Annotated in this window: 35 protein-coding genes and 8 tRNA genes; 12 read left to right on the forward strand and 31 right to left on the reverse strand. The window is 64.6% G+C overall.

The genetic code is table 11. From position 1 onward, the window contains the following. Positions 1-144: 144 nt before the first annotated feature. The 14 genes from ACVOLQ_RS15000 to ACVOLQ_RS15065 form a co-directional block, all read right to left on the reverse strand. On the reverse strand, positions 145-2,106 hold the full coding sequence (locus ACVOLQ_RS15000; protein ID WP_481528488.1) for a peptidyl-prolyl cis-trans isomerase: 1,962 nt from the start codon (positions 2,104-2,106) through the stop codon (positions 145-147). Between the two features lie 127 nt (positions 2,107-2,233). Then, positions 2,234-2,310: transfer RNA gene (locus ACVOLQ_RS15005), tRNA-Asp, on the reverse strand. 31 nt (positions 2,311-2,341) lie between these two features. Next, positions 2,342-2,416 (reverse strand) — tRNA-Val (locus tag ACVOLQ_RS15010). Positions 2,417-2,428: 12 nt separating this feature from the next. After that, entirely contained in the window at positions 2,429-2,701 is a 273-nt protein-coding gene (locus ACVOLQ_RS15015) for an HU family DNA-binding protein (RefSeq protein WP_057629314.1), read from the reverse strand. 207 nt (positions 2,702-2,908) lie between these two features. Beyond that, complete coding sequence (lon, locus tag ACVOLQ_RS15020) at positions 2,909-5,365, reverse strand: endopeptidase La (RefSeq protein ID WP_313173803.1); 2,457 nt, start codon at positions 5,363-5,365, stop codon at positions 2,909-2,911. A 137-nt stretch (positions 5,366-5,502) separates the two neighbouring features. After that, positions 5,503-6,792 (reverse strand): ATP-dependent Clp protease ATP-binding subunit ClpX, encoded by a 1,290-nt coding sequence (gene clpX, locus ACVOLQ_RS15025; RefSeq protein WP_313173802.1) that lies wholly within the window; start codon positions 6,790-6,792, stop codon positions 5,503-5,505. A 128-nt stretch (positions 6,793-6,920) separates the two neighbouring features. Beyond that, positions 6,921-7,547, reverse strand: a complete 627-nt coding sequence (clpP, locus tag ACVOLQ_RS15030) for an ATP-dependent Clp endopeptidase proteolytic subunit ClpP (RefSeq protein WP_057629317.1) — start codon at positions 7,545-7,547, stop codon at positions 6,921-6,923. A 66-nt stretch (positions 7,548-7,613) separates the two neighbouring features. Then, the gene (gene tig / locus ACVOLQ_RS15035) at positions 7,614-8,909 is read right to left on the reverse strand and encodes a trigger factor (RefSeq protein WP_313173801.1); all 1,296 of its coding nucleotides are present in this window, start codon (positions 8,907-8,909) and stop codon (positions 7,614-7,616) included. A gap of 175 nt (positions 8,910-9,084) precedes the next feature. Then, positions 9,085-9,169: transfer RNA gene (locus ACVOLQ_RS15040), tRNA-Leu, on the reverse strand. A gap of 146 nt (positions 9,170-9,315) precedes the next feature. Beyond that, positions 9,316-9,391, reverse strand: a tRNA-Lys gene (locus ACVOLQ_RS15045). Between the two features lie 113 nt (positions 9,392-9,504). Continuing rightward, positions 9,505-9,580 (reverse strand) — tRNA-Lys (locus ACVOLQ_RS15050). Between the two features lie 77 nt (positions 9,581-9,657). Then, positions 9,658-9,734: transfer RNA gene (locus tag ACVOLQ_RS15055), tRNA-His, on the reverse strand. A gap of 35 nt (positions 9,735-9,769) precedes the next feature. Further along, positions 9,770-9,846, reverse strand: a tRNA-Arg gene (locus tag ACVOLQ_RS15060). Between the two features lie 44 nt (positions 9,847-9,890). Beyond that, positions 9,891-9,967 (reverse strand) — tRNA-Pro (locus ACVOLQ_RS15065). 140 nt (positions 9,968-10,107) lie between these two features. Between ACVOLQ_RS15065 and ACVOLQ_RS15070 the strand changes: the two genes are divergently transcribed. After that, positions 10,108-10,869: a Bax inhibitor-1/YccA family protein gene (locus ACVOLQ_RS15070; RefSeq protein ID WP_313173800.1), complete on the forward strand. Its 762-nt coding sequence runs from the start codon at positions 10,108-10,110 to the stop codon at positions 10,867-10,869. Between the two features lie 229 nt (positions 10,870-11,098). On the opposite strand, the gene ACVOLQ_RS15075 is transcribed toward ACVOLQ_RS15070, so the two are convergent. The 3 genes from ACVOLQ_RS15075 to grxC form a co-directional block, all read right to left on the reverse strand. Then, positions 11,099-12,103, reverse strand: a complete 1,005-nt coding sequence (locus ACVOLQ_RS15075; protein WP_313173799.1) for an isocitrate dehydrogenase — start codon at positions 12,101-12,103, stop codon at positions 11,099-11,101. Positions 12,104-12,235: 132 nt separating this feature from the next. Further along, the gene (locus ACVOLQ_RS15080; protein ID WP_313173798.1) at positions 12,236-12,625 is read right to left on the reverse strand and encodes a carboxymuconolactone decarboxylase family protein; all 390 of its coding nucleotides are present in this window, start codon (positions 12,623-12,625) and stop codon (positions 12,236-12,238) included. Beyond that, complete coding sequence (gene grxC / locus ACVOLQ_RS15085) at positions 12,622-12,936, reverse strand: glutaredoxin 3 (protein ID WP_313173797.1); 315 nt, start codon at positions 12,934-12,936, stop codon at positions 12,622-12,624. The genes ACVOLQ_RS15080 and grxC overlap by 4 nt, the downstream gene beginning before the upstream one ends. A gap of 129 nt (positions 12,937-13,065) precedes the next feature. Between grxC and ACVOLQ_RS15090 the strand changes: the two genes are divergently transcribed. The 8 genes from ACVOLQ_RS15090 (at position 13,066) to lpxH (ending at position 23,328) form a co-directional block, all read left to right on the forward strand. After that, positions 13,066-14,721, forward strand: coding sequence for a M48 family metalloprotease (locus tag ACVOLQ_RS15090; protein ID WP_313173796.1), 1,656 nt, complete (start codon positions 13,066-13,068; stop codon positions 14,719-14,721). Between the two features lie 112 nt (positions 14,722-14,833). Next, entirely contained in the window at positions 14,834-15,523 is a 690-nt protein-coding gene (gene phoB / locus ACVOLQ_RS15095; protein WP_481528489.1) for a phosphate regulon transcriptional regulator PhoB, read from the forward strand. 81 nt (positions 15,524-15,604) lie between these two features. Then, positions 15,605-16,945 carry a phosphate regulon sensor histidine kinase PhoR gene (gene phoR, locus ACVOLQ_RS15100; protein ID WP_313173795.1) on the forward strand — a complete coding sequence of 447 codons (1,341 nt, stop codon included), beginning with the start codon at positions 15,605-15,607 and terminating at the stop codon, positions 16,943-16,945. Further along, a complete protein-coding gene (gene ppk1, locus ACVOLQ_RS15105; protein ID WP_481528490.1) occupies positions 16,942-19,029 on the forward strand; it encodes a polyphosphate kinase 1 in 2,088 nt (695 codons plus the stop codon). The genes phoR and ppk1 overlap by 4 nt, the downstream gene beginning before the upstream one ends. A gap of 174 nt (positions 19,030-19,203) precedes the next feature. Next, positions 19,204-20,730, forward strand: a complete 1,527-nt coding sequence (gene ppx / locus ACVOLQ_RS15110) for an exopolyphosphatase (RefSeq protein WP_481528491.1) — start codon at positions 19,204-19,206, stop codon at positions 20,728-20,730. 174 nt (positions 20,731-20,904) lie between these two features. After that, on the forward strand, positions 20,905-22,044 hold the full coding sequence (locus tag ACVOLQ_RS15115; protein ID WP_481528492.1) for a glycosyltransferase family 4 protein: 1,140 nt from the start codon (positions 20,905-20,907) through the stop codon (positions 22,042-22,044). After that, entirely contained in the window at positions 22,025-22,567 is a 543-nt protein-coding gene (locus ACVOLQ_RS15120) for a phosphatase PAP2 family protein (protein WP_481528493.1), read from the forward strand. Before ACVOLQ_RS15115 ends, ACVOLQ_RS15120 begins: the two co-directional genes overlap by 20 nt. A 20-nt stretch (positions 22,568-22,587) precedes the next feature. Further along, positions 22,588-23,328: a UDP-2,3-diacylglucosamine diphosphatase gene (lpxH, locus tag ACVOLQ_RS15125; protein ID WP_481528494.1), complete on the forward strand. Its 741-nt coding sequence runs from the start codon at positions 22,588-22,590 to the stop codon at positions 23,326-23,328. Positions 23,329-23,599: 271 nt separating this feature from the next. Here lpxH and ACVOLQ_RS15130 read toward each other — a convergent pair whose 3' ends face one another. The 7 genes from ACVOLQ_RS15130 to ACVOLQ_RS15160 form a co-directional block, all read right to left on the reverse strand. Next, on the reverse strand, positions 23,600-24,058 hold the full coding sequence (locus ACVOLQ_RS15130; protein WP_481528495.1) for a COG3650 family protein: 459 nt from the start codon (positions 24,056-24,058) through the stop codon (positions 23,600-23,602). A 264-nt stretch (positions 24,059-24,322) separates the two neighbouring features. Further along, positions 24,323-25,093 carry a ferritin-like domain-containing protein gene (locus tag ACVOLQ_RS15135; RefSeq protein WP_312918014.1) on the reverse strand — a complete coding sequence of 257 codons (771 nt, stop codon included), beginning with the start codon at positions 25,091-25,093 and terminating at the stop codon, positions 24,323-24,325. Positions 25,094-25,264: 171 nt separating this feature from the next. Beyond that, positions 25,265-26,731: an amidophosphoribosyltransferase gene (gene purF, locus ACVOLQ_RS15140; RefSeq protein ID WP_313173787.1), complete on the reverse strand. Its 1,467-nt coding sequence runs from the start codon at positions 26,729-26,731 to the stop codon at positions 25,265-25,267. A 29-nt stretch (positions 26,732-26,760) separates the two neighbouring features. Next, positions 26,761-27,495 (reverse strand): CvpA family protein, encoded by a 735-nt coding sequence (locus ACVOLQ_RS15145; RefSeq protein WP_481528496.1) that lies wholly within the window; start codon positions 27,493-27,495, stop codon positions 26,761-26,763. Between the two features lie 60 nt (positions 27,496-27,555). After that, entirely contained in the window at positions 27,556-28,575 is a 1,020-nt protein-coding gene (locus ACVOLQ_RS15150) for an SPOR domain-containing protein (protein ID WP_481528497.1), read from the reverse strand. 66 nt (positions 28,576-28,641) lie between these two features. Further along, a complete protein-coding gene (gene folC, locus ACVOLQ_RS15155) occupies positions 28,642-29,916 on the reverse strand; it encodes a bifunctional tetrahydrofolate synthase/dihydrofolate synthase (RefSeq protein WP_481528498.1) in 1,275 nt (424 codons plus the stop codon). Positions 29,917-30,294: 378 nt separating this feature from the next. Then, complete coding sequence (locus ACVOLQ_RS15160) at positions 30,295-30,939, reverse strand: histidine phosphatase family protein (protein WP_313173783.1); 645 nt, start codon at positions 30,937-30,939, stop codon at positions 30,295-30,297. 298 nt (positions 30,940-31,237) lie between these two features. Here ACVOLQ_RS15160 and ACVOLQ_RS15165 point away from each other — a divergent pair, with 298 nt between their 5' ends. After that, positions 31,238-32,110 carry a type II toxin-antitoxin system RelE/ParE family toxin gene (locus ACVOLQ_RS15165; RefSeq protein ID WP_481528499.1) on the forward strand — a complete coding sequence of 291 codons (873 nt, stop codon included), beginning with the start codon at positions 31,238-31,240 and terminating at the stop codon, positions 32,108-32,110. 431 nt (positions 32,111-32,541) lie between these two features. Here ACVOLQ_RS15165 and ACVOLQ_RS15170 read toward each other — a convergent pair whose 3' ends face one another. Next, positions 32,542-34,707 carry a S46 family peptidase gene (locus tag ACVOLQ_RS15170; RefSeq protein ID WP_313495563.1) on the reverse strand — a complete coding sequence of 722 codons (2,166 nt, stop codon included), beginning with the start codon at positions 34,705-34,707 and terminating at the stop codon, positions 32,542-32,544. Between the two features lie 135 nt (positions 34,708-34,842). On the opposite strand from ACVOLQ_RS15170, the gene tdh reads away from it, so the two are divergent. Then, entirely contained in the window at positions 34,843-35,877 is a 1,035-nt protein-coding gene (tdh, locus tag ACVOLQ_RS15175; RefSeq protein ID WP_481528500.1) for an L-threonine 3-dehydrogenase, read from the forward strand. Between the two features lie 133 nt (positions 35,878-36,010). Here tdh and ACVOLQ_RS15180 read toward each other — a convergent pair whose 3' ends face one another. The 6 genes from ACVOLQ_RS15180 to ACVOLQ_RS15205 form a co-directional block, all read right to left on the reverse strand. Continuing rightward, a complete protein-coding gene (locus tag ACVOLQ_RS15180; RefSeq protein WP_313173779.1) occupies positions 36,011-36,763 on the reverse strand; it encodes a TorF family putative porin in 753 nt (250 codons plus the stop codon). 119 nt (positions 36,764-36,882) lie between these two features. Further along, entirely contained in the window at positions 36,883-37,926 is a 1,044-nt protein-coding gene (locus ACVOLQ_RS15185) for a sulfate/molybdate ABC transporter ATP-binding protein (protein ID WP_481528501.1), read from the reverse strand. Positions 37,927-37,933: 7 nt separating this feature from the next. Further along, entirely contained in the window at positions 37,934-38,875 is a 942-nt protein-coding gene (gene cysW / locus ACVOLQ_RS15190; protein ID WP_481528502.1) for a sulfate ABC transporter permease subunit CysW, read from the reverse strand. Next, the gene (gene cysT / locus ACVOLQ_RS15195) at positions 38,872-39,717 is read right to left on the reverse strand and encodes a sulfate ABC transporter permease subunit CysT (RefSeq protein ID WP_481528506.1); all 846 of its coding nucleotides are present in this window, start codon (positions 39,715-39,717) and stop codon (positions 38,872-38,874) included. Before cysT ends, cysW begins: the two co-directional genes overlap by 4 nt. Before the next feature lie 15 nt (positions 39,718-39,732). Continuing rightward, positions 39,733-40,755: a sulfate ABC transporter substrate-binding protein gene (locus ACVOLQ_RS15200; protein ID WP_481528503.1), complete on the reverse strand. Its 1,023-nt coding sequence runs from the start codon at positions 40,753-40,755 to the stop codon at positions 39,733-39,735. Between the two features lie 12 nt (positions 40,756-40,767). Further along, the gene (locus tag ACVOLQ_RS15205) at positions 40,768-42,195 is read right to left on the reverse strand and encodes an OprO/OprP family phosphate-selective porin (protein WP_481528504.1); all 1,428 of its coding nucleotides are present in this window, start codon (positions 42,193-42,195) and stop codon (positions 40,768-40,770) included. Positions 42,196-42,356: 161 nt separating this feature from the next. Here ACVOLQ_RS15205 and kbl point away from each other — a divergent pair, with 161 nt between their 5' ends. After that, positions 42,357-43,571, forward strand: coding sequence for a glycine C-acetyltransferase (kbl, locus tag ACVOLQ_RS15210; RefSeq protein ID WP_481528505.1), 1,215 nt, complete (start codon positions 42,357-42,359; stop codon positions 43,569-43,571). Positions 43,572-43,724 lie beyond the last annotated feature (153 nt).

A 43,724-nucleotide genomic window follows, 5' to 3' on the forward strand; every position in this document is an offset into this window, starting at 1 on the left:
CCTTTTGTGTTGTAACGGTCCGGGGGTGCGCGCGTCCCCAGAGGCGGTGGGGCGGCGGGAACCCCGCCGGCCTTGCCTGGCGCGGCACTACCTCAACAAAAAAGCCCGGCTTTCGCCGGGCTTTTGCTTTTATCACTCAGATGCTCAGAGCTGCGATTCCTGCACCTGCACCTTGTAGCGCTTGCGCATGCCATCGACATAAGCCTTGGCGGCAGCGGCACCGTCGATCTGGCTCAGCTGGTCCTTGAGCATGGCCTGCTGCGCTTCCGGCACTTCGGCCGGGTTGCCCGGGGTCACCTTGGTGACCGCAAACACCGCATAGCGGCCCGGTTCCATCTCGACCTTGCCATAGCTCGGCTTGTCGCCGACCGGGGCGGCGGCGGTGAACGCGGCGCGGTTGGCTTCAACGGTCGGCATCGGCGCAGTGCGCGGCAGGCCCGGCATCGGCAGCAACTGCAGCTGTTCGCTGCCAGCCAGTGCTTGCAGGGTCTGGCCGCCGTTCAACTTGGCCAGCAAGGCATCAGCTGCCTTCTTCGAAGCCTCTTCGGTGCGGTGCGCGCGCACCGCAGCAATCACCTGCTCACGCGCCTGCGCCAGCGGGATCGCCTGCTCCGGGGTATGCGCGGTGACGCGCACCATCACGCTGTGGTTCGGGCCCAGTTCGATCGGGTCGCTGACCGTGCCGTCTTCCTTCAAGGCGTCGGAGAACACGGCCTTCAACACCGCCGGATTGGCAGCGATGCCGCTGGCGGTGGCGCGATCGAACGGCCCCAGGGTCTGCACCGGCACGCCGATTTCCTTGGCTGCTGCACCCAGCTCGGTCGGGTTCTTGTAAACCAGATCGACCAGGCGACCGCTCAACTCGTTGAATGCCTTCTCGGTATCGGCCTGCAGCTGCTCGGCAGCAAGTTGGTCACGCACTTCTTCGAACGGACGGCCTTCGCCACCCTTGATCTCACGCAGCTTCAGCACGTGGTAACCGAATGCGCTCTTGACCGGGCCAACCACCTCACCCGCCTTCATCGCGAACAGTGCGTCCTCGAAGGACTTGTCCATCACGCCCTTCTCGACCCAGCCCAGGTCGCCACCGGCGTCCTTGGAACCCGGATCTTCCGAATTGGCCTTGGCCAGCGCGGCGAAGTCGGCGCCCGGCTGCTTGGCTTCCGCGGCCAGCTTGGCCGCCTTGGCTTCTGCAGCCTTCTCGTCGCTGCCGGTTGTGATCAGGATGTGCGAGGCCAGGCGCTGGTCGGCGCTGACAAAACGCATCTTTTCGTCTTCATAGCGCTGGCGCAGGGTGGCCTCGTCGGCGGCCGTTGCAGCCGGCATGCTGGCAGCATTGAGCTCGACGTACTCGATGGTCACGTTTTCCGGCTGGCGGAAATCCTTCGGATGCGCCTTGTACCACTGGTCGATCTCGGCATCGCTGACCGCAGCGGTATCTGCCGCGACGGCTGGCAGCAGCGCGAACTCCACGTCACGGGTTTCGCCCAGCAACTTCAGCAGGCGCTCGCTCTCACCCTTGGTCACGAAGCCGGACTGCGCCAGTGCCGATGGAATGATCGACTGTTGCAGGCTCGAACGCACCAGTTGCTCGAACATCGCCGGCGTACGCGGCGGCATGCTCTGCGCCAGCGCCAAGCGGTACTGGTCGGCATCGAACTTGCCGTCCTTCTGGAACGCCGGGATTGCCGCGATGTAATCGCGCACGGCCTTGTCGCCGATGACGATATGCGCGTCTTCGGCAGCCAGGCGTACGACCTGCTCGTCGATCAGTTGATCGAGCACCAGCCGCTTGTTCTCCGCGGTTTCGAACTCACGCGGGTCGAAGTTGTCACCCTGCTGCTCACGCGCCTGCGTGCGTGCCTGTTCGAAACGGGCACGGAAGTCTTCGACGCTGACTTCATGGTGGTTCCACAGGAACGACATCGGCCACCACGACGGCGCCGAGGTCCACCACGACGGCGGGGCCGACACTTTGGCAACGTTCTGTGCGCCGACGCCACCGAGGTAGCTGTTGTCGATCACAAACAGGAACGGGATCATCAACAGGCCCATGATCACCGTAACGATCCAGCCTGAGGTCTTGTCGCGAAGTTTCTGCAGCATGGGCAAATCGAGGCCTGAGTGGCGAGCCGGGCAGTTTAACCCGCTTCCTGCCCCGCGCCCAACTCAGCCGCTGCCAATAGCGGACCAAAAAAAAGCCCCCGGCTTGCGCCGAGGGCTTTGAGACAACTGGCGGAGCGGACGGGACTCGAACCCGCGACCTCCGGCGTGACAGGCCAGCATTCTAACCAACTGAACTACCGCTCCACACTTTCAAACTGTACTGCAATGCTTAACTTGGTGGGTGCTGAGGGTTTCGAACCCCCGACCCTCTCCGTGTAAGGGAGACGCTCTACCGCTGAGCTAAGCACCCCAGCTGAGCCGCTTAGTTTACAGCGTCTTTCAGAGCTTTACCAGCCTTGAAGGCAGGATTTTTTGCAGCGGCGATTTTGATCTCTTCGCCGGTCTTCGGGTTACGGCCGGTGCGCGCAGCGCGCTCGCGGACCTGGAACGTACCGAAGCCCACCAGAGTCACGGCCTCGCCCTTCTTCAGGGCCTTGGTGATCTCGGCGATGACGGCATCAACCGCACGGCCAGCTTCAGCCTTGGACAGGTCAGCAGCACCGGCAACGCCATCGATCAATTCGGTCTTGTTCATTCTGTAAAACTCCCTTTGCGGTAATCCGCGGAATTATTTGAGTGGCAGCCGTGCGTCCCCAAGACCCACGACCGCCGAAGAACCTGCAAACACGCCAGCACGAAATCAGCTGCTGCGTGAGTGGCACTTTTATACCAGCGCCCCCCTACCCGCGCAAGCTGAAAAGCCTTTAATGACGCGGGTTTTGAGGGGTTTTACGTTCACATTTCAGTGCTTGACGCGGGCCGTGGGAGCTGCCTTCGCCTTGCCGCGAACTGCGACGCGCTGCGCATTTTTGCCTGCTTTCTTCGGTGCCAACGGCGTTGCCAGCGCGATATCCAGCACCTCATCGATCCACTTCACCGGCACGATGGTCAGGTCGCGGGTGACATTGGCCGGAATGTCGGCCAGGTCCTTGCGGTTCTCGTCGGGGATGATGACCGTACGGATGCCACCGCGCAGCGCGGCCAGCAGCTTCTCCTTCAGGCCACCGATGGCGGTGACGCGGCCACGCAGGGTGATCTCGCCGGTCATCGCCACTTCGGCCTTGACCGGCACCTTGGTCAGCGTGGACACCAGCGAGGTCACCATCGCGATGCCGGCGCTGGGGCCATCTTTCGGCGTGGCACCGTCGGGCACGTGCAGGTGCACGTCGTGCTTCTGCAGGAAATCCACGTCGATACCCAGCGACTCGGCACGTGCACGCACCACCGACAAGGCCGCCGTCGCCGATTCCTTCATTACGTTGCCCAGCTGGCCGGTCAGCGTCACCGCGCCCTTGCCCGGGATCAGCGTCGACTCGATCTGCAGCAGGTCGCCGCCGACTTCGGTCCAGGCCAGGCCGGTGACCAGGCCGATCTCGTTCTCCTCCTCGGCACGGCCGAAGTCGAAGCGCTGCACACCCAGGTACTTGTCCAGGTTGCCGGCATCAACCACCACCAGCGCCTTGGGCTTCTTCGCGGTCTTCTTGGCCGCCTTCTTCACCGGCTGCGGGCCTGCCAGCGCGATTTCCTTGACTACCTTGCGGCAGATCTTGGCGATTTCGCGCTCAAGGTTACGCACGCCGGACTCGCGCGTGTAATAGCGCACGATGCCACGGATGGCGTCTTCCTCGATGGCCAGCTCCTCCACCTTCAGGCCATTGGCCTTGAGCTGCTTGGGCACCAGGTAGCGGGTGGCGATGTTGAGCTTCTCGTCCTCGGTGTAACCCGGGATGCGGATCACTTCCATGCGGTCCAGCAACGGGCCGGGAATGTTCAAGGAATTGGAGGTAGCCACGAACATCACTTCGCTCAGGTCCAGGTCGACCTCAAGGTAGTGATCGTTGAAGGCGTTGTTCTGTTCCGGGTCCAGCACTTCGAGCAGGGCCGAGGACGGGTCGCCGCGGAAATCCATCGACATCTTGTCGATCTCATCCAGCACGAACAGTGGATTCTTGCTGCCGACCTTGTTGAGGTTCTGCACGATGCGACCCGGCATCGAGCCGACGTAGGTGCGGCGATGGCCACGGATCTCGGCCTCGTCACGCACACCGCCCAGGCTCATGCGCACGAACTTGCGGTTGGTAGCCTTGGCGATGGACTGACCCAGCGAGGTCTTGCCCACGCCCGGCGGACCGACCAGGCACAGGATCGGGCCCTTCATCTGCTTCACCCGCGACTGCACGGCGAGGTATTCAAGGATGCGATCCTTGACCTTGTCCAGGCCGTAATGGTCGGCATCCAGCGTGTCCTGGGCGACCTTCAGATCCTTGCGGACCTTGGTGCGCTTCTTCCACGGCACGCCCAGCAGCCATTCCAGATAGTTGCGCACGACTGCGGCTTCGGCCGACATCGGCGACATCTGCTTGAGCTTGTTGAGCTCGTTCTTGGCCTTGGTCTCGACCGGCTTGGGCATGCCGGCTTCGGCAATCTTGCGCGCCAGTTCTTCCATCTCACCCGGCGCTTCATCCAGGTCACCCAGTTCTTTCTGGATGGCCTTCATCTGCTCGTTGAGGTAGTACTCGCGCTGGCTCTTTTCCATCTGCGATTTGACGCGACCGCGGATGCGCTTCTCCAGTTGCTGCACATCGATTTCGCCATCGACCAGGCCCACCAGCATTTCCAGCCGATCACCGACCTGCAGGGTTTCCAGCAGCTTCTGCTTGTCGGCCAGGCGCACGCCGATGTGCGCGGCAATGGTATCGGCCAGGCGCGTCGGCTCATCGATGCCGGCCAGGGTCTGCAGCAACTCCGGCGGCAGCTTGCGGTTGGTCTTGACGTACTGTTCGAACAGCGACATCAGCGAACGGGCGATCGCCTCGATCTCGCGCGGCTCGCGCGATTCGTCCGATTCGATCTCCACGCCGTGGCCCTGCAGCGAGCCGTCCTGCTCGTAGATCTTGTCCACGGCGACGCGCGACAGGCCCTCGACCAGCACCTTGATGGTGCCGTCGGGCAGCTTCAGCAGTTGCAGCACCTGCGCCAGGGTGCCGACCGTGTACAGGTCAGCGGCGGCCGGGTCGTCGGTTTCGGCGGACTTCTGCGCCAGCAGCAGGATGCGCTTGTCGGCCTCCATCGCGCGCTCCAGCGCCTGCATGGACTTGTCGCGGCCCACGAACAGGGGGATGACCATGTGCGGGAACACCACCACGTCGCGCAGCGGCAGGACCGGCAGGTCGAGGACTTCGAGTTGGGACTGGGCCATGGGGGCTCCGAGATTCGGTGGAGGCTAAATAAAAAAGCCGATGGCCCCGTTATGGGGCCATCGGCGAGGTGTTGCAAGAGCTGTGGAAAGCTGAACGTGAGCGGCGCAACCGCCTATTCACCTCAGTTTGCCCGGGTTCACTCGCCCGAGGCGGTTTTGACCGGTTCCGGCGGGGTCTGGTAGACGATGTACGGCTCGGATTTGTTCTCGATGACCGACTCGTCCACCACCACCTTGCTGACGTTTTCCTGCGAGGGCAGCTCGTACATGGTGTCCAGCAGCACCGATTCGACGATGGTGCGCAGGCCTCGGGCGCCGGTCTTGCGCTTGAGCGCCTTCTTGGCGATGGCCGACAGCGCATCGGGACGGAACTCCAGTTCCACGTTCTCCATCTCGAACAGCTTCTTGAACTGCTTGGTGATGGCGTTCTTGGGCTCGGTCAGGATCTGGATCAGGGCCGCCTCGTCCAGCTCTTCCAGGGTCGCGACCACCGGCAGGCGGCCAACGAACTCCGGGATCAGGCCGAACTTGATCAGGTCTTCCGGCTCCACTTCAGCCAGCACCTTGCCCACTTCCTGCTTGCGCTCGGCGCTCTTCACCTTGGCACCGAAACCAATGCTGCTGGTGTCGGTGGAACGGGCCTGGATCACCTTGTCCAGGCCAGCGAACGCGCCACCGCAGATGAACAGGATGTTCTTGGTGTCGACCTGCAGGAATTCCTGCTGCGGGTGCTTGCGGCCGCCCTGCGGCGGAACGCTGGCAACCGTGCCTTCGATCAGCTTCAGCAGTGCCTGCTGTACGCCTTCGCCGGACACGTCACGGGTGATCGACGGGTTCTCGCTCTTGCGCGAGATCTTGTCGATTTCATCGATGTAGACGATGCCCTGCTGTGCCTTCTCGACATCGTAGTCGCACTTCTGCAGCAGCTTCTGGATGATGTTTTCCACATCCTCGCCCACGTAACCGGCTTCGGTCAGGGTGGTCGCATCGGCCATGGTGAACGGCACGTTGAGCAGGCGCGCCAGCGTTTCGGCCAGCAGCGTCTTGCCCGAACCGGTCGGGCCGACCAGCAGGATATTGGACTTGGACAGCTCGACGTCGTCGCTCTTGGAACGACTCTCGATGCGCTTGTAGTGGTTGTACACCGCAACCGCCAGGGTGCGCTTGGCACGGTTCTGGCCAATCACGTACTGGTCGAGCACCTCGAGGATTTCGCGCGGCTTGGGCAGCGAACTGCGCGCCGACTGCGCCTTTTCCTCAAGTTCCTCACGGATGATGTCGTTGCACAGCTCCACGCATTCATCACAGATGAACACGCTCGGGCCTGCGATCAGCTTACGGACTTCGTGCTGACTCTTGCCGCAGAACGAGCAGTACAGAATCTTGCCACTGCTGTCCCCGGTACGACCTTGCCGGTCTTCGCTCATGCTTCGCTTACCCAGTTGCTTCCCCCTCTGAACAGGGGGTTCAAATTCGAGAATAGCACAGGGCCGGAGGGACACCAGTCCGGTTCCGACCCTGCAAAATCAGGCCGATTTTCTGGCCGTTCAACCCATCAGGAAGCCTGGATGCTCTCTTCCGGACGGCGCTCCAGCACCTGGTCCACCAGGCCGTACGCCGCAGCCTCGGCCGCGCTCTTGAAGTTGTCACGCTCGGTATCGCGGGCGATGGTCTCCAAGTCCTGGCCGGTGTGCTTGGCCAGCACTTCGTTCAGGCGCGAACGCAGGGTCAGGATTTCACGGGCGTGGATGTCGATGTCCGTAGCCTGGCCCTGGTAGCCGCCGAGCGGCTGGTGGATCATCACGCGCGAGTTCGGCAGCGCGAAGCGCTTGCCCGGCGCACCAGCCGCCAGCAGCAGCGCGCCCATCGAGGCGGCCTGGCCGATGCAGGTGGTGCTCACGTCCGGCTTGATGTACTGCATGGTGTCGTAGATCGCCATGCCGGCCGTGACCACGCCGCCCGGCGAGTTGATGTAGATGCTGATTTCCTTTTCCGGGTTTTCCGACTCAAGGAACAGCAGCTGCGCGACCACAACGTTCGCCATATGGTCGTCGATCGGACCGACCAGGAAAATCAGGCGCTCTTTGAGCAGGCGCGAATAGATATCGTAGGCGCGCTCGCCGCGGCTGGTCTGTTCGACCACCATCGGAACCATGTTCAGAGCTTTGGTTCGGTTGTCCATTACGTGAGGCACCTATTTTGGGAGGGAACTCCCCGCGCCGTGGCGCGGGGATGAAACACCGCCAGCTTACTGGCGGATGGCTTCCTGGAACGTCAAGGCCTGCTCGGTGTGCTGGGCACGCTCGGCGATCCAGTCGATCACCTGCTCTTCCATCACGCGGTTCTGCAGGCCAGCCATAAGCTGGGGGTCGTTGCGGTACATCTCAATGACCTGCTCCGGCTCTTCGTAGGTCGAGGCGATCAGGCGCATGGTTTCGTTCAGGCGCTTCGGATCCAGGCGCAGCTCGTTCTTGCGGGCGACTTCACCGACCAGCAGGCCGACCAGCACGCGCTTGGAAGCGGCGTCCTTGAAGCCTTCGTGGGCATCGGCCGGCACTTCGCCCGGGTTGCCGCCCTGGCGACGGATGGCATCGATCTGCTGGGCCAGCATCGAGCGGGCTTCACCCTCGACCAGACGCGGCGGCAGCTCGACCGAGGAATAGGCGGCGATCAGCTGCTCACCCACTTCGCGGCGCAGGCGGTTCATCAGCGCGCCCTTGAGCTCGCGCTCCAGGTTGGAACGGATGTCGGCGCGGAACTGCTCCACGTCGCCGTTCTTCACGCCGAAGCTCTTGATGAAGGCAGCGTCGACTTCCGGCATCTCCTGCTCGGACACTTCAACGACCTTGACGGTGACCTGCACGGTCTTGCCCGCCAGTGCCGGCACGCGCCAGTCCGCCGGGAACTCGACGTCCAGGGTCTTTTCCTCGCCCTTGGCCAGGCCGATCAGGCCCTTCTCGATCTGCTCGAACATCATGCCCTGGCCGACGATGATGGTGCCCTTCTCGACACCCTCGGCCGGCAGACGCTCATCACCCGCCTGCGACCAGGTTTCCAGGCCGACCAGATCGCCTTCCTGGGCGCCGCGTGCAACCGGCTTCCAGCTGCGGCGCTGGGCGCGCAGGTTCTCGATCATCTGGTCGATGTCGGCATCGCTGATTTCGGCGGTGTGGCGCACGACGGTCAGCTTGGTGACGTCGACGTCGCCGAAGTCCGGGATCAGCTCGACGGTGGCAACGAAGTCGAACTCGCCTTCGCCGGCCTTGTCGATGCGCGGGTTACCGGCAATGCGCAGCTCGTGCTGGCGCAGGGCGGCATCGAAGGTCTCGCGCAGCAGGCCGTCCAGCGCCTCGGCGCGCACCTGCGGGCCAAAACGCTGCTCGATCACCTTGGCCGGCACCTTGCCCGGGCGGAAACCCTTGATGCGCGCGGTGCGCGCGATTTCGCCCAGACGGCCGCTGATGTGCCCCTGCAGACGCTCTTCCGGCAGCGAGAAGCTCAGGCGGCGTTCCAGATTGCCGGTGGATTCGATCGAAGCTTGCATGTTGACTCCTGCCACCGGCGGCAACCGCCCCGGTTCGATGTGATGGATGAAACGGTTGTAGGGCGCGGTTTGCACCGCAGCCCTTTAGTTTGGCCGATATCGCCCGTGGCCGCCAGCGGGCAGACCCATACAGGTTGTCTGAAAAGGCCCGCAGCGGGCAGAGAACACCGCTGACTGGTGCGAAAGGGGGGACTCGAACCCCCACGCCTTGCGGCACTGGAACCTAAATCCAGGGCGTCTACCAATTCCGCCACTTTCGCAATACTGACTCAGGGCGCCATTGTTGCAGGAGCGCCAACAAAGCGGAAGCCGCTCCCAGCTGCCCCGCCCGCAACCAGCGCCGACCACCTGCACCGGCCCCTTTCAAGAAAAAAGCCGCCAGATTTCTCCAGCGGCTTTTCCAATTTGGTGGGCTGTCAAGGATTCGAACCTTGGACCTATTGATTAAGAGTCAACTGCTCTACCAACTGAGCTAACAGCCCTGAAACTTCGAGGTGAATTCTACACTACATTGAGTGTCTTACGCACCTGCCCAAAACACCGGGCTTACATAAAAAGAGAAAGCCGCTGGATTGCTCCAACGGCTTTCTTGATTTGGTGGGCTGTCAAGGATTCGAACCTTGGACCTATTGATTAAGAGTCAACTGCTCTACCAACTGAGCTAACAGCCCTGAAAATCAGGAGGCGAATAATGCCGCAACCTGGTTTTTATTGCAAGCCCGGATTTCACTCCGAAGCCCTGAAACAGTGGGGTGGCTGAGGGGATTCGAACCCCCGACCACCGGAATCACAATCCGGTACTCTAACCAACTGAGCTACAGCCACCACTGAAACCTTACTCACCTACCGCTTGCACCTGATGGCGCGCCCGACAGGAATCGAACCTGTAACCGCCGGCTTAGAAGGCCGGTGCTCTATCCAGTTGAGCTACGGGCGCTCTGACCGGATTGTCGCACTCCAACACGCGCTTGGTGCGTTGGATGGTCGGGGTAGAGGGATTCGAACCCCCGACATCCTGCTCCCAAAGCAGGCGCGCTACCAGACTGCGCTATACCCCGGCGGTGAATCTCTCCGATGCCCCGGAAAGGTCGGCTATTGTGGGAAGAACGCGCCTGTCTGTCAACGGTAAATTTCATTTTGTTTAATTTGGGTATGCTGGCATCCGTTTCCCGCCCACTTCATAGCAACGGAGCATTGCATGCGCAGCGGCAACCCTGCCCTTTCCGAATCCACCTTCCTCGACCTTGGCAGCGGCAGCGTGGTGTCACGCGGCGCCGATGCGATGACCATCAACGGCACCGTCAACAAGACCGGCTTCCTGCTGCTGCTCGCCGCATTGACCGCAGCGTTCGCATGGAACGGCACCATCGGCGACAGCGGCGAGTTGCTGCCGGCAGCCAAGTTCTACATGTGGGGCGGCCTGATCGTCGGCTTCATCCTGTCGCTGGTGACCATCTTCAAGAAGACCTGGGCACCGGTCAGCGCGCCGTTGTATGCGCTGGCCGAGGGCCTGTTCCTTGGTTCGATCTCCGCGATCTATGAAGTGCGTTTCAACGGCATCGTGTTCCAGGCCGTGCTGCTGACCTTCGGCACGCTGTTCGCGCTGCTGTTCGCCTACCGCAGCGGCCTGATCAAGGCCACCGAGAACTTCAAGCTCGGCGTAGTCGCGGCCACCGGCGGCATCGCCCTGGTGTACCTGGCCACCATCGTGCTGGGCCTGTTCAACATCAACATCCCCTATATCCACGGCTCGGGCCTGATCGGCATTGGTTTCAGCCTGTTCGTGGTGGTGATTGCCGCGCTGAACCTGGTGCTGGATTTCGACTTCATCGAAAGCGGCGTGGAAGCCGGCGCTCCGAAGTACATGGAGTGGTACGGCGCGTTCGGGCTGATGGTCACCTTGGTGTGGCTGTACATCGAGTTCCTGCGCCTGCTGTCGAAGCTGCAGTCGCGCAACTGAGGCAGCTGCGGCAGGTTGCATGCAAAGGGCGCCCATTGGGCGCCCTTTGTTGTTTGTAGTGCCGAGCCATGCTCGGCAGAGGCGTTATCGGTAATGCCACAGCCGAGCATGGCTCGGCGCTACAGCTGGCCTTGGGAAGGCCCCTGCCGAGCATGGCGCGGCACTACATCAACGAAAACGGAGCGCTTTCGCGCTCCGTTTTCTGCAACACCAACTACCGCAGCTGCAATCAGATGCGGCTGGCGATGGCCTGGGCGAAGCCCATGGTGGTGCCGGTGCCGCCCAGGTCGCCGGTCAGCGAATCCTTGGCTTCCATCGTGGCAACGATGGCCTTGCGCAGGCGCTCGGCGTTTTCCGGCTGGCCGACGTGGTCCAGCATCTGTGCGGCCGCCAGCATCAGTGCGACCGGGTTGGCCTTGCCCTGACCGGCGATGTCCGGTGCGGTGCCGTGCACGGCTTCAAAGATCGCAGCGTCCTTGCCGATGTTGGCACCCGGGGCCAGGCCCAGGCCGCCGACCAGACCGGCGCACAGGTCGGAGATGATGTCGCCGAACAGGTTGGTGGTGACCAGGATGTCGAACTGCTCCGGACGCATCACCAGCTGCATGCAGGCGTTGTCGACGATCATTTCCTGGAATTCGATTTCCGGGTACTCGGCGGCAACTTCGCGGGCAACGTTCAGGAACAGGCCCGAGGTCGACTTGATGATGTTGGCCTTGTGCACGGCGGTGACCTTCTTGCGGCCGGTGCTCTTGGCCAGTTCGAAGGCGTAACGCACGATGCGCTCGGAGCCCTTGCGGGTGATGCGGGTGCCGGAGAACGCGGTCTCGCCGTCGGCCGACACTTCCTGGCCTTCGGCCAGATAGGCGCCTTCGGTGTTCTCACGCACCGTGATCATGTTGATGTTCTCGTAGCGCGACTTGGTGTTCGGGAACGAGATGGCCGGGCGCACATTGGCATACAGGTCGAACTGGCGACGCAGGGCAACGTTGATCGAGCTGAAACCGCCACCGACCGGGGTGGTCAGCGGGCTCTTCAGGGCGACCTTGTGCTTGGTGATCGACTCCAGGGTGGAAGCCGGGATCAGCTCACCGTGCTTTTCCAGGGCGGCCAGGCCGGCGTCGGCGAATTCGTAGGACAGGCCGGTGCCCAGCTTGTCCAGCACGAACAGGGTGGCGTCCATGATTTCCGGGCCGATGCCATCGCCGCGGATGACGGTGATTGTCTGCGTCATTTCTAGGTATTCCGAACAGGGAGGAGGGAATGCGCCATCCGGCTGCCCGGATACCGGCGCGATTGAAAAGGTTTCAACTGTCAATTATGCCTGATCAGCCGCGCCAGCCCCAACTGGACGAAGGTCTGGGGTTCAGCTGTGGTCGTGACCGGCCGGCGCCTCGGCCGCCCCGCTCTCCAACTGGTCCAGGAAGTCCACCGCCCGCCGCAGGTGCGGAATGACGATGGATCCGCCCACCACCAGGCCCACCGAGAAGGTCTCGAAGAACTCTTCACGGTTGACCCCGGCGTCCTTGCATTGCGCAACGTGGTAGCTGATGCAGTCATCGCAGCGCAGCACCAGCGAGGCGACCAGGCCCAGCAGCTCCTTGGTCTTCACGTCCAGCGCGCCAGCCTGGTAGGTCTGGGTATCCAGCGCGAAGAAGCGCCGCACCACCTGGTTGGGCTCGGCCAGGATGCGCTGGTTCATGCGCTGGCGGAACTCGGTGAACTCGGCCAGGCGGTCCTTTTCGCTGCCGCTCATGCGCCCTGCCCGGCCAGCAGCGGCTCCAGCTTGCCGGCACGATGCAGCGCCATCATGTCGTCGTAACCGCCCACATGGACGTCGCCGACGAAGATCTGCGGCACGCTGGTGCGCTTGGTCAAGGCCATCATCTTCTCGCGCTCGACCGGGTCCAGGTCGATGCGGACCTCGGTCCAGGACTGGCCCTTGCTCTTCAGGAAGTTCTTGGCGGCCACACAGTAAGGGCAGACAGCGGTGGAGTAGATGGTGATCTCCGGCGCGGCGCCGGTGGTGGATTGCGTTGTCACAACGAAACTCCTGACTGGAAACATTGTCTATATATGGTACCGACAGCCGCGGATATCGATGCCAGCGGTGGAACACAGCAGGTTAACCTGTGCTTCACACCGGCGCCGTGCTTACCGGTCATCCTCCGCCCTGCCACTTCTGGAGTTTCCTGCTTGCGCACCCTGCTGCTCGCCACTGCCGTCACCCTGGCGCTTGCCGCGCCCCTGTCGCACGCCGATGACACCAAGCTGCCGGACATCGGCTCCTCGGCCGGCGAGCTGCTGACCCCGGCACGGCAGGCCGAGTACGGTGGGATGATGCTGCGCGAACTGCGCAACTACGGCTACCTGCTGGACGATCCACTGGTCGACGACTGGCTCGGCACCATGGGCACACGGCTCGGCTCCAACAGTGCCCAGCCGCAGCAGAAGTACACGTTCTTCATGATGAAGGACCGCCAGATCAACGCCTTTGCCACCTTGGGCGGCTACATCGGCATGAATGCTGGCCTGGTATTGACCGCCGAGCGCGAGGACGAGGTCGCCGCGGTGCTGTCGCACGAAATCTCGCATGTCACCCAGCAACATGTGCTGCGTGGAGTGGAGCGCGCCCAGCGCGACCAGATCCCGATCCTGCTCGGCATGCTGGCGGCGGTGATCGCCGCGCAGCAGGCCGGTGGCAACTCCTCCGGCGACGCCACCATGGCCGCGATCACCTCCGGCATGGGCCTGATGCAGCAGCGCCAGATCAATTTCACCCGCTCCAATGAGTCCGAGGCCGACCGTCTCGGCATCCGTACCCTGGCCCGCAGCGGCTACGACGTGGATGCGATGGCCGGCTTCTTCGAGCGCATGTCGGCGGCGATGCGTGGCAATGAAGGCGGTTATTCCACGCCGGATTTCCTGCGTACCCACCCGGTCAACATCACCCGCATCAGCGAGGCCAAGGCCCGCGCCGAGCAGATGAAGAAGGACACGGTGCTGCTGACCACGCAGACGCCGACCGGCATCCTGCAGGAGCGTGTGGATCCTTCCGCACCCGACACCAGCGCCAGCCCCTTGAGCGGCGGCAATCCACTGCTGCCGGCCGGCCTGCAGCTGTCCCTGCCCGGCACCAGCCTGCCACGCGGCCCGACCGGCCAATTCGACTGGGCCCGCGAGCGCCTGCGCGTGCTCAGTGCGCCCACTCCGTCGGAACTGGTCCGCGAATACGAAGGCCTCAAGCGCAGCCAGAAGGATGGCCTGACCGACCCGCAGCGTTACGGCGTGGCCATCGCACGTCTGCGCGATGGTGGCGCCGGTGGCGTTACCCAGGCCCTGCCCGAACTGCAGCAGCTGCTGCAGCAATACCCGGACAACCTGTGGGTGAACCTGGCCCTGGGCGAGGCCGAATCGCGCAGGGGACAGCATGAAGAGGCCAACAAGCGCTTCGACGCCCTGCTCAAGCGCCTGCCGCAGAGCCGGCCGGTGGCCTTGACCTATGCGCGCATCCTCAATGAACAGGGCGGTGTCGCTGCCGGCCAGCGCGCGCAGGCCATGTTGCGGCCACTGCTGGCCCGTTCCAGCGACGACCCGGTATTCCAGACCACCTTCGCCCGTGCCAGCGAACTGGCCGGCGACAGCACCCGCGCCAGCGAAGCCTATGCCGAGGCCGCTTACCTGAACGGTCGCCCGGAACAGGCGCTGATCCAGTTCCAGGCCCTGCTCAAGCAGCCGGGGCTGGACTATGTCAGCCGTGCCCGGGTGGATGCCCGCATCGAATCGATCATGCCAACCGTGCTGGAAATGCGTCGCCTCGGCGTCCACGACCCGGAAATGTCACGCAACTGAACCCGTGGCTGACAAACGGCCGGGATTGCCGCCTGTCCATGTCACAAACCCGTCATCAAACCGTAGTCTACTGAGCACATCCCTTATTGATGGGCATTCCGGTAGGCGCCACGTGCAGAAACGTATCCTGATTGTCGACGACGAACCCGCGATCCGTGACATGGTCGCCTTCGCCCTGCGCAAGGGCGAGTACGACCCGGTCCATGCCGGCGACGCACTCGAAGCGCAGACCGCCATTGCCGACCGGGTACCGGACATGATCCTGCTGGACTGGATGCTGCCCGGCACCAGCGGCCTGGAACTGGCCCGCCGCTGGCGCAAGGAAGTCCTGACCCGCGACGTGCCGATCATCATGCTCACGGCACGCGGCGAAGAAAATGACCGCGTCGGTGGCCTGGAAGCCGGCGTCGACGACTATGTGGTCAAGCCGTTCTCGGCACGCGAACTGCTGGCCCGCATCCGTGCGGTGATGCGCCGCACCCGCGACGATGACGAAGACGGCAGCGTCGGCGTTGGCAACATCCGCATCGACGGCGCCGCCCACCGCGTCTTCGCCGGCGATTTTCCGGTGCCGATCGGCCCCACCGAATACCGCCTGCTGCACTTCTTCATGACCCACCCCGAACGCGTCTATACCCGTTCGCAACTGCTGGATCATGTCTGGGGCGGCAGCGTGTACGTGGAAGAACGCACCATCGATGTGCATATCCGCCGCCTGCGCAAGACGCTGGAACCGTTCGGCGCCGAGAACATGGTGCAGACCGTGCGCGGTGCCGGCTACCGTTTTTCCGCCGCCACCTGAACGGCGGCGGCCGCGCGGCTGCAAGCGATGCTATAACCCGGGATACCCCCGACGGATCCCTCCCGTACCACCGAGAGTGCAATGCCCCGCCAATTCCGATCTGCCTGGTTGAAGACGCTGGCTACCGTGGCCGCGTTGTTGTTGCTGGCATGGGGGCTGGGCGCGTTGCTGGGGCATCCCGCGCTGGTGGTGGCACTCGCCGCCCTGGCGATCCTGGCCTGGCATTACTGGCGATTGCGCCAATTGCTGCTGCGGCTGACCGCACGCCAACGCTGGGACAGCCCTGCAGGCGTCGGCGTCTGGAACGAGTTGGATCGCCTGCTCTCGCGCAACCAGCAGGAAATGCGTGCACGCAAGCGCCGCCTGGTCGAGATGCTGCGCAGCTACCGCGCCGCCGCCGCCGCGCTGCCGGATGCGGTGGTGGTGGTCGACCGCAACACCCAGCGCGTGCAGTGGTTCAACGAGGCCGCCACCACCCTGCTCGGCCTGCAGCACCCGGCCGACATGGAAGCTGCGCTGGTGCCGCGCCTGCAGCCGCTGCCGCTGGCCCATTGGCTGGCCGGTGGCCGCAATGCCGAACCCATCCTGGATGCCAACTCGCCGGTCGATCCGGCCATCCGCCTGCATATGCGCCTGATCCCCTACTCGGATCACCATTGGCTGCTGGTCGCGCGTGACGTGACCAAGCTGCTGCACCTGGAACAGGTACGCCGCGACTTCGTCGCCAATGTTTCGCATGAGCTGCGCACGCCACTGACCGTGGTGCATGGCTACCTCGACATGATGGACCCGGAGGATTTCCCCGACACCGGGCCGATGCTGTCGGAAATGCGCAAGCAATCGCAGCGCATGGCGCAGCTGGTCGAAGATCTGCTGACCCTGTCGCGACTGGAATCGCAGCAGCACACCGAGCTGGAAACCGTGGCCATGACCTCGATGCTGGCCTCGCTGCGGCGCGAAGCCGAGGCACACAGCCAGGGCCGTCACACCATCACCGTGGAAGACCAGGCTGGCGTGGACCTGGCGGGTTCCAACAAGGAACTGCACAGCGCCTTCTCCAACCTGCTGACCAATGCCGTGCGTTACACCCCGGCCGGTGGCCGCATCAGCCTGACCTTCAGCCGCGAAGGCAATGGCGCCGTATTGGCTGTCACCGATACCGGTTACGGCATCCCGGCCAACCATCTGCCGCGATTGACCGAACGCTTTTACCGCGTGTCCAGCAGCCGCTCGCGCGAAAGCGGCGGCACCGGCCTGGGCCTGTCCATCGTCAAACACATTCTTGGCCTGCACCAGGCACGCCTGGAGATCCGCAGCGAAGTCGGCCAAGGCAGCACCTTCGCCTGCCACTTTGACGCCGAGCATGTACGCCCGCGCAATGCATCCCCCTCGCCTTTGTCCATGGAAGACTTCCCGGCATGACCCCTCCTCCCCCGCCCCCCGCCACTCCCGCCGTCGGCACCGATCCGTTGCGTGATCCGTCGCTGTACATCAACCGGGAACTGTCACAGCTGGATTTCAACTTCCGCGTGCTGGCCCAGGCGATGGATGAGCAGGTGCCATTGCTGGAGCGGCTGCGCTTCCTGTGCATCTCCTGCACCAACCTGGATGAGTTCTTCGAGATCCGTGCCGCAGCGGTACGCCATGCGCAGGAATTCGGCCTGCCGCCGGCACCGGACGGGATGAGCCCGCAGGCCATCCTCAACGCCATCCATGACCGCGCTGCCGAACTGGTGGACCAGCAGTACCGTTGCTGGAACCAGGTGCTGCGCCCGGCCCTTGGCGAGGCCGGCGTCGGCATTCTCGCCAACAAGAGTTGGACCACGCGCCAGCGCCGATGGCTGCGCGCCTATTTCCGCAACGAGATCATGCCGGTGCTGTCGCCGCTGGGCCTGGATCCGTCGCACCCGTTCCCGAAGATCCTCAACAAGTCGCTGAACATCGTCGTCGTGCTCAAGGGCACCGACGCCTTCGGTCGCGCCGGCCATCTGGCCCTGGTGCGCGCGCCGCGCTCGCTGCCGCGCATCATCCAGCTGCCCGAATCGCTGGGCGGCCCGCAGAACTTCGTGCTGCTGTCAGCGGTACTGTCGGCCTTCGTCGATGAGCTGTTCCCGGGCATGGATGTGCAGGGCGCCTACCAGTTCCGCGTCACCCGCAACTCCGAACTGGTGGTGGACGAGGAGGAAGTCGAGAACCTGGCGCTGGCGCTGCGCGATGAGCTGGTCGACCGTGGCTATCGCCCTGCCGTGCGGCTGGAGATCGCCCACGACTGCCCCAAGCCGATCATGCAGACCCTGCTGCAGAACTTCGGCCTGTCGGAGAACGCGGCCTATCGCATCGACGGCCCGGTCAACCTCAACCGCGTCATCCAGGTGTATGACCTGCTGCAGCGGCCGGACCTGAAATACCCGCCGATGACCCCACGCGTATTCAAGTCGCCCGAGGGCATCTTCGAAACCGCTGCGCAGGGCGACGTGCTGCTGCACCACCCGTTTGATTCCTTCAGCACCGTGCTGGAGCTGATCCGCGAAGCCGCAGTCGATCCCAACGTATTGGCGATCAAGCAGACCCTGTACCGCACCGGCAAGGACTCGGGCATTGTCGAAGCCCTGATCCTGGCCGCACGCAATGGCAAGGACGTCACTGTCGTGGTCGAACTGCGCGCGCGCTTCGACGAAGAAGCCAACCTCGGCCTGGCTGACCGCCTGCAGGATGCGGGCGTGCAGGTGGTCTACGGCGTGGTCGGCTACAAGACCCACGCCAAGATGCTGCTGATCGTGCGCCGCGAGGGCCGCAAGCTGCGCCGCTACGTGCACCTGGGCACCGGCAACTACCACAGCGGCACCGCCCGCGCGTATACCGACCTGAGCCTGATCACCGCCGATCCGGACATCGGCAACGATGTGCACCTGCTGTTCCAGCAGTTGTCCGGGCTGGCGCCGAAGATGAAGCTCAAGTGCCTGCTGCAATCACCCTTCACCCTGCATGCCGGGCTGATCAAGCGCATCGAGCGCGAGACCCGGCTGGCACTGGAAGGCAAGCCGGCCCGCATCATCGCCAAGATGAACGCGCTCAACGAGGCGCAGGTGATCCGCGCCCTGTACGCCGCCTCGCAGGCCGGCGTGCAGATCGACCTGATCGTGCGCGGCGCCTGCACCCTGCGCCCGGGCGTGGAAGGTGTGTCGGACAATATCCGCGTGCGGTCGATCGTCGGCCGCTTCCTCGAGCACAGCCGCGTCTACTGGTTCGGCAACAACGGTGCCCCCGAGCTGTACTGCGCCAGCGCCGACTGGCTGGAACGCAACCTGCTGCGTCGCGTGGAAACCTGCTTCCCCATCCTGGACACCGACCTGGCCCGGCGCATCTACCGCGAGGTGCTGCAGAACTACCTGGACGACAACCTCAACGCCTGGGACCTGCAGGAAGACGGCCGCTATCTCAAGTGCGAGCCCGCGCCGGGCCAGCCGCCACATTCGGCCCAGCAGGCATTGATGGAAGGGCTCTGAGGCAGGAGCGAGTGAAGAGGAGTGAGAAACGAGAGGGAGCAACGGCAGCGAACGCTGCCGCCAATTTCATGCCTGCGCCCGGACTAAGCCGCCGCCCCCCTGCCAGGTAGCGTGATCTCAGCTTTTTCTCACTCCTCACTCCTCATCACCCACTACTACCGTTACCATTCCGCCATGCCCCAGTCTTCCCTGACCCCACCGCCCCTGCAGGACGGCGACCTGCTGGCCGCCATCGACCTGGGTTCCAACAGTTTCCACATGGTTATCGCGCGCTACCTCCTTGGGCAGCTGCGGGTGGTGGACCGCCTGCGCGAGACCGTGCGCATGGCCGACGGCCTGGATGGCAAAGGCGGGCTGTCGTCCGAGGCGCGCCAACGCGCGCTCGAATGCCTGGCCCGCTTTGGCCAGCGCATCCGCAACATCCCGCCTTACCGCGTGCGCGCCCTGGCTACCAATACCGTGCGCCAGCTGCGCTCACCGCTGTCGTTCCTGATGCCGGCCGAGACCGCGCTGGGCCACGCCATCGAAGTGGTCAGTGGCCGTGAAGAGGCGCGCCTGATCTACCTGGGCGTCGCCCATGCGCAGCCGCCCAAGCCCGACCAGCACCGGCTGGTGATCGACATCGGCGGCGGCTCCACCGAATTCATCATCGGCCAGGGCATGCAGACGCTGGAGCGCGAAAGCCTGCAGGCCGGCTGCATCGCCAGCACCCGCCGCTTCTTCCCGGGCGGCAAGTTGAGCAAGAAGCGCTGGAAGGATGCGCTCACCGAGATCGGCGCCGAGTTCCAGCCCTTCGCCAACAAGTACAAGGCACTGGGCTGGCAGGAAGCCTTGGGCTCGTCCGGCACCCACAAGGCGATCAGCGAAATCTGCGCGGCGATGAAGCTCAGCAAGGGCGCCATCACCGCCGAGGCGTTGCCGCAGCTGCGCGAGGAGCTGCTGCGCGCCAAGCACATCAACGACATCAACCTGCCCACCCTGTCCAACGAGCGCCGCCCGATCATTGCCGGTGGCGTGCTGGTGCTGGAAGCCGCCTTCCAGGCGCTGGGCCTGCAGAAACTGCTGGTCAGCAAGGCCGCGATGCGCGAGGGCATCCTCTACGACATCATGGGCCGCGCCAACGACAACGATCCGCGCGATGAATCGGTCGCCGCGCTGACCCAGCGTTACGCCATCGACGAGACCCAGGCGCAGCGCGTGGAAGCCACCGCGCAACGGCTGTTTGAACAGGTGGCCGACAGCTGGAAGCTGGACGTGGACGATGCGCGCATGCTCGGCTGGGCCGCACGCCTGCACGAGCTGGGCCTGATGATCGCCCACAGCGGTTATCACACCCACGGCAGCTACGTGATCGAGAATTCGGATATCGCCGGTTTCTCGCGCCAGGAACAGCAGATGCTGGCGGCACTGATCCGCACCCACCGCCGCGGCGTCTCCAAGACCGCGTTCGACGCCCTGCCCGACCGCCTGCTGCTGCCAGCCAAGCGCACCGCCGCGCTGCTGCGGCTGGCGGTACTGCTGCACCGCGCCCACGAACCCGATCCCATTCCAACGCTGGAACTGTCGGTGGACGGCAACACCTTGTCGCTGATCCTGGCCAAGGACTACATCGACGCCCGCCCGCTGCTGCGCGCGGACCTGGTCGGCGAAGCCGAAGGCATGACCGGGCTGGGCTTCAACTTCCGGCCATTCGTGGCCTGAGCGGGATCGGCAAGTACGACTGACGCTGGCGCCCGCGCCAACGCTGGACAGACAAGACCACGACCCGTTGCGGGCCGTGGTCTTCGCTCTTCAGGGCCGTCATAAAGCGGTCAGATCACAGTAACAGGTGCTTCATCGGCTACGCGCATCCTCGCCAAAAACCGGGAGCCAGCCATGCGCTTTGCGATCGTCACCGAGACCTATCCGCCGGAGGTCAATGGCGTTGCCTTGACCGTGCAGGGACTGGAGCACGGCCTGCGCAACCGCGGCCACGACGTCGATGTGGTGCGCCCACGCCAGCAGCAGGACGGCACCGGCGCCGCCCATGAGCTCCTGGTACGCGGCGCCGGCCTGCCACGCTATCCCGGCCTGCGCTTCGGCCTGCCGGCACCGCTGCTGCTTGCACGCCAGTGGCAACAACAACGCCCGGATGCAATTTACGTGGCCACGGAAGGCCCGTTGGGATGGTCGGCGATGCGCACCGCGCGGCGGCTGGGCATCCCGGTCGCGTCGGGCCTGCACACGCGTTTTGATGAATACCTGCCCGACTATGGCGCTGCCTGGTTGCAGGGCACCGCACTGCGCTGGATGCGCCGCTTTCACAATCAGGCAGAAGCCACCTTGGTCCCCACCCGCGAGTTGCAGCAGTTCCTTCTGGACAACGGTTTCTCCCGAGCGCGGTTGCTCGCGCGCGCGGTGGATGGCAGTCAGTTCGACCCAAACAAACGCGACGCTGCGCTGCGTGCCGACTGGGGCATCGAAGGCGAAGGCTTTGCGGTGATCCATGTCGGCCGCATCGCCGCAGAAAAGAACCTGGGGCTGGCAATCAAGGCATTCCGCCGCATCCAGCAACACCGGCCGAAGGCACGTTTTGTCTGGGTCGGCGATGGCCCGATGCGGGCGAAGCTGGCCGAGCAGAATCCCGACTTCATCTTCTGCGGCGTGCAACGTGGCGAAGCCTTGGCCCGGCATTTCGCCAGCGCCGACCTGTTCCTGTTCGCCAGCCGCAGCGAAACCTTCGGCAACGTCACCCTGGAAGCCATGGCCAGTGGCGTGGCGACGGTCGCCTTCAACTACGGCGCAGCACGCGAGCACCTGCGCAGCGGCCATAGCGGGGTGGCGGTGGACACGGACGAGAACTTCATCGCCGCCGCCGTGCAGCTGGCCAACGATGAGGAAATGCGCACCACCCTTGGCGCCAACGCCAGCCGTGCGATGCAGCGCCTGCACCCGGAACAGGTGGTTGCCGAGTTCGAAGCCCTGCTCAGTGAACTGGCCTCCCGGAGACGCTGCCATGCCATTGCTGCCGCCTGAAGGAATCGCCGCACGCGAAGCACGCTGGTGCCGCCGGGCAAACCACTACGGCCGTCGGCGCGGCATCCGTCGCCTGTTCTCGTTGCTGAGCCGGCTTGGCGATGGCGTGTTCTGGTACATGCTGATGGGCGCGCTGGTACTGGCTGATGGACTGGACGGCCTGCAGGCGTCGGCACACATGGCCGCCACCGGCGTGCTGGCGCTGACCCTGTACAAGCTGCTCAAGCGCTGGACCCGGCGCCCGCGCCCATTTGCCGCCGACCTGCGCATCCGCGCCTGGGTGGCGCCGCTGGATGAATACAGCTTCCCGTCCGGCCACACCCTGCATGCGGTGTCATTCACCGTGGTGGCGCTGGCCTACTACCCGTGGTTGGCCCCCTTGCTGCTGCCCTTCACCCTCGGCGTAGCGCTGTCACGGGTGGTGCTGGGCCTGCACTACCCCAGCGACGTGCTGGCCGCCACCGCCATCGGGGTGCTGCTGGGAACCGGCTCACTGCAACTGCTGGCGCTGTTCGCAGGCTGATCAGGCTCTACAATGCAGGCATGACAACGCTGTTCATCTCCGACCTGCACCTGGACCCCAGCCGTCCAGCCATCACCGAGCTGTTCCTCGACTTCCTGCGCGGCGAAGCGCGGCAGGCCGAGGCGCTGTACATCCTGGGCGACCTGTTCGAGGCATGGATCGGCGATGACACGCCTTCCAGCGCCGCCGATGCGGTCGCGCTGGCACTGCGTGAAGTCAGCGACGCCGGTGTGCCGGTGTACTTCATCCGCGGCAACCGCGACTTCCTGGTCGGCAACGACTATGCCGCCCGCGCCGGCATGCGCATCCTGCCGGACCCGTCGGTGATCCAGCTGTATGGCAAGCCGGTGCTGCTGCAGCACGGCGACCTGCTGTGCACCGACGACATCGCCTACCAGGCGTTCCGCGCACAGACCCGCAACCCCGCCTTCATCGCCCAGTTCCTGTCGCAGCCGCTGGAAGCACGCGTCGCCTTCGCGCAGAAGGCCCGTGCCGCCAGCCAGGCGCATCAGTCGGAAATGAAGCAGGACGACAAGGCGACCTTTGAGACCGTCACCGATGTGGCCCCGGCCGAGGTGATTGCCACCTTCCAGCGTTACGGCGTGGACACGATGATCCACGGCCACACCCATCGCCCGGCGATCCATACCGTGAGCGCAGGCGAGCACAGCTTCACCCGTATCGTGCTGGGTGACTGGTATGAGCAGGGCTCGGTGCTGCGTGTGGATGCGGATGGCTTCCGGCTGGAAGCATTGGGCTGACGCTGCTTGTAGGAGCGGCGTAAGCCGCGAAGCTGGCACAAAAAGAATCGCCAGATATGGCTGCAGTTGAAGACCTGTTTGGCGGCTTTTGCATTTGTGGCTTCGCGGCTGACGCCGCTCCTACAAGGCTCGGCCATATGTTTTGTGGGAGCGGTGTGAGCCGCGAAGCTGGCATGAAAAAACCGTCAGATGTGACTGCAACTGCAGACCTCTCTGGCGGTTTTTGCATTTATGGCTTCGCGGCTTACGCCGCTCCTACAACCATCGTTGGTCAGGGCGCTTCCACCGGTACCGATGGGTCGCGTGCACAGCCCTTGAAGGTGTCCTTGCCCAGCACGAATTCGGCGGTGAACGGGTGTTTCAGGTCGGACATGCCGTCCGAGCACTCGGCACGCTGCAACGTCAGCTTGAACGCGTCCTTGCCCTCCCCGCCCTGCACCACCAACAAGCCATCCTGCAGCGCGCGGCTGCCTTCCAGATGCAGCGGGCTGGCCTGGGTTTCCGGAGTGCTGTAATCGAGTTTTGCGCCATCGGCGCGCACGCTCCAGAACGGTTCGTTGCCGAAGGCCTGCACGATGACCGGGAAATCATCCTTGGCAGCCGAAGCTTCAGGCGCTGCGACAGGCGCAACCGGGGCCGGCGCTGCAGTACTGGAATCGGCCGCAGGCTTGGAACCGTTGCATGCCGACAATGCCACTACCAGCGCGGCCAACGTAAGAATCTGCTTCATCGTTTTCTCCTTGATTGCACCGTTGCCGATCGAGAGCACAGTGACATGCGATTCGACCTGATGCTGGCGCATGCCCCTGCATCAGCCCGTGAAAGACACGGCTATCGAAAGCCGCATCTGCCGCGCCGATGGTGGAATGCGGCCGAGTTGGCCGTCAATCGGACACGGCCCGAGTTGCGGGAACCGTTCATCGTTGCGCCCAGCCATGCCGACGGGAACAGGCGCCGCCAATGACGCGGCGGCCTGGGTCACCGCGCGCGGCATTCAACCGGCTTGTTCAACCAGATAGTCCAGTTCGTCTTCATCGAAACCGGCCAACAAGCGCGCCTCCAGATTGAAGGGCCCACGCAGGTAGCCGCCGGCGTACTCGCCCAGCAGTTCCTTGAAACGCTTGCGTGGCTCGACACCGGCGCGTGCGCAATACCAGTGGTACCAACGCGTGCCGGCGGCAACATGGGCAACCTCTTCGCGCAGGATCACCTCCAGCACGTCGGCAGTCGTTGCATCGCCCAGCGAACGCAGCTTGCTGATCATCGCCGGGGTCACATCCAGGCCGCGCGCTTCCAGTACCCGCGGCACCAGGGCCATGCGTGCCAAGCCGTCGTGCGCGGTCTTCTCGCACATTTCCCACAGGCCGTTATGGGCGGGGAAATCGGCGTAGTCATGACCATGCGCCAGCAGCCGATCACGCAGCAATACGAAGTGGCGTGATTCGTCGTCGGCGCAGCTGACCCAATCCGCATAGAAGCTGCCCGGCAGGCCGCGGAAACGATACACCGCATCCCAGGCCAGGTCGATGGCATTGAGTTCGATATGGGCGATGGCGTGGATGAAGGCGGCGCGCCCATCCACGGAGCCAAGGCCACGACGCGGCAGGTCGCGGGGGTGCACCAGCACCAGTTGCGGCGGGCGACCCGGCGCGCGGATCGGTTCGGGTTCTGGCGCTTCTGCGGGCAGCTTCAAGGTGCCAGCGCGGTAGCGCGCGGCGTAGTGCTGGGTGAGCGCGACTTTCTCAAGCGGATCGACGGCGGCCATGCAGATGCAGGCGGCGTCGAGCAGGGAGAAGTCTGCTGCTTCGGGCGGCGGTAGGTAGCTTGTGTCCGCAGCTGCAGGCTGTGCTTGTTGCCGGTTCATAGGTGCTCGCACATTGCTGCTTCGTTCTGCCCTCGTCCCAACCCCTCTCCCGCAGGGAGAGGGGCTTTCAGATCAGGCGCGGCGCTTGTTCTTGGCTTCATCCGAACGCAGCTGCTGGATGCGTTCGAAGTAACCCGGCTCGATGCCGGTGACGTATTCGCCGTTGAAGCAGGACGAGTCGAATTCCTTCAGCTCCGGGTTGCCTTCGCGCACCGCGACTTCCAGGTCTTCCAGGTCCTGGTAGACCAGCCAGTCGCAGCCCAGGTGCTGCTCGATTTCCTCGACGCTGCGGTTGTGCGCGACCAGTTCCTCGGCCGCCGGCATGTCGATGCCGTAGATGTTGGGGTAACGCACCGGCGGCGCAGCACTGGCCAGGTAAACCTTGCGGGCGCCGGCATCGCGCGCCATCTGCACGATCTGCTGGCTGGTGGTGCCACGGACAATGGAGTCATCCACCAGCAGCACCACGCGGTTACGGAATTCCAGATGGATCGGGTTGAGCTTGCGACGCACCGACTTCACCCGCTCACCCTGGCCCGGCATGATGAAGGTGCGGCCGACGTAGCGGTTCTTGACGAAGCCTTCTCGGTACTTCACGCCGAGCACGTTGGACATCTCCAGCGCGGCGTCGCGCGAGGTGTCGGGGATCGGGATGATGGTGTCGATGTCATGGTCCGGACGCAGGCGCAGGATCTTCTCGCCCAGTTTCTGGCCCATGCGCATGCGCGCCTTGTGCACCGACACGTTGTCCATCATCGAGTCGGGGCGTGCGAAATACACGTACTCGAAGATGCACGGCGTCTGCTGTGTGTTGGTCGCGCAGATCTCGGTGAACAGCTCACCGCGCTCGGTGATGACAACGGCTTCGCCCGGGGCGACATCGCGCATGCGCTCGAAGCCGAGCACGTCCAGCGCCACCGATTCGGAGGCCACGGCGTACTCGATGCCTTCGGCATGCTCGCGCTTGCCCAGCACCAGCGGACGGATGCCGTGCGGGTCGCGGAAGGCCACCAGGCCCAGGCCCAGCACCACGCTGACCACCGCATAGCCACCTTTGCAACGACGGTGCACGCCGGCCACGGCGCGGATCGCCGCTTCCGGGGTCAGCATGCGCTGTGCGTCCAGCTCGTAGGCGAACACGTTCAACAGCACTTCGCTGTCCGAATCGGTATTGATGTTGCGGCGGTCGGCCTCGAACACCTGGCGACGCAGTGCCTCGGTATTGATCAGGTTGCCGTTGTGCGCCAGCGCGATGCCGTACGGCGAGTTGACGTAGAACGGCTGCGCCTCGTCGGTGCCTTCCGAGCCTGCGGTCGGGTAACGCACATGGGCGATGCCGATGCGGCCCTGCAGCAGCGCCATGCGGCGCTCGTCGAAAACATCACGGACCAGGCCGTTGGCCTTTTCCACCCGCAGGCGGGTGCCGTCGGCGGTGGCGATACCGGCGGCATCCTGGCCACGGTGTTGGAGGACGGTCAGGCCGTCATAAAGCTGCCCGGCGACGTTCTGGTTGCCGACGATTCCGACGATGCCACACATGTTGCGCGATCTCCGCTGGGCGATGCCCGTTAACGTGAAGGTGGCCGTGCCTGGCCTTGAGGCTCAACCCTTATCGGCTTGAGTTGACCCGGGCGCACCTGCGCCGGATCGATGTTGGAGGGCAACGCCCCCGCCGGGTCAGCTCGGCCTTCCTCTCCGCTGCGCTGGCGGGGATCAAAACGCGTCCCCTCCAACTGCGCCGGTAGCAAGCCACTGCCCGCATCTGCTTCGTTCGGTCCGCCATTATCGCCTGCCAGCACCGACTTACCCAAGTCCATCAGCGCCATTGCCGGCGATTCAGGTGGCTGCGGCAGCTTTTCACGCAGCCAGTCGGCCGTCGGCTGCAGCCACGGCACCACGCTGGACTGGCGCCAGCCCGGTTCCTGGGGCATGGAGGTGAAGCCCAGCAGCAGTACCGCCAGCACCGCGAACAGCACGCCGCGCACAATGCCCAGGGCCAAACCCAGCAAGCGATCGGGCAATTTCAGCAGCACGGTGGCATCGACGACGCCGCGCAGCAGGCGCCCGACCAGGGTCGCCGCCAGCAGCACACCGATGAATACCAACAGATAGCCGCCTGCGTAGTCGCCAGCACTGGGCGTGGCTTGATCAGCCAGCATCAAGGCAGCGCGCTCGCCGTAGTAAAACGCCGCTGCACCGGCCAGCAGCCAGTTCAGCACGCCGAGCACGGTCGCCAACAGCCCGCGCATCAACCCGAACAACGCCGATACGCCGATCAGCGCCAACAGCAGCAGATCAATCACTGCACGCCCCGCCCGTACGGCACAGGGGGACGCGCTTGCCCAGCCGGGTCTGGCGACGCATCAAGGATGTGGGCGGACCATGCCGGCGACGCCGACCTTGGCCGCGACCTGCGCCTTGAGCTGCTCGGCCTGGTCACGGCTTGCCACCGGCCCGACACGGACACGGTTGAGCACGCCGTTGTCGGTGCGTACCTGCTCAACGAAAGCACTGAAGCCGGCAGCACGCGCGCGGTCACGCAGCGCATTGGCATCGGCAGCCTGGCCGAAGGCACCCAACTGCACGGCAAAGCCAACCCCGCTGGCGGCCGGCGCAGCCGGGGTGGCGACGGCCGGCTTGGCCGGCGTTGCCGCAACCGGCCGGGCCGGTTCAGGCTTTGGTGCTTCCGGCTTGGCCGCAGGCTTGGGTTCGGGCTTGGGGGCGGCGACCACCGGCTTGGCAGGCTCCGGCGGCAAGGCCTCGGTGCGTACCGGTGCGGAGGTGGCTGCAGCGGTAGCGGTGCTGCCGGCTGCCGGCGTGGCGGCGGGTGCCGGAACGGCGTTCTCGGCCGCAGCGTTGAGCACCACCACCTGCGCGTTCACGTCGTTGCGGACCTTGCCGGCTTCCAGCCGCACCAGCTCCGCCTGGGCACGATCGGCATACGGACCGATGCGCACACGCCAAGCCTGGCGACCATTGATGGTGTCGGCCTGGCGGAAGCCCGGCAGGTTGGACTTCTTCAGGTGCGCGATCACCGCATCGGCGTCAGCCTCGCTGCCATAGGCACCAAAATTGACCGCGTAATTGCCGGCGGCGGTCGCCGCTGGCAAGCCATTGGCCGGCGGCTCGACCGCGGTGGCCACGCCGGTTTCCGGCTGTGCGGCGGGCATGCCCACGGCGCCCCCGGCCGGTGCGCCAGGCGCCACCAACGGCAGCTCGCGGGTTTCAAACTGGCCTTCGGCCGGTGCCGCAGGCGCGCTCAATGGCACGTCCTGTACGCCACTGTCCGGTGCAGGCCCTTTGACCAGCATCGGCAGGAAAATCACGGCAAGCGCCACCAGAACGATGGCACCAATCAGTCGCTGTTTCAGAGGAGTTTCCACAATTGGCGTATGCGCGGCGCGGCGGAGTGCCCCGGTGATTATATGCGGGGCACGCGTGGCAGCGTCTCAGTCAGCTGAACGGAGTACCGGCAGCGCCTCGGCCACCGTATGGAAGGAGCCGAATACCAGCACCCGGTCGCCAGGCCGGGCCTGGGCCAATGCGGCGTCCAGCGCCCCGCTGACGTTGGCGGACAGATTGGCCTCGGCGGCATGGGTCTGCGCCAAGCGTTCGCGCAGGTGCGCGGCGGTCTGTCCGCGCGCACCTTCCAACCCGGCCAGGAACCAGCCATCGACCTGCGGCTGCAGGGCTTCCACCACTCCCGCAGCGTCCTTGTCGGCCAGCGCGGCGTACACCGCCAGCGTGCGGCCCTGCGCCGGCTCGCCCTTCAATGCAGTGGCCAGCGCAGCAGCGGCCTGCGGGTTGTGGCCGACATCCAGCAATACGTCCACACCGCCGCGCTGGAAGCGCTGCAGGCGCCCGGTGATCTGTGCTTCGGCAATGCCCTGCGCCCATGCGGTGCGCGGCACCGGCTTGTCCAGGGCGCGCAACGCGGCCACCGCGGTGGCGGCGTTGTTGCGCTGGATCGGCGCCCACAAGGCGGGCTGCGGCAGTTCCAGGCGGAACGCGACATCACGCCAGCGCCACAGTTCGCCATCAATGTCCTCGGCGAAGAAGTCGCTGCCGAAGCGGATCGCATTGGCACCAAGCACGTAGGCGCGGCGCAGCACGCTGGAGGGCGGATCGATCTCGCCGAGGATCACCGGCTTCCAGCCGCGGATGATGCCGGCCTTCTCCTGGCCGATGGCTTCGCGGTCGGCGCCCAGCCAATCGGCGTGGTCGATATCAACGGTGGTGATCACCGCCACATCGGCGTCGATGATGTTGACCGCGTCCAGGCGTCCACCAAGACCAACTTCCAGCACCGCCAGATTCAAACCGGCCTGCTGGAACAACCACAGCGCGCACAAGGTACCGTATTCGAAATAGGTCAGCGCGGTGTCGCCACGGGCGTCTTCGACCGCGTTGAAGCCGGCCACCAGGCTGGCGTCATCCACGTCCTTGCCATCGATGCGTACGCGCTCGTTGTAGCGCAGCAGGTGTGGCGAGGTGTAGGCACCTACCTTCCACTCCGCGGCACGGGCGATGGACTCGATGAAGGCCACGGTCGAGCCCTTGCCATTGGTGCCGCCGACCACGATGCAGTGCTCGGCCGGCCGCTCCAGCTGCATGCGCTGGGCAACCTCGCGCACGCGCTCCAAGCCCATTGCGATGGCTTGCGGGTGCTGCTGTTCGATATGGGCGAGCCACTGTTCAAGCGTGGCGGGACGGACGGAAGACATGCGAAGGACTCTCGGGATCATGGGCCGGCGCTGGAAGCCGGCTGCGCGTTGCGCGCGGGAATGGCACCCATGATACAGCGGCGGCTACACGCGGCCGCCAAGCTTGTCGGCATGTCAGGCCGGGCTGTGTGTAGTGCCGAGCCATGCTCGGCAGGGGCTGCACCCGCACGCCATCAGCCCCAGCCAATTTGTGGGAGCGGCATAAGCCGCGAAGCCACAGCAAGATTGGAAGCGGTAAAGCCAACCCCACCCCCCCCCCCCCCTGCGCTCCGCTATTGGGGGGGGGTGTAGTCCCGCCCCTTGCGGGGCTGGGGGTGCACCGGTAGAGCCCCCGCCGCCATTGGCGCGGCACTACCAAAGCGGACTACAGGGCCCCGATTACAGCGCGCGGTGCTTGGCTTCACCAAAGAACGGCGTGTGGTGGGCACAGTCGTTCAGGCGAACCACTTCCAGATGCTCGACATCCGGGCCTTCCAGCAGGTTCAGCGTGGTCGGCGCCTGACGGAAGCTCCACAGCTTGGAAATCGGCAGGCCGAGGACCTTGCACAGAATGACGCGGTTGACCGCGTCATGCGCGACCACCAGCAAGGTGTCATCTTCGCCCAGGCCTTCGGCAGCAGCGGTCAGGCCACGCCAGCTGCGGTCCAGCACCTGACGCAGCGATTCGCCACCAGGCATCAGCACGGTATCGGGTTCCTCGCGCCAGGCACGCAGGCGTGCGGGGTCCTTCTCGTCGATCTCGCTGGCGAGCAAGCCTTCCCACTCGCCGTGGGCGATTTCCTGCAGGTCCGGCTCGGTCAGCAACATGGATTCGCGTGCGCTGCCCAATGCGGCCTTGGCGGTGGCCTGCGCACGGCTCAGTGGCGAGGCCACGGCGCGGGTGATCTGCACGTCGGCCAGCCGCTCGCCCAAGGCCTTGGCCTGGGCCTCACCCACCGGTGAGAGGGGAATGTCGATCTGGCCCTGGTAGCGGCCTTCGGCGTTCCACGGCGTTTCGCCGTGACGGGCAAGCAGGATGCGCATGCAGCTGTTTCCATTGAGGTGGGGGTACCCGCCAGCTGTCCGCGGCGGGAGGGGCATCATAGCCCGACCGTGCACTGATACCGCCCACGGTTACCTTCGATACGGATCCGGCACCCGCAACTGACCCGACTGTATCCACGGTTTGCCGCCGCAGTCCGATAAGACTGCCCCGATACCCGGCAACATCACCGACGGCACGGTTGCGCGCCGGGCGCAGGCGTTACCATGCCGGTTCCCTATCGGTGGCACGGCGTGACTTCCGCACGAGGGCAGCAACTTCAAGGCCCCAGAACGCGGCATGACCAGCACCCCCAGTTCTCCCAAGCAGTTCAAATTCAAGCTCTGGCATGAACGCCGCGACCGCTGGATTGCGGTGCTGATCACGGCCGTGCTGCATGTGCTGATGTTGCTGCTCCTGCTGTACTCCAATCCACCCGTGGTTTCCTCACCGCAAGGCTCCTCCGGCGGCGGCCGGACCAAGGTCGATTTCGTCGGCGAATCACCGCCGTCCACGGAGCAGAGCAAGGTGCCGCCCAAGGACAAACCCAACAAGACCACCCGCTCGCAACCAAAGCCGACCACGCAGCGGCGTAGCGAGGAGCGCAAGCCAGTACCGGAAGCCCGTTACATCGAGCCACCGAGCGAGCCGGAGCAGGAAGAAACCAAGACCCAGGAACTGGCACAGACTCCGGCCGCGCCAGCAGCAGCGGTCAGTCCGTCGGAAACCGTTCCACGTCGTCCTCAGACCTGGACCGGACGCCCACCCGGTTCGCTGGACAGGACCACCGCGCCGGACGACCACGGTCGCTCCGCCGGCCAGGGCAATGACAGCGGCCGGCGCATCGACCGCAGCGCCGGCGAGCCGGCCATGGAAGTGGGCGGCTACCAGATCATCTATGACCTGCTCAGCGAGGAGAAGCTGCGCACCTGGATGGCTGGTGCCAAAGAGGTCAATGGCAAGAAGGAACTGTCGATCCCGCTGCCCGGCACCACTTATCTGATGGTCTGCCCGGCCGAGGTGGCGTTGCGCCGTGGCTCCAGCCAGTGCCGCATGCTGCAGGCCGGTTCACCGGAGTTGCAGGACATTGGCGATGCGCGCGAGTTCGTCATCGTGATGTACGTCTATCGCTACGGTGAGCTGCTGTGGCGCGGGCCGGGGCCGTATCGCTGATGGGTAGTGCCGAGCCATGCTCGGCAGAGGCTTCACCGGCAATACCAAACCCGTAGTGCCGAGCCATGCTCGGCAGGAGCTTTGCCGGTAGAGCCCTTGCCGAGCATGGCTCGGCACTACAGTCGCCAGGCCTCGACCCCATCAACCAGCCAAAAGCTCCCCCCCTCCCCGGCCCTCCCCTTCGCTGCGCGAAAGGGAGGGGGCAAGAGCGTAGTGCCGAGCCATGCTCGGCAGAGGCGTTACCGGTACCGCCAAATGTAGGAGCGGCGTAAGCCGCGAAGCACCTGATCCGTCAGATTGCGCGCATTCCGCTAGTTTCGATGCTATCGACTTCGCGGCTTACGCCGCTCCTACAACGCTGTGTGCTGCGCACAAACAAAAGCCCGGACGGTTTCCCGTCCGGGCTTGTACTTGAACCACGCAACCCGAACTTACTTCGAGGCGGCGTCCATTTCCTTCAGCAGCTGCGGCGCCGGTGCCACTTCCTGCATGATCCAGCGCATGTAACGCTCGTCGACCGAGATCATACGGGTCATCACCGGGTCGAACACCCAGTTGCTGGCGACCGATTCCCAGATGCCGTCAAACGCCAGGCCCACCAGGCGGCCGTGCGCGTCCAGCACCGGCGAGCCGGAGTTGCCGCCGGTGATGTCCAGGTCGGAGAGGAAGTTCACCGGCACGCTGCCGATACGCTTGTCCTCGAAGCCGCCGTAACGCTTGGCCTTGACCGCATCGATCAGCGCCTGCGGCGAGTCGAACGGGTCCTTGCCGGTTTCCTTGGCGACGATGCCTTCCAGATCGGTGAAGGCCGGCTGCACCTTGCCGTCCAGGCCGGTGTAACCCTTCACGTTGCCGAAGGTGATGCGCAGCGACAGGTTGGCGTCCGGGTAGACGAACTCACCCTTGGTCTTCTTGTAGTCAGCAATGGCCTGCAGGAACAGCGGACGTGCCACCAGTTCCTCGCCCATGCGCAGCTTGCGCTGGTGCTCCAGCTCCAGCAGTGCCGGCATCACTGCCACCGCGTACTGGATGGCCGGGTCGTTGCTGGCTTCAAACGCGGCCTTGTCAGCGCCAAACCACTTCAGGCGCTCGTCCAGGCTGCCCAGCTTGGAGCCGTCCAGACGTGCAACGGTGGCTTCGACCGCCTTGGCATCAACGCCACCGATCCACTTGTCGAACGCCGACAGGTGCTGGCCGGCCGGCAGTTGCACGTACTGCTGCAGCCAGTACTGCTGGAACTGGCGATCCATGGCCGGCACGTAACGGCGGTCCATCTGCTTCAGGCCGCCTTCGATGGCCGGCAGATCGCGTTCCTGGTAACCCTCTTCGCGCTGCGCGTCCGGCTTGGCCTTTTCAATGGCCAGGCGGTACAGGCGCACGGCAGTGCCGAGGGTGCCGGTGCGGTTGAGCATGGCCAGGTTCAGGTCACGCGCCTGGTTCATGCGCGACTGCTGGCCCAGGGTCTGCAGCTGTGCGAAGGCATCCAGCGCCGGCTTGCCGGCAGCGCCCTGGCCACGCAGCCATTCCAGCACCGCGGTTTCCGCAGCCTGCTTCTGGCCGAGCACGTTGTTGCGCTTGAAGCCGTCCAGCTGGCCGTCGTAGTTCTTGCTGGTGTTGTTCCAGCTGGCCATGTTGGCGGCGTACTTGACCGCGATGTCCGGGTTGTCCTTGCTGGCCGCTTCGACCATCGCGATCTGGTCCTTGTAGGCCTTGGCGATCGACGGGTAGGTCCAGGTAGCGGTGTTCTCGAACTCGCTGACCAGCGCATAGCGATCGGTGCGGCCCGGGTAGCCGGCGACCATCACGAAATCACCCTCGCCCAGCGGCTGGTTGGCCAGCTTCAGCCAATGCTTGGGCTGGTACGGCACGTTGTCGGCGGCGAAAGCGGCCGGCTTGCCGTCCTTGCCGACATAGGCGCGGTAGAACGAGAAATCGCCGGTGTGGCGCGGCCACATCCAGTTGTCGACGTCACCGCCGAACTTGCCGACGCTGCCCGGGGGCGCATAGGCCAGGCGCACGTCCTTGATTTCCATGTTCTTGAACAGGCGGTAGGTGTTGCCGCCGGAGAAGCTGTACAGGGTGCAGCTGTAGGCGTCGTCGGTTTCACAGGCGGCGATGGCCTGCTTCTCGAAGGCTTCCAGCGCCTGGGTGCGCTTGAGCGGGTCGTTGCCGGCGCCAGCGATGGCCGCCTTGGCCTGTGCGGTGACATCGGTGATGTCGTCCAGCACGTAGATGCGGGCATTCGGGCCGGCGCTCAGTTCGTCTTTCAGGGTCGGCGCGTTGAAGCCGTCCTTGATCAGGTTCTTCTCGGCGGTGGAGTTCAGCTGGATCGAGCCGTAGGCGCAATGGTGGTTGGTCACCACCAGGCCCTGCGGCGAAACGAAGCTGGCGGTGCAGCCGCCCAGCGCAACCACCGCGCCCATCGGGTCGCCGGTGAGGTTGGCCAACTGCTGCGGATCCAGCTTCAACCCTGCCTGCTTCAGCGGACCGGCGATTTCCGGCAGCTGCTGCGGCACCCACATGCCTTCAGCGGCGTGCGCGGTCTGCGCCAGGCCCAGGCCAGCAAGGATGGAAAACGCAAGAAAATTCACGCGCATTACGCTATTCCGAAAGTTTGGAAGCGCCGATTGTAGCCGTTGCAACTGTCATCCTCCCCTGCCATCGGTCAGTACAGGGCGGTTACGGCTGAAAGCTTATAATCGCCCTCTTTCCACACACTGCGGTCCCCTGCAATGGCACAGACGATGAAGGCGCTGGTGAAGCGCGAAGCGACCAAGGGCATCTGGATGGAAGAGGTGCCGGTGCCGACGCCCGGTCCGAACCAGGTGCTGATCAAGCTCGAAAAAACCGCCATCTGCGGCACCGACCTGCATATCTACCTGTGGGACGAGTGGAGCCAGCGCACCATCAAGCCGGGCCTGACCATCGGCCACGAGTTCGTCGGCCGCATCGCCGAGATCGGCCCGGGCGTGACCGGCTATGAAATCGGCCAGCGCGTCTCGGCCGAAGGCCACATCGTCTGCGGCCACTGCCGCAACTGCCGTGGCGGCCGCCAGCACCTGTGCCCGAATACCGTCGGTATCGGCGTCAACGTCAACGGTGCCTTCGCCGAATACATGGTGATGCCGGCCACCAACCTGTGGCCGATCCCGGACCAGATCCCGTCCGAACTGGCTGCGTTCTTCGACCCCTACGGCAACGCCGCGCATTGCGCGCTGGAGTTCGACGTGATCGGCGAGGACGTGCTGATCACCGGCGCCGGCCCGATCGGCATCATCGCCGCCGGCATCTGCAAGCACATCGGTGCCCGCAACGTGGTGGTCACCGACGTCAACGATTTCCGCCTGAAGCTGGCCGCCGACATGGGTGCCACCCGCGTGGTCAACGTCGCCAACCAGTCGCTGAAGGACGTGATGGCCGAGCTGCACATGGAAGGCTTCGACGTGGGCCTGGAAATGAGTGGCAACCCGCGCGCCTTCAACGACATGCTCGATTGCATGTACCACGGCGGCAAGATCGCCATGCTCGGCATCATGCCCAAGGGCGCGGGTTGCGACTGGGACAAGATCATCTTCAAGGGCCTGACCGTGCAGGGCATCTATGGCCGCAAGATGTACGAGACCTGGTACAAGATGACCCAGTTGGTGCTGAGCGGTTTCCCGCTGGGCAAGGTGATGACCCACCAGCTGCCGGTGGAGCGTTTCCAGGAAGGTTTCGACCTGATGGAACAGGGCAAGGCCGGCAAGGTCGTGCTGAGCTGGAATTGAGCTCAGGCGGAATCGGTAGTGCCGACCCATGGTCGGCATTGGCGTCACCGGTAATGCCCTGCTGCCGACCATGGGTCGGCACTACGGAAAAAGGCGCCTTTCGGCGCCTTTTTCTGTACTCGTCACACTCGGATCAGGGCACGTCCACCGACACGGTGAACACGACGCCCGGCTTGTAGGTGTCCGATTCGCGGCGCAGCAGCGAGGCATCCGAACCGAAGGTGTCGTAGTAGCCCAGGGTGGCGGTCGCCGGGCCGAAGGCCTTGGACACCGAGATCGAGCCATCGTAGTAATCGGCACGACGCGGCCACTCGTTGGCCTTTTCCTTGATCGTGGTGTAACCGGCCGAAGCGCCGATCGAGAAGCCGCTGTCACCGATGTCGTAGCTGGCCTCCAGCGCGCTGTAGGTCTGCTTGGCACCGGTGTTGCTGTAGTCGTTGGCGTAGCCGAGCAGGCCGCTGACGGTCACCGGGCCACTCCAGGTCACCTTGGCCAGGTACTCGTTGTAGTCGATGTCGCCGTAACCGCTGGAGGCGCCTTCATAGGTGTAACGGTTCACACCCAGGTCCAGGTTCCAGCTGTCGCTCAGGTCCTTGCTCCAACCGATGTTGTAATCGACTTCGAAGTTCGGGCCGCCATCGCCGAAATCGACATTCGAGCCCCACACGCCCACGTACAGACCAAACGGCGCGGTGTAGTTGGCGCCGGCCTGGAACGCCGGGCCGTTATCGGTCTGCGACACGCCACGGAACACGTAGTCGGTGGTCACGCCGAAGCTGGCGCTGAACGGAGAGGTGGATTCCTCACTCTCCTGGGCACTGACGGCAAACGGAACGGACAACAGGGCGGCGCAGGCCACGGCGACAAGACGCTTGTTGTGCATCATGCAGATCTCTCCAGGAAGTGGGGGTATCGGGATCAGACAGAGCCCGATTCACAAATATTTAACCGCAAGTATATTGCGATGCAACATCTATTTCACCCCGCTCCCCGCCCCTCCCCTATTCAGCCGCCTGCCAGTGGAAAGATTCCATAGCGACGGGGGGCGAGTCGGATTGACTGTCCCGTCGCATAAGCCGGTGCCCCTGGCGGCAATTCCACCTCCAGCTCGGTTGCTATGCCATCCAGGCGTGCGCGCAGGCGCTGGCGCGGGCCACTGCGCTGCACCAGCCCCACCGTCGCCTGCCAGTGGCCATCGGCCGCGACCAGCAGATCCTCCGGGCGTACGAATACCTCCAGTGCCTCGCCTTCCGGCACCGGCAGCGTGCGCGGCCACTGTGCTCCGGCCACTTCCAGGGTCTGCCCCTGCGCGCGCGCCGGTAACCGGTTGGCCTCGCCGACAAACCCATACACGAACGGGGACGCCGGTTGGTCGTACACCTCGCCCGGCGTGCCCACCTGCTCGATGCGGCCGCGATTGAGAATGGCAACACGGTCGGCCAGCTCCAGCGCCTCTTCCTGATCGTGGGTGACGAACACCGTGGTCAGCCCGGTGCGGTCATGCAGTTCGCGCAGCCAGCGCCGCAGGTCACGGCGTACCTGGGCATCCAGCGCGCCGAAGGGTTCATCCAGCAGCAGCACGCGCGGTTCGATCGCCAGCGCGCGGGCCAGCGCCACGCGCTGCCGTTGTCCACCGGACAGCTGCGCCGGGTAGCGCCCGCCCAGCCCGTCGAGTTGTACCAGCGCCAGCAGCTCATCGACCTTGGCGTCGATGCGCGCCTTCGGCCAACGTTCGGCGCCGCGGCGTACCTCCAGCCCGAAGGCGATATTGCGGCGCACGTCCAGGTGCTTGAACAAGGCGTAATGCTGGAACACGAAACCGGCGCGGCGCGCCTGCACGCTCAAGCCGGTTGCGTCTTCGCCATCGAACAGGATCTCACCACGCTCGGGATGTTCCAGCCCGGCAAGTGCACGCAGCAACGTGGTCTTGCCCGAGCCGGAGGGCCCCAGCAAGGCCAGCAACTCGCCACTGCGGATATCCAGGCTCACCCCGTCGAGCGCGGGGAACGTGCCGTACTGCTTGCCCAGGTTGTGTATGCGGATGTTCATTGCGACCTCAATGACGGTGTGCGGCGGCCAGCGACTGACCATGGCGCCATTCCAGGAAAGATTTCACCACCAGCGTCAACAAGGCGGTGGCAGCCAGCAGTGATGCGCAGGCAAACGCAGCGCTGTAGGCGTATTCGTTGTAGAGAATCTCCACGTGCAACGGCAGCGTATTGGTGCGCCCACGGATATGCCCGGACACCACCGACACCGCGCCGAACTCACCCATCGCCCGCGCGCTGCACAACAGCACGCCGTACAACAGGCCCCAACGGATATTCGGCAAGGTCACCTTCCAGAACATCTGCCAGGCATTGGCGCCCAGCGTCAGCGCTGCCAGTTCTTCATCACTGCCCTGCTGCTCCATCAAGGGCATCAGTTCGCGGGCGATGAAGGGAAAGGTGACGAACACCGTGGCCAGCACGATGCCTGGGATCGCGAACACGATGCGTGGCAGCTGCAGCAGGGTTTCGCCCAGCACCGGCAGGTGCAGGCGCAGCCCGTCCTCGATCAACGGCCAGAACCAACCATCGCGACCGAACAGCAGGATGAAGACCAGACCCGCCACCACCGGCGATACCGAGAACGGCAGGTCGATCAAGGTCACCAGCCAACGTTTGCCCGGAAAGCTGTGCTTGCTCACCACCCATGCCGCCGCCACACCGAAAATCAGGTTCAACGGCACGACTATTGCTGTCACCAACAAGGTCAGGCGTATCGCGGAAAGTGCATCCGGATCACTGATCGCGTTGCAGAACGCCAGCACACCGCCACGCAGCGCCTCGACGAATACCAGCACCAGCGGCAGCAGCAGGAAGGACAGCAAAAAACCCAGTGCGCCCAGGATCAGCAGCACCTGCACCCAGCGCGGCTCGCTGGTCACCTGCTGCGGCTTGGCCACCCGCTCATCACGCGCGATTGCCACCGGCAAGTCCGACACCCATTCGTTCATCGCATCCCCCTGCGCTGCAGCCGGGCCTGCAAGGTATTTACCAGCAACAGCAACACGAACGACAGCAACAGCATCGCCCCGGCGATGGCGGTGGCACCTGCGTAGTCGAACTCTTCAAGACGGATGGTGATCAGCAGCGGCGCGATCTCGGTGACGTTGGGCATGTTGCCGGCGATGAAGATCACCGAGCCGTACTCACCCACGCCACGCGCGAAAGCCAATGCAAAGCCGGTCAGCATCGCCGGCCACAGGCTTGGCAACACCACTCGCACGATGGTCTGCAAGCGTGTGGCCCCGAGCGTGGCCGAGGCCTCCTCGAACTCGCGCTCGGCTTCAGCCAATACCGGCTGCACGATGCGCACCACGAAGGGCAGGCCAACAAACACCAGGGCCACCACGATGCCGAGCGGCGTGTAAGCCACCTTGATGCCCAGCGGCTCCAGCCATTGCCCTATCCAACCCTGGCCGCCATACAGCGCGGTCAAGGCGATACCGGCCACGGCCGTGGGCAAGGCAAACGGCAGATCGATCATTGCATCGAACAGGCGCCGCCCGGGGAAGCTGTAGCGAACGAATACCCATGCGACCAGGGTACCCATCAGCGTATTGAACGCCGCAGCCGCGAACGCGGTGCCAAAGCTCAGCCGCAACGCGGCCAGCACACGCGGTTCGGTCCATATCTGCCAGATCCCTCCCAGGCCCAGCCCCGCGGCTTTCAGGAACACGCCCAGCAATGGGATCAATACGATCAATCCCAGCCAGAACAAGGTGATGCCCATACCAAGACCAAAGCCGGGGAGTACCCGGCGTTGGCTTCGCACACGCGGCTGCAGTGTTTGCACTGTTGCTGACACGGTCTACTTGCTCGCCTGGATCTGATCGAAGACACCGCCATCGGTGAAGTGCTCAGCCTGCGCCCTGCCCCACGAGCCGAAGGCACTGCGGATGGTGACCAGCTGCACCTGTGGGAAGCGCGCCACATCGGCCGGCGCGGCGTATTGCGGTGAGCGCGGACGGTAGTAATGACGCGCGGCGATGCGCTGGCCCTCGGGCGAGTACAGGTACTGCAGATAGGCCTGGGCGACCTCGCGGGTGCCGTGGCGGTCGACATTGCGATCCAGCAACGCCACCGACGGTTCCGCCAGGATCGACAGCTTGGGCACCACGATCTCGAACTTGTCCGGGCCCAGTTCTTCTTGGGCAAGGAAGGCTTCGTTCTCCCAGGCCAGCAGGACATCGCCGATGCCGCGCTGGACGAAGGTAGTCGTCGCGCCGCGTGCACCGGTATCGAGCACCGGTACATTGCGGAACAGCGCGCGCATGTAGTTCAACACCTTCTCGCGATCACCCTTGAAGATGTGGTCGCCATAGGCCCACGCCGCCAGGTAATTCCAACGCGCGCCGCCGGAGGTCTTCGGGTTCGGCGTCACCACCGATACACCGCTGCGCAGCAGGTCCGGCCAATCGCGGATGCCCTTGGGGTTGCCCTTGCGCACGAGGAACACGATCGTCGAGGTATACGGCGCGCTGTTGTCCGGCAGGCGGCTTTCCCAGTTGGCGGGAAGCAGTTTGGCCTTGTCGGCGATGGCGTCCACGTCGTAAGCCAGCGCCAGCGTGACCACGTCGGCTTCAATGCCATCGATCACCGTGCGCGCCTGCTTGCCGGAGCCGCCGTGCGACGTCTCGATGCTGACGTTGTCGCCCTTGGTTTCCTTCCAGTGCTTGGCGAAGGCGGCGTTGAAATCGCGGTACAGCTCGCGGGTGGGGTCATAGGAAACATTGAGCAGCTGCACGTCGCGCGCAAACGCGGCGCCTGCACTCAAGGTCAGGGCGAACGCCAGTGCTGCGGTAGCAAGGCGTGAAAGATAGGAATGTTTCATCAGGGCTCTCCGTCAGAAGGAAACTTGCAGGCGCGAGAAAACAGCTTTTTCATCAGGCAACTTCGCGCCAGCGGAAGCCGCGTCAAAACTGCTGTGCAGGTAATTGGTCGCCAGCTTGAGGTTGGCGGTCAGGTACCAGTTGGCGCCCACCGTCCACGAGCGGACCTGCGAGGCCGACACCGTTGGGTCGGCATAGAACGGGAACGCCGCATCATCGATCTGCAGTTCGCCGTAGCGTGCAGTCAGCTCCACCGCGCCATGGCCACCGTTGTTGCCAAACGGGCGCGAAGGCGTGACGCCGCGATAGCTGGCATCCTCACCGGTCAGCACATAGCTGGCGGTGGCCTGCCAGGCTCGGTTGTCCAGCCGCTTGCGGATGCCATTGCGCGCCACCTCCTGTTCCGAGGCGATGTACTCGGCCTGCAGGCCCAGTCCATTGCGGTAGAACCAGCCCTGCGGCGACCAACGGCGGTGCTCGCCATCGGCAACCACCGCACTGCGGTAAGCAAAGAACGTGGCCTGTCCTGGCGTGCGATAGCGCGGCAGATAGTTGTTGCCGCTGCCATGCTTTTCACCGCTGCTTGCACCCAGGCCGAAGCCCAGGCCCGCCCAAGCGCTGTCGCTGCCCTTGAGCGGCTCGAAGAACACGCGTCCCGCATATTCGAAGTCGTCATCCGGATTGCTGGTGACCGCATCGCGGCCATCGACGGTGCCGTTGAACACGCCCAGCGCATAGCTGAATTTGCCCTTGGCCAGTTCGCCCTGCAGCTGTACACCGAGGTCGCGGTTCGGCGCCAGTTCGCTGGCCAGCGCGCGCTCCACATCGACCAGTGCCGAGGATGACTGCAGCCGTTCCAGACCGACTGGCGAGGTGAACTTGCCAACGCGTACCGTGTACGCAGGATCGAAACGCAGATCGGCATAGGCGTCGACGATGCTGGCGCTGTCACCGGCGAACTCCGGGGTAAAGCGGTACGCCACCAGCTTGCCCAGCGAACCTTCCAGGGTGGGCCGTGCGGTGCGCAGCAGGAAGGTGTCGTTCTGGTTGGCATCACTGCCCAGGAACACGCGGGCATCGCCCTGCAGCAGGCCGCGTAGTTTCAACTCGTAGTTGCCGTCGCCGGATTTGAACGAGGCGCCCTTCTGGTCGATGGCGATCTTCGGCGCGCTCTTGGCGGCGGCAACGCGTTCTTCTTCCGCCAGCTCCAGGCGGCGTTCGAGGATGCGCAGACGCTGGTCCAGATCAGCCAGGCCTACGCCTTCGGTCGCGCCATCACTGACACCGGCCAAACGCTCCAGTCGTTGCAGGCGCTCCTGCAACTGCTCCACGGTCAGTTGCTGCGCCTGCGCCGATGACCCCGCCCCACACGCCGCCAGGGCCAGGCTGAGGGACAACAGCTTCCTGGTTGGCAGGGTGAATGGGGGGCGTATGGCGGTCATCGGCGTCTCCTGGTGGGTGGGTGTGCAGACGATGCTGCGGGTGCACACCCACTACCGAGAAATGACTTAGGCCGCCGCGCTTATAGCCTTTGCGCATGACGCCAGCGCCGGGACACAAGGAAGGCTAAAATTGGCGTTCCACTTGACCGCAAGACCCTGCCATGACCGACACCGCGAACATCTCCCCGCTGACCCGGCACTACGCCGAGGAACTGGACGCCATCCGCGCGCAGGGGCTGTTCAAGTCCGAACGCATCATCACCAGCCCGCAGTCGGCCGAGATCACCCTGGACGACGGCCGCACGGTGCTGAATTTCTGTGCCAACAACTACCTGGGCCTGGCCGACCACCCGGAGCTGATCCAGGCCGCCAAGGACGCGCTGGACACGCATGGTTTCGGCATGGCCTCGGTGCGCTTCATCTGCGGCACCCAGGACCTGCACAAGCAGCTGGAGAAGCAGATTGCCGACTTCTTCGGCAAGGACGACACCATCCTCTACGCCGCCTGCTTCGACGCCAATGGCGGCCTGTTCGAGCCGCTGCTGGGCGAGAACGACGCGATCATCTCCGACGCGCTGAACCACGCCTCCATCATCGATGGCGTGCGCCTGTGCAAGGCCAAGCGCTTCCGCTACGCCAACTGCGACATGACCGACCTGGAAGCCCAGCTGCAGGCCGCCGATGCGGCTGGCTGCAAGACCAAGCTGATCACCACCGACGGCGTGTTCTCGATGGATGGTTTCATCGCCCCGCTCGATGAAATCACCGCGTTGGCGAAGAAGTACAACGCGCTGGTGCACATCGACGAATGCCACGCCACCGGCTTCCTTGGCGCGACCGGCCGCGGCTCGGCCGAAGTGAAGGGCGTACTGGACAAGATCGACATCATCACCGGCACCCTCGGCAAGGCCATGGGCGGCGCACTGGGCGGCTTCACCTGCGCCAGCGCCGAGGTGGTGGAACTGCTGCGTCAGCGCTCGCGCCCCTACCTGTTCTCCAACTCGCTGCCGCCGCATGTGGTGGCTGCCGGCATCAAGGCGTTCGAGATGCTGGCTGCCGCCGATGACCTGCGTACCACGCTGCGCGAGAACACCGCCTACTTCCGCGAGAAGATGACCGCTGCCGGCTTCGACGTGAAGCCGGGCGTGCACCCGATCAGCCCGGTGATGCTGTACGACGCGCCGCTGGCACAGAAGTTCGCCCAGCGCCTGCTGGAAGAAGGTATCTACGCCATTGGCTTCTTCTTCCCGGTAGTGCCCAAGGGCCAGGCCCGTATCCGCACCCAGATCAGCGCTGCACACAGCCGCGCCCATCTGGACCGCGCGATCGATGCCTTCACCCGGATTGGCCTGGAGCTCGGCGTGATCAAGGGCTGAGTGTTTCTGCCCTTGGTTTGAAGGCAAAACAGGCGCCCAAGGGCGCCTGTTTTTTTCCTGTAGTGGGGGGGGGGGGGGCGGGGGGGGCGGGGGGGGGCCGCGCGCAGCCGCGGGGCGGGGGGGGCGGGGCCGGCGGGGTGCTGGGGGGAGGGG

This window comes from Stenotrophomonas sp. STEN031 (assembly GCF_056759975.1).

What these genes read in the sequence shown, in the direction of transcription:
- ACVOLQ_RS15000 (WP_481528488.1), bottom strand. Translation starts at nt 2,106, where the DNA reads ATGCTGCAGAAACTTCGCGACAAGACCTCAGGCTGGATCGTTACGGTG.
- ACVOLQ_RS15015 (WP_057629314.1), bottom strand. Translation starts at nt 2,701, where the DNA reads ATGAACAAGACCGAATTGATCGATGGCGTTGCCGGTGCTGCTGACCTG.
- lon (WP_313173803.1), bottom strand. Translation starts at nt 5,365, where the DNA reads ATGGCCCAGTCCCAACTCGAAGTCCTCGACCTGCCGGTCCTGCCGCTG.
- clpX (WP_313173802.1), bottom strand. Translation starts at nt 6,792, where the DNA reads ATGAGCGAAGACCGGCAAGGTCGTACCGGGGACAGCAGTGGCAAGATT.
- clpP (WP_057629317.1), bottom strand. Translation starts at nt 7,547, where the DNA reads ATGGACAACCGAACCAAAGCTCTGAACATGGTTCCGATGGTGGTCGAA.
- tig (WP_313173801.1), bottom strand. Translation starts at nt 8,909, where the DNA reads ATGCAAGCTTCGATCGAATCCACCGGCAATCTGGAACGCCGCCTGAGC.
- ACVOLQ_RS15070 (WP_313173800.1), top strand. Translation starts at nt 10,108, where the DNA reads ATGCGCAGCGGCAACCCTGCCCTTTCCGAATCCACCTTCCTCGACCTT.
- ACVOLQ_RS15075 (WP_313173799.1), bottom strand. Translation starts at nt 12,103, where the DNA reads ATGACGCAGACAATCACCGTCATCCGCGGCGATGGCATCGGCCCGGAA.
- ACVOLQ_RS15080 (WP_313173798.1), bottom strand. Translation starts at nt 12,625, where the DNA reads ATGAGCGGCAGCGAAAAGGACCGCCTGGCCGAGTTCACCGAGTTCCGC.
- grxC (WP_313173797.1), bottom strand. Translation starts at nt 12,936, where the DNA reads ATGTTTCCAGTCAGGAGTTTCGTTGTGACAACGCAATCCACCACCGGC.
- phoR (WP_313173795.1), top strand. Translation starts at nt 15,605, where the DNA reads ATGCCCCGCCAATTCCGATCTGCCTGGTTGAAGACGCTGGCTACCGTG.
- ppk1 (WP_481528490.1), top strand. Translation starts at nt 16,942, where the DNA reads ATGACCCCTCCTCCCCCGCCCCCCGCCACTCCCGCCGTCGGCACCGAT.
- ppx (WP_481528491.1), top strand. Translation starts at nt 19,204, where the DNA reads ATGCCCCAGTCTTCCCTGACCCCACCGCCCCTGCAGGACGGCGACCTG.
- ACVOLQ_RS15115 (WP_481528492.1), top strand. Translation starts at nt 20,905, where the DNA reads ATGCGCTTTGCGATCGTCACCGAGACCTATCCGCCGGAGGTCAATGGC.
- ACVOLQ_RS15120 (WP_481528493.1), top strand. Translation starts at nt 22,025, where the DNA reads ATGCCATTGCTGCCGCCTGAAGGAATCGCCGCACGCGAAGCACGCTGG.
- lpxH (WP_481528494.1), top strand. Translation starts at nt 22,588, where the DNA reads ATGACAACGCTGTTCATCTCCGACCTGCACCTGGACCCCAGCCGTCCA.
- ACVOLQ_RS15130 (WP_481528495.1), bottom strand. Translation starts at nt 24,058, where the DNA reads ATGAAGCAGATTCTTACGTTGGCCGCGCTGGTAGTGGCATTGTCGGCA.
- ACVOLQ_RS15135 (WP_312918014.1), bottom strand. Translation starts at nt 25,093, where the DNA reads ATGGCCGCCGTCGATCCGCTTGAGAAAGTCGCGCTCACCCAGCACTAC.
- purF (WP_313173787.1), bottom strand. Translation starts at nt 26,731, where the DNA reads ATGTGTGGCATCGTCGGAATCGTCGGCAACCAGAACGTCGCCGGGCAG.
- folC (WP_481528498.1), bottom strand. Translation starts at nt 29,916, where the DNA reads ATGTCTTCCGTCCGTCCCGCCACGCTTGAACAGTGGCTCGCCCATATC.
- ACVOLQ_RS15160 (WP_313173783.1), bottom strand. Translation starts at nt 30,939, where the DNA reads ATGCGCATCCTGCTTGCCCGTCACGGCGAAACGCCGTGGAACGCCGAA.
- ACVOLQ_RS15165 (WP_481528499.1), top strand. Translation starts at nt 31,238, where the DNA reads ATGACCAGCACCCCCAGTTCTCCCAAGCAGTTCAAATTCAAGCTCTGG.
- ACVOLQ_RS15170 (WP_313495563.1), bottom strand. Translation starts at nt 34,707, where the DNA reads ATGCGCGTGAATTTTCTTGCGTTTTCCATCCTTGCTGGCCTGGGCCTG.
- tdh (WP_481528500.1), top strand. Translation starts at nt 34,843, where the DNA reads ATGGCACAGACGATGAAGGCGCTGGTGAAGCGCGAAGCGACCAAGGGC.
- ACVOLQ_RS15180 (WP_313173779.1), bottom strand. Translation starts at nt 36,763, where the DNA reads ATGATGCACAACAAGCGTCTTGTCGCCGTGGCCTGCGCCGCCCTGTTG.
- ACVOLQ_RS15185 (WP_481528501.1), bottom strand. Translation starts at nt 37,926, where the DNA reads ATGAACATCCGCATACACAACCTGGGCAAGCAGTACGGCACGTTCCCC.
- cysW (WP_481528502.1), bottom strand. Translation starts at nt 38,875, where the DNA reads ATGAACGAATGGGTGTCGGACTTGCCGGTGGCAATCGCGCGTGATGAG.
- ACVOLQ_RS15200 (WP_481528503.1), bottom strand. Translation starts at nt 40,755, where the DNA reads ATGAAACATTCCTATCTTTCACGCCTTGCTACCGCAGCACTGGCGTTC.
- ACVOLQ_RS15205 (WP_481528504.1), bottom strand. Translation starts at nt 42,195, where the DNA reads ATGACCGCCATACGCCCCCCATTCACCCTGCCAACCAGGAAGCTGTTG.
- kbl (WP_481528505.1), top strand. Translation starts at nt 42,357, where the DNA reads ATGACCGACACCGCGAACATCTCCCCGCTGACCCGGCACTACGCCGAG.